Genomic DNA, 57,142 nt, shown 5'->3' on the forward strand with positions numbered 1-57,142 from the left:
CCTGCTCAAGCTCATCGCCTGGGTCGAGACCGAGTTCGACGTGACCGTCGACGAGGCGGCCCTGGACCCGGACAACTTCCGCAGCGTCGACGCCATCGACGCCCTCGTGAACCGGCCGGCACCCGTCGGGACCAACTGAACCGCTCGACCCGCTCGCACGGCGTGGGCACGCGGTGGCCGGGACCGTGTCGGCACTGGCGTCAGCCGTTGCGGGACCCGGCCGCCGCGCAACGGGCGCGGGCAACTGACACCTGTGCACGCGCCGTGAGCACGCACGCCGGTTCATCCGGGCCGGCGAGGAGGGATGATCGATGGACAGTCGTTTCCTGACTGCCGTACTGAACGCACGACGACCGGTGATCATGGAGCTGAAACGACGCTCGGCCGACGGCGAGGAACTGTTCCGGGGCCGGACCTCGGCACAGATCGTCGCCGCCTACACCGACGCCGGGGCCCCGTGTCTGTCCGTCGTGACCGGCCGGTGGTTCGGCGGGGATCGAGATCTGCTGGACGAGGTGGTCTCCTGCACCGATCTCCCAATCCTGCACAAGGACTTCTTCACGAATTCCTCCCAGCTCGTTGCCTCACGCGACGCCGGGGCGTCCGCGGTGCTGCTGACCGCAACCCTCCTGCCGGACCGAGCAATGGCGCGGCTGGTCGAGAAGGCACATGACCTTGGCCTCACCCCGTTCATCGAGGTCGCCGACGAGGCCGAGATCGCGGCGCTTCCCGACGCCGAGGGTTGCATCGTCGCCGTGAACAACAAGGACATCAGGAAGCGGGAACGCGGCGAACCCGACCGTGAGCGAAGCCTGCGACTGCTGTCGCAGATCAGGGCGACGGGCAGCCGCTGCCCGGTCAGCGCCAGCGGCATCGACAGCGCCGACGATGCCGCCCGGTTGCTACGCGCCGGCTATCGCGGGCTCCTGGTTGGGACCGGCCTACTGCAGGCGGCCGATCTGTCCTCGTGGTGTCGAACCGTGGACGAGCTCGTCGGCGTAGCCGGCGGCAAGCTGTCCTGACGGCGCGACCGACCCGAGCGCCGGATGATCGGCCGACAGCCCCTGCCACTCCACGGCGGGCGGTACGCCCAGCTCCTCCGCCGCCGCCAGGACGCGGGAGGCGAGTGCGCCTGCCTCGGAGAGTCGGCCGTCGGCGATCAACGCCTGGGCGACTCGCAGCGGGCGCTCCTGGTCGTAGGGATCCAGCGCCATCGACCGCTCCAGGAGACGGACGGCCTCCCCAAGATCACCATCGCGCAGGGCGGCGACGAGTACGACGTCGATCAGGCCGAGCGACCGGCGCCGAACGGCCTCCCGCCTCACATCGACGAACTCGTCGTCGACATCGTCTGGCAGTAGCGGACCGGCGAAGGCGTCCAGCGCCGCCCGAGCCGATCGAAGCTCGTCGTCCCCGCGTGCGGTGACTGCGGCCTGGGCAAGTTCGTCGAACTGGTGCAGGTCGACGACACAGGAGGCCAGGCTCAGCGTGGAGCCGCTGCGAACCACCAGCCCGGGATAGCTCTGGCGTACCCGGGTCAATACGTTCTTCAGCCGGCGCTGGCCGACGCCTCGAGCCGCCCCCGGCCACATCTGCTCGGCCATGAACTCGTCCCTGGCCGAACCGCCGGTCAGGACGAGGTACTTCACCAACTGCTCGGCGCGGCCGGGACCGACCAGAGCCGACCGGCCACGAGCTATGCGGAACTCACCGAGCACGCGCACCTCGAACTGATCGCCAGAAGCACTCCCGGTCGTCACCGGCCCGTGCGGCAATCCCGCCCGGAGCACATCGACCAGCCGCTTCTCGCGACGCTCGGGAAGATCGGGCACGCCCAGTCCGGCCGACCTGTCGAAGGCGGCCACCAGCGAGGCACCGGCACTTGCGGTGCGACCCGCCACGTCGTGCACGTAGCCCGTCAGCAGTTCGGCCTTCCACCGGGCGCCCGGCGGAATGTCCCCTGCCTCGAGCATCTGCTGCAGGGCCGCGCCGGCCTGCGGCTCGCCCTGTCGTGCTCCGAGGAAGGCCTCGGTCATCGTCACGAGCGTCGGATCCTCGACCCGATGATCACGTGCCTCCTCCAGCAACCGGTTGGACGACCCCTGGGCACCCACCATGGCGCAGGCATCGGCTGCCTCGCAGAGGAACAGCAACCCGCCGCCGTCGTTGATCAGTTGCCCCAGGTGGGCAGTCGCGATGGCGAGCTCACGCAGGGTCATCGAGCCGTCGCCACGGTTGGCCGCGATGATCATCCGCGTCCATGCCGCATGTCCCGGGACCCAGTCGATGCCGAGCAGATCCGCGAGCGAGGTGGCTTCCTCGAGCATCTCGAGCGAGCGGTCGGATTCGCCACTCAGCGCCTGCAGCCGTGCCTCCGCCACCAGACAGAGCATCCGGTCGATCTCGGTCTCGCTGGAGAGCGCCAGCCGGTTCAACAACGCCGCGCCCTGTTTGGTCCGACCGGACGCAGCCAGGACGTGGGTGGCGAGATTCCGCCGAGCCTCCGTGGCGCGGGCCGCCTCCGCCAGCTTGCCCCAGGTGATCGCCGCCTGTCGCATGGCATCCTCGGCCCGCCGCAGGGTTCCGCCGTCCGGAGTCAGCGCGAGGAACATGCCGAGCGCCTCGAGCAGGCTGGCATGCGCACGGCTACCTTCGGGCACCCCGGAGTCGAGAAGCTCCACGACCCGGGAGAGTCCTTCGGAGTCGCGTAGCCTCGCCCGCTGGATGAGCAGCTCGCCCTCGACCTCCAACGCCAGCTCATCGCTGTGCCGGCGGGTGACCCGGAATGCCCAATCGATCACTTCCCGCTCCTCGGCGAGCTGGCCCAGATTGCGATGCGCCCTGGCCAGGTGCATCAACACCCGCGGGGAGCTCTCGGCCACCCGTCCGAGGCTCGCCACCAGGCTGACGAACTCAGCCGGCGGAATCCGGTTGATCCCAGACGTCGGCAGACTCCCGAGAAGCTCGGCCGCATCCTCGGCCAGGCCGCTCTCGACCAGGAGCGTCGCAGCCGCGGCCTCGGCGCGGTGCGAGACCAGTAGGGGCGCCCCGCGTCGCGCCAGATCGGGGTCCAGGGGGGCGGTGGCCGTCAGCGAGTTCCTGGCCTCCTGGCACAGCCGCGACCACCCGTCGGCACCCACCGCGAACGGGATTCCGGCCCCCAACAGCCGGCGCAGCAGACCTGGCTCGCCCAGGTGCGCCATCAGGCGGTCATTCACCTGGGGGAAGGCGGCAACCTGGGCCATCAGGAGCCGATCGCGATGATCCAGGTCAGCGGCATAGTGGTCGATCAATTGGCGGATCAGGTCGGAGTTCTGGACGAGCATCGTCGCCGACGCCATCCGATCGGCTGACCGCATGAGCCGTCGGACCATGATCTGCAGCAGGGCGACCCAACCCCCGGACAACGAGTGCAGCATCGGGCCGAGCCGCTGGCCGTCCTCGTCACCGAGTTGAAGCCGAGCCAAGGTGTCGGACTCCATCTCGTCGAACAGCAGATCCTGGGTGTTGAATCGCTCCGCATCCCCCTGGAACTCCAACGCGGCCAATGGATCCGGCAGTACTCGGCTGCTGATCAGGACCCGGAGCGAACCGCCGCAGCGGGTGAGCTCGGCGAGCCACTCGGCGGCATCGTCGGTGAGCATCTCGACGTTGTCCACCGCGAGCATGCCGCACCCGACAGATTTGGTGAGGCACTGACGAGCCGTTGCGATGTCCGCCAACGCAGATCGGCTTCCCGTGGTGGCCTTGAGTTCCGCGACCAGCGTCGCGTGATCGGCCGGCTGGTCGCGGGCCAGCCGAATCAGCACGCCACCGTCGGCTGCGATCAACTGCTCGAGCAATTGGGTCTTGCCGAGCCCACCGCCCGCTTCGATGAGCACGGAGCGCCGGAATCTGCGGATCTCATCCACCAACCGGCGCCGCACGACCTTCGGGGGTTCCACCACGGAGTCCACCCCCTCTCCTCGGTCCCCGTCACGACACGGCAAATCCGGGGAGTCCCTTCTCCGACGGAGATTCGGAGCACAGGACAGGGCCTCGGGTGCCGTTCCAGGTCGCCTTGTGAGCGGCCTTCGCACGGTCACGCTACAGCGCCACCGGCCCACTTTTCGGCTCGTCCGACGACAAGGACAACCGGCCGCTGACGACGGGCGGACCGATCGCCGGCGGCGGCCCGACTCCGCTACCCGCCGTGGACTGCGGCTCCACGACGACTGCTGTGCAGATCAGCTCATCCATCACCAGCCAGGTCCCGGAGATCACATCGCCCGTTGGCATGACGTCGGCGGCGGGATGGAGGATACGCCCGCTGAACGTGCCGTCCGCGGCCACCGACAAGACCACCTCCCGGAATCGCAGCTCACACCGCGTGAGCGGGTACCAGGCCTTGAATATCGCCTCCTTCGCACTGAAGAACACGGTCCTCCAGTGAATCTGCGGGTCCGTCGCGCACCGCCTGTCCAATTGCCGACACTCGGCGTCGCTGGCGGTCAACCGCGCAACGCCCGTGGGCAATTGACTGTGCGGTTCGACATCGATCCCGATGCCGGCGGCCGACCGCGCCCGGGCGACCGCGGCCGCACGGTATCCGTGGCAGTGCGTGAGCGAACCAACAAAGCCCTCGGGCCACAGCGGTTCGCCCCGCGATCCACGCCCGACGGTCGCGTGTCCCAGCCCGAAAGCCGACAGCGCACGTTGGGCGCAACGCCTCGTGGTTGCGAACTCGGCGCGCCGGCTCGGGACGGCTCGGGCCAACCAGCCGGGTTCGGGTCCCGGTCCCAGCGAGACCTCGGGCGTCGGATCATCGGCAGTGGCGGCCGCCGTCACCACCGCGTCCGGAAGGATCCGGTCGAACAGGGATGCCGCGCCGACGCTGCGCGGACCCGACAGCCGCCGGCGTTGCTCGGCCGAGGGCCGACCGGCGTCCGCGACGGCCGATGTCATCGCTTCAGGCCCACCCCGGGGGCCTGAATACGTCGATCGGCTGCCGGTTGCCGGAGCGCGGAACCGTCGGCCCAGTACAGATCGGGGTGGCTGCGCATGGCGTCCTTGGCGACGGCGTCATGCAACAGCAGGCCCGGGTGGCGCTCTCCGCGCCCGGCGCTCGATGTCCGGATCGGCTGCAGCGCACCCGCGCGGAGAAGAACGCTGACGGCGCCCAGGACCTCGGCGTGGGAGACCCGCGGCGCCCCCGTCCGGCCCGGCGCGCTTCGTGCCGTGACCACCGTTCGACGGCTCCGCTGCGACGAGGCGGCCGCCCGGCCGCCAGCGCCACGCGAACTCGAGCCCAGCGGAGCGGACCGCCCGTTCGACCGGCTGTCGGCGGGGGACGAGTCCGACCCCGTCGGCCGGGCGGCCCGCCCCAGCAGGTCGAGGTAGACGAGTTCGGTCTCGGGGGAGGGATCGACGCCCAACTCCTCGGACAGGATGGTCTGTAGACGCCGGTACTCGTGCAGCGCCTCGGCCCGGTTCCCGACCGCCTTGTGCGCGGACATCAGGTCGCGGTACGCGCTTTCCCGATCCGGGGCAACCGCGATCGTCTCCTTCGCGATTCGGACCGCGCGGGGATGATCATGTTCGGCCATCGCGGCCCGATAGCCGAGCTCCATTGCCGCGATGCGCAGGGCGGTCAGGACGTCGCGCTGCTCGCCCACCCATTCGCCGTCGTGCTCGGCCATGAACTGGAACCTCAAGCAGCGCAGCGATTCGTCGACGAACGCGGCGGCCTCGGCGTTCGCTTCGTCGGCGAGAGCGGTCCGTGCCGCCGCGACCAGGTGGTGTGCGCGTCGAACGTCGACGACGATCTCCTCATCGGCCGCCGGGCCGAGGTCGAGAACGTAGCGGCCACAACTGAGCACGATGGGCTCCGCGATCTCGGGGCGCCAGCTTCCTACGAAGGTGCGCAGTCGGCTGATCAGCGATCTGAGCGCGGAGGCCCAGGTCGCGGGCAGTTCGAAGGGCCAGATCGTTTCGCCCAGCTCGTCTCGTAGAACGCCATTCGGACCGGCAAGGGCCAGCCGGGCAAATGCCACCCGGGCCTGAGGTGACGACAGGTGGTGAACATTCCCGTTGCGTTGGACGGTCAGCCGACCCATCAGGTTGATCTCGGTACGCATCTCTTCGCTCTCTCGTCCGTCGTAGCGACATGTCCCGGTCAGTGTGCAGAGCCGGGGTACCTGCCGGGCACCGAGAGCCGGGTGCACCGATCGGTACCGACGAGGTATCGGATATAGCCGTGCCGGATCGATCGCCGGATCGACGGCGTCGCTTTCGTCGTGCAGGCAGCAATCGTCGGATGATTGACGGCGGATCCGGAACGAGCGGGTCCGACCGCACCGGGTCGTCCGCAGCCAGCGGGATGGGCCGTTCGGCCAGCGGTGAGGAAGGCGGCCGGCGCGCCGCGACCAAGATCACCAATCCATGATCATCTTCAACCGGTACCGCGGCGACCGCCGGCGCTCGGGCGAGCCCGTACCCACCGGTACGGTGACGGGCGACGATGATCATCAGAGATGTCGGCGGGGCGCCGGGCGAGGCGCTGCGGCGTACCAACTCCGAGAAGAACCGGACGGCCCGGAATCGGGCGTCACGAAGAAGCGACGGGCTGAACCCGGCACCGCGGAGTGGTGTCCCCGCGGCCCGGATTCAGCCCGTCGCAGAGATCACTCGCCCCCGCGGCCGCGGTTGCGCAGGGCGGCGATGCCGCCCGCGATCGCCGCCAGGCCGGCGAGCACGGCACCGCCGGTCTCGCCACCGGTGTCGGCCAGCGGCGGGCGGGCGCCGGTGCCGTTCCCGCCCGGCGCCGCGGGCCCGGGCGCGCCCGGCGTACCCGAAGCACTCGGCGTACCCGAATCACTCGGGGATCCGGAAGCACTCGGGGATCCGGAAGCACTCGGCGAGGCCGTCGGCGAACCGCTCGCGCTCGGCGAGGCGGTGCCACTCGGCGACGCGGTCGGCGAGGCGCTCGGGGTCGGCCGAACCGTCGGCCAGACCGCGACCACGGCGGGCCGCGGCACCGAGTCGCCACCGTCGGGCCAGTTCGACGACGGCTGCTCGAAGCTCGCATCGTCGCTCTCACCCGGGTGCTGCACGGCCACGCAGATGCGGCCGCTGCCGTCGCCGACGACCCACGGCCCACAGGTTTCGGCCGCCACCGGCACCGACAGGAACTGCTGCACCTTGCCGCGATCCGGACCCTCGGTGGGCACCGCGAACAGCCCGTCGTTGTGGCCCAGCGACGACGGCTGCCCGTCGGTGGAGATCCACAGGTTGCCGAAGCTGTCGAAGGTGACATTGTCCGGGCAGGAGATCGGCGAGACCTGCGACTTGTCGAACCCGGCGAAGTAGCTCGTCGGATCGTCGGGCACGCCACAGACCAGGAACAGGTTCCAGGCGAAGGTCAGGGCGCCCGAGTCGTTGCCGTCCTCTATCAGCTCCAGGACGTGGCCGTCCTTGTTCTCCGGGCGCGGGTTCGCCTCGTCGACCTGGTCGCCCTCGCGGCGGCTGTTGTTGGTCAGGGCGATGAACACGTGACCGGTGACCGGGTTCGGCTCGGCGTCCTCGGGGCGGTCCATCTTCGTCGCACCGACCTTGTCGGCGGCGAGCCGGGTGAAGATCAACACCTCCTCGACGCTCATCCCCTCGACCTTGGACTCGCCACCCACCACCAGCGGCAGCCACTCGCCCGTGCCGTCGAACTTGCCGTCCGCGGGCAGCTCGCCCGAGCCGTCGATCTCGCTCTCCGGCGAGTTGCCGGTGAACCGCGCCACGTAGAGGTCGCCCTCCTCGAGGCAGCCGACGCCGGCCTGACCCGCGGAGATGAACTTGTAGAAGTAGTCGAAGCGCTCGTCGTCACCGGTGTAGGCGGCCGCGCGACCGTCCTCGGTGATCCGGATGGTTGCCGCCTCGTGCTTGAACCGGCCGAGGCCGGTCCGCTTCTTCGGCGTGCTGTCGGGATCGAACGGGTCGATCTCGACGACCCAGCCGAACTTGTTGACCTCGTTCGGCTCCTTGGTCAGATCGAAGCGGTCGTCGTAGCGCTCCCACTTGCGCTCGGTCGCGCCGCCCGAGATGCCGTAGCGGGCGAGCCGCTCCGCGGTCACCTCATCGGTGATCTGCTCGGCATTGGCGAAGTACTGGTTGAAGTTCTCCTCCGCGGTCAGCCACGTACCCCAAGGGGTCAGGCCGCCCGAGCAATTGTTCAGGGTGCCGTTGACCCGGGTGCCGCTCGGGTCGATCGAGGTCTGCAGCAACTCGTGGCCCGCGGCCGCGCCGGTCAGCTCGAACTCGGTTCCGGTGTGCAGGCGGCGGTTGAGCTGGTGGTCGACGACCGGCTCCAGGGGGCCGGTGTCGCCCTCGGGACGGCGTACCGCGACGATCGACAGGCCGTGCGCGGCCCAGGCGATCTTGACCTGCTCCTCGGTCGGGTTCTCCGGGTCGTAACCCGGGAACATGATGTATTCGTCGGTGTACTCGTGGTTGTTCACCAACAGGTCGGTCTCCTCGTCGATCTCGAGGAAGCCCAGGAAATCGCTGTTGTAGCCGAACTGTTCGACCTGCGCCGCCGCGGTCTGGTTGGCCGGGTCGAAGTCCGGCGCCGAGCTGAACAGCTTGTCGCCCCAGGCGATGACGACCCGCTGCTCATAGCCCTCGGGCACGACCACCGCATCGGCGGTCGACGGCGAGATCGCATCCCAGGCGATTCCGGGCCGCGCATCGGCGAGTGCGGTACGCGGGCGCACCGTCGCGTCGAAGGCAACGCCCAGCGCCGCTGCGCCGCCGACCACCATGCCCGCCTTGAGCAGGCCGCGCCGCGACATCGAACCGATGATGTCGCCCAGGTAGGGGTTGTCGGACTTGTTGGGCACCTCGTGGAAGCAGGCATCCCCGCAGCGCATCTTGCAGGTCAGCGACGAGCGGCGCCCGCCGTGCGCCTCGGACGTGAAGAGCGGGAGCAGTTTTCGACGGGTCGGCGTGGCCATGTTCTTAGGTTCTCCTTATTAAAAATGAGTTCCGGTACACAGCAACGCTCCCGCCCCCGGGCGGCGGCCCGGCGAACGCGAGGTGAACACCAGACGACGAAATCCCGCGGCGGTCCGGGGTCAGCGCCAGGTCATGATCACCTTGCCGGAATCCCCGTCCCTGGCGGCTGCGAAGGCGGTCGGCCAGTCGGCGTAGGGCACCCGATCGGTGATCACGCCGGAGATGTCCAACCCGCTCTGCAGCAGCACGCTCATGGCGTACCAGGTCTCGAACATCTCCCGGCCGTAGATGCCCTTGAGCGTCAACATCTTCAGGACGATCTCAGCAAAGTCGATGCTGATCTCGCGGCTCGGCAGGCCGAGCATCGCGATCCGGCCACCGTGGGTCATCGCGTCGATCATCTCCCGCAGTGCCGCGCCGCTGCCCGACATCTCCAGCCCGACGTCGAATCCCTCGGCCATCTCCAGCTCGGCGAACAGCCCGCGGACGGCTCCCGGCTCTGCCCGCACCGCCCTGCTCACCCCGAGCCGCCGGGCAAGATCGAGCCTGGCCTCGGACAGATCGGTGATCGCCACATGTCGGGCGCCGGCGTGTCTGGCGACCATCGCCGCGAGGATGCCGATCGGGCCCGCGCCGGTGACCAGCACGTCCTCGCCGAGACAGGGAAAGGCGAGCGCGGTGTGCACGGCATTGCCGAAGGGGTCGAAGATCGCGGCGACGCCGGGATCGATCTCGATCTTGTGCACCCAGGCGTTGCCGGCCGGGATCGCGACGTACTCGGCGAACGCCCCGTCGACGTGTACGCCGATGCCGCGTGTGTTCTGGCAGAGCTGGCGGCGCCCGGCGCGGCAGTTGCGGCAGCGTCCGCAGACCAGATGCCCCTCCCCGGAGACGAAGTCGCCGACGCGTACCTCCGTGACCGCCGAGCCCACCTCGACGACGTCGCCGGCGAACTCGTGCCCCACCACGAGCGGCGCGCGTACCGCGCCGGCGGCCCAGTCGTCCCAGGCCTCGATGTGCAGATCGGTGCCACAGATGCCGGTCGCGGCGACCCGGACCAACACATCGGACGGTCCGATCACCGGCTCCGGCACCTCGGCCAGCTCCAGGCCCGGCTCGGGGCCGCGCTTCACCAGCGCCTTCATCGCGCCCCTCTCGCTCGTCCTTGCAGCCGCACCACCTTAATGGGGAGCCGCAGGCCACGGTCGCAACTGCCTTCTGGCTCCAGCGCTACGTCCAACCCACACGGAGGGGCAGGCTCAGGCATCAACCACCTTGGCCAGCAGGCGGGTGAGGGTACCCCGCTCGGTCTCGGTGAGGGCCGCGAACACCGTCGAGTCGCCGCCGGTCAGCTCGCCGCGCTTCAACTTGTGACCGAGCTCGCGGCCGGCCTCGGTCGGCTCGACGACGGTGGCCCGGCGGTCGGTGGGGCTGGGAGATCGGCGTACCAGCCCCTTCTCCTCCAGCGCATCGACGACCTCGGTCACCGAGCGCGGCGCGATGTGCAGCCGCTCGGCCAGCCGGGACAGCCGCAGTTCGCCGGCGCTCCAGCGCAGCACGACCAGGAAGGCGCGCGCCTGGTGGGCCGCCAGGCCGTAGGGCTCGAACGCCGCCACCCGCGCCTCGCGCACTCGGCGGGCGGCGAGCATCACCAGCCGGCCGAGCGACGGCTCGTCGTCGCCACGCTCATCGGTTCGGGACACGGGAATATCCTAGCGATTGGTGTGGTTACCAGATAGTGAGGTAACCTCATCATGTCTTCGCCCGGATCTTCCTCCCCCGGAAGGCCGGATCTTTCCCACGGAAGGGAGGTACGCCCATGGCAGCCCCCGACACCCACCCGCACCGGCCGGACGGCCCCGGCGGCGGCCCCGGCCGCCGACTGAGCGAGGCCGACCGGCGCCAGCTCGACGAACACCCCGTGAGCCTGCGCCGCGTCGCGGCCCTCTTCGGGCCGCACCGGGCCCGCCTCGGGATCGTCACCGTTCTGATCATTGCCTCGTCCGTCGTCGGACTGGCCACCCCGTTCCTCACCCGGGCCCTCTTCGATCGGGCCCTCCCCGAGCACGACGTGCCGCTGCTGCTGGGACTGGTCGGCGCGATGCTCGGCGTCGCGGTGATCAATGCGATCTTCGGCGTGATCCAGACCTGGCAGTCGACCATCGTCGGCCAGCGGGTCATGCATGGCCTTCGGACCAGGGTCTTCGCGCATCTGCAGCGGCTGCCGCTGGACTTCTTCACCCGCACTCGCGGCGGCGAGGTCCAGTCGCGGCTGACCAACGACATCAACGGCATGCAATCGGTGGTCACCACCACGGCAACCTCGATCGCCACCAATGTCACCACCGTGATCGGCACCGCGATCGCGATGCTCGCCCTGTCCTGGCAGCTCTCGCTGCTCAGCCTGATCGTGCTGCCGCCGGCCGTCTGGTTCACCCGCAAGGTGTCGCAGATGCGGCGCGAGGTGACGATGCAGGCACAGCGCAAGCTCGCCGACCTGCAGACCCAGATCGAGGAGTCGCTGTCGGTCTCCGGGGTGCAGTTGTCCAAGACCCTGGGATCGGGCAACCAGCTCTCCCGACGGTTCGCCGAGTCGTCCGAAACCCTGACCGAGCTGGAACTGCGCTCCCAGCTCGCCGGCCGCTGGCGGATGGCCACCCTGTCGGTGATCTTTGCCGCGATCCCCGCGCTGATCTATCTGATCGCCGGTCTGCCGGCGACCGGCGCCGGCATCTCGATCGGTACGCTGGTCGCGTTCACCGCCCTGCAGGCCGGCCTGTTCCGCCCGCTGATGGGGGTGCTCAGCGTCACCGTCCAGGTGAACTCCTCGCTCGCCCTGTTCTCGCGGATCTTCGAGTACCTCGACCTGCCCGTGACGATCACCGACCCGGACGAACCGAAGCACCTCGATCCGCGCCACGCCCGCGGCGAAGTGACCTTCGACGACGTGTCGTACGCCTATCCGGACGCCGACGGCGAGGCCCTCACCGGGATCGACCTGACCATCCCGGCCGGCTCGACCCTGGCGGTGGTCGGCTCGACCGGTTCGGGCAAGTCGACGCTGGCCGGGCTGGTCTCCCGCCTGCACGACCCGACCACCGGCGGCGTGCGGATCGACGGTGTCGATCTTCGCGAGCTGACCCTGGAGAATGTCGCCGAGCTGGTCGGCGTCGTGTCCCAGGACACCTATCTGCTGCACGCCTCGATCGCCGACAACCTGCGCCATGCGCGACCGGACGCCACCGACGACGAGCTCGTCGGGGCCGCTCGGGCGGCCCAGGTGCACGAGATGATCATGGAACTGCCGAAGGGCTATCACACCATCGTCGGCGCCCGCGGCTACCGGTTCTCCGGCGGAGAGAAGCAGCGGATCGCGCTGGCCCGGACCATCCTGCGCGATCCCGCCGTGCTGGTGCTGGACGAGGCGACCTCCGCCCTGGACAACACCACCGAGCGGGCCGTGCAGGCGGCGCTGGACGAGCTCTCGCACGGGCGTACCACGATCACCATCGCGCACCGGCTGTCCACGATCCGCGATGCCGACCTGATCATGGTTCTTGATCATGGGAAGGTCGTCGAGCTCGGCACGCACGATGAGTTGATCAACCGCGACGGCCGGTACGCCGAGCTGCTCCGCGCCCAGCAGCCGGCACTGGTTGCCGCCTGATCAGACCAGCGGCGCGTAGAAGTAGGTGGTCCGCTCGGTGAACGCGCCCGCGTCGTCGACGTCGAAGAAGTCGGCAAACTCGACCGCGACCTCGCTGCCGTCCTTGAGCACGCCGTCGAAGCGGCCCTGTACCGCGGCGCGACCGCCCGCGACCAGGACCCGATCGACGGTGTGCCGCCCCTCCGCGATCACCCGGTCGCCGGTGTAGAAGGCCAGGATCGCCGCGCGACCGCGCAGCGGCTGATATCCCGGGCGGGCGTAGACGGCGTCCTCGGCGAACAGCGCCGCCACCGCCTCCGCATCGCCGGAATCGACCGTCGGGTAGTAGTGGCGAACCCGTTCCTCCACCTCGGCCATCGCCGTCCTCCTCACCGTCGCGATGTGCCCATTAGACCGCATCCGGCGTGCGCAGCGCAGACGCCGACCGCCCGAACCAGCGCTGCACCGCCCGGCGCAGGCTCCGCTCGTCGCCGAGACCGCAGGCCCGCGCGATCGCCGGCAGCGAGGCGTCGGAGTTGATCAACATCACGTACGCGCGTTCGCGCCGCACGGCATCGACGATCCCCTGGAAGGTGGTGCCTGCCTCGGCGAGCCGCCGCCGCAGGGTCCGCTCGCTGAGGTGCAGCACGGCCGCGGTTCTCGCCATCGTCGGAACCATGGCCAGCCGCCCTCGGACGTGGTCCTCGACCTGACCGACCAGACCGTGCACGCCACGCCGCGCCGCGAGTTGGGCATCGAGCAACTCCGTCATCCGCCGGTGGCACAGCGGGTCGGTGGTCGGCAGCGGGCGATCGAGCAGCCGGCGCGACAAGATGAGCGAGGACACCTCACGGTCGTGCCGGACCCCGTCGCCGAACAGTTCGCGGGCCAGCGCCGGATCCTGCGGCGCGGCAAAGGCAAACTCGGCCCGCACCGCGATTGCCGGACCGAGCGCCACCCGCAGCAGCCCGACCACGCTGGCGAACAACTCCTCGACCACGAACCGCTCGACCGGCGCCAATTCCGGGTAGGGCCGAACGACGAGCGACAGCCCGCTGGCGCCGACCCGCGTCTCGATGTCCGTCAGCGCGCCGGCCAGCGCGCGGTATGTCATCCCGGTTCGCACGGCCAGCTCCAGCGAACTCGCCGACAGCATCGCCAGCCCGAGAACGCCCCAACTGGTGACGGTCTGGCCGGCACCGACGATCAGCCCGAGATCCGCGCGGCCGGAGATGTCGCGTGCGCCGGCCAGGAAGGCGCACGCCTGCGCCGCGGTCAGTCGCAGGTCCGGCAGCGCCAGCAGCGGATGCGACAGGCCCGCGCCGGCGAGCGCCGGGCCCAGGTCGAACCCGTGCGCCGCGCCCACCTGGTCGGTCAGCCGGACGATGTCGGGATCGACGATGCGGGCACTCACTGAGCCAAACCTAGACCCGAATGGGTAACCGTCGCTCAGACCTGTGGCCGCTGTGGTCCGCTGGACGGCCGCAGCTGTCCTCACGAACGCGACCACCACTGCGTAGCGTGAGAGATCAGTCAGACCTTGGGTGACCAGGCCGAACAAGGGTCGGCGACGACATGGGCCGACGGAGGGCGAGCAATGACCACACCACCGGTCGAGAGCGAACGAGTGACCGCGACGGCCGCGAAGGTCCGGGGCGAGCCCGTATCGGGGGGCGATCCGGGCGTGGTCGACCGTCGCGACACCGTCGGCATCGTCGGCGCCGGCCCGGCCGGGCTGGCGATGGCCCGCGCCCTGGCCGAGCGCGGCATTCCCTACGCCCAGTTCGAGCGCCACCATCGCATCGGTGGCATCTGGGACATCGAACGCGCCGACGGACCGATGTACGACTCGGCCCACTTCATCTCCAGCCGGGACACCTCGGCCTTCCTGCGTCACCCGATGCCGAGCACCTATCCCGACTACCCGGGCCACCGGCAGGTCCTCGCCTACCTCGACTCCTTTGCACGGCGCTACGCCCTGACCGCCGACATCTCCTTCGGCGTCGCGGTGCACCGGGTCGAGCAGGACGCCGACGGCCACTGGCTGGTCACCACCGCACCGGTCGGGAACCCCGGGACCACCACGACATACCGGTTCCGTGCACTGGTCTGTGCCAGCGGCGCCCAGTGGCATCCGCGGCTGCCCGGCATCCTCGACGACTTCGCGGGCGAGGTGATGCCGGCCCAGCGCTTCCGCAACCCGACCGAGTTCGCTGGTCGGCGAACCCTGGTGATCGGGGCGGGCAATTCCGGTTGTGACATCGCCGCCGACATCGGTCGGGTGAGCCCCGGCTGTGTACTGAGTGCGCGCCGCGGCTACTGGGTGGTGCCCAAGCACATCGCCGGCGTACCCACCGACATCGCCGACGGCGCCTTCGCTCGGCTGCCGCGCAGGGTCCGGCGTGCCTTCGCCGAGCTCGCGCTGCGTCTCAGCGTCGGCGACGTGCGGCGCTTCGGGCTGCAGAAGCCCGACCACCATCTGCTCGACTCCCACCCGATCATCGGTACCCAGATCATCGATGCACTCGCCCACGGCAATGTGATCGCCAAGCCCGACCTGGCCCGGATCGACGGCACCAGCGTCGAGTTCGTCGACGCCAGCCGGGCGCAGTTCGACACGATCATCGCAGCGACCGGCTACGAGCCCCGCGTGCCCTACGCCGAGGCATATTTCGGCGGGATCGGCGACGACGAGCTGTATCTGGGTACCTTCTCCCGCCGGTTCCGAGGCCTGTTCCTGCTAGGACTCGGAGAGAGCAATTCGGCGGGGTTCTTCCTCTTCGACACCGCCGCGGCCATGATCGCGAGCCACTTGCTCGACGAGGATCGGGCCCCGGCCGCGGCGGCACGCTTCCGGCATCGGATTGCAACCGAACGCCCGGACCTGACCGGTGGTCTGCGCTTCACCGACTCCCCGCGCCACCATGGCTACGTCGACTCCGAGGCCTTCGTCGCAGCCGCGGACAAGATCATCGCCGCGCAGGGTTGGTCCCACCCGTCCCGGCCACCCGAGACGCCGGGCAGCGCGGCGACGGGGTCTGGCAAACCCGCCCGGCAGGAGTACGCCGGACGCGTCGCCGTGGTGACCGGCGCCGGGTCGGGGATGGGCCGCGCGCTGGCGCTCGAGCTCGCCCGCCGCGGGGCCGCACTCTCGTTGTGCGACCGCGACCCGGCCGGCCTGGCCGAGACCGCACGGCTGGCCCTGGCGATCGGCGCGCAGACGCACCATGCGGTCGTGAACGTGGCCGAGCGCGACGAGGTACGGGCCTTCGCAGCCGATGTCGTCGCGGAGCACGGCGCGGTCAACCTGGTGTTCAACAATGCCGGCATCGCCCACCACGGGCCGGTCGAGCAGACCGACCTCGCCGTCTACGACCGGCTGATGGACGTGGACTTCTGGGGCGTGGTGAGCGGAACCAAGGCCTTCCTGCCGCACCTGATCGCCGCCCGCGACGCGCATATCGTGAACACCTCGTCGTCGTTCGGACTGATCGCCGCCGGCGGCCAGAGCGCCTACAGCGCGGCAAAGTTCGCCGTCCGCGGCTTCACCGAGTCGCTGCGGATCGAGATGCTCGCCAACCACCCACATGTCAAGGTCTCCTGCGTCTTTCCCGGCGGCATCCAGACCGCCATCGCGCGCAATGCCACCGTCGCCGCGGGCATCGACCAGGCCAGAGCCGCCGCCCTGTTCGACGAGCAGCTCGCGCCGACCACCGCCGAGGACGCCGCCCGGATCATCCTGCGCGGGGTGCGCCAGGGCCGAGCCCGGATCCTGATCGGCATGGACGCCTGGCTCCCCGACATCTTCGCGCGGCTGACCGGGTCCGTCTACCATCGCCTGTACGCCGGGATCGACCGCAAGACCACCGAGGAGATCAGGGGGAACGCGGTTCTCGACTCGGGCACACTGGAGCAATGAGCGTCAGCGTGTTCGACCTGTTCAAGATCGGCATCGGACCGTCGAGCTCGCACACCGTCGGGCCGATGCGGGCGGCCGCCCGGTTCGCCGAATCCCTGGCCGCGGACGGTCACCTCGACCGGGTCACCCGGGTCCGCGCCGAGCTGTTCGGCAGCCTCGGCGCCACCGGCCACGGACACGGCTCCGAGCCCGCCGTGCTGCTCGGCCTGACCGGCGAACAGCCCGAGACCGTTGACACCGACGCGGCGCCCGGGCGTACCGCCGAGATCCGCGAGACCGGCAAGTTGACGCTCGCCGGCACCCACCCGATCGCCTTCGACGCCGATCAGGACCTGATCCTGCACCGGCGTCGCTCGCTGCCGTTCCACCCGAACGGGATGACGTTCACCGCCCGCGCGGGCGAGGAGGTGGTCGCCGAGCGCACCTACTACTCGATCGGCGGCGGCTTCGTCCTCGACGACGACGGCTCCGGACAGCCCACGCTCGCGCCCGACCCGACGCCGATCCCCTACCCGTTCCGGACCGGCACCGAACTGCTCGCGCTGTGCACCGAGCACGGCCTGTCGATCAGCGAGCTCGCCCTCGCCAACGAATGCGCCCGCCGGCCGCAGGAGCAGGTGCGCGCCGGGCTGTTGCGGATCTGGGCGGTGATGCGCGGCTGTGTCGACAAGGGCTGCGGTACGCCGGGTGTGCTCCCCGGTGGCCTTCGGGTACGCCGCCGCGCCGCGGAACTGCACCGGCGGCTGGCCGACGGCGGCGAGGGCGCCGACCCGCTGGCGGCCATGGACTGGGTGACCCTGTGGGCGCTGGCGGTGAACGAGGAGAACGCCTCCGGCGGCCGGGTGGTGACCGCCCCCACCAATGGCGCCGCGGGCATCATCCCGGCGGTGCTGCACTATGTGGACCGGTTCGTGCCCGGGACCGATGACGAGTCGATCATCAGATTCCTGCTGGTCGCCGGGGCGCTGGGCTCGATCTACCAGCAGACCGCCTCGATCTCCGGCGCCGAGGTGGGCTGCCAGGGCGAGGTCGGCACGGCGTGTTCGATGGCGGCGGGCGCCCTGGCCGAGATCCTCGGCGGCAGCCCCGAGCAGGTGGAGAACGCCGCGGAAATCGGCATGGAGCACCATCTCGGGTTGACCTGCGATCCGGTCGGCGGCCTGGTCCAGATCCCGTGCATCGAACGCAATGCCGTGGCCTCGGTCAAGGCGATCACGGCCGCGCGGCTGGCCCTGCACGGCGACGGGGCGCACACCGTCAGCCTGGACAAGGTGATCAAGACGATGATGCAGACGGGTGCGGACATGAAGGTGAAGTACAAGGAGACGGCGCGCGGCGGGCTCGCCGTGAACATCGTCGAGTGCTGAACGTGGCCTGGATCACAGGTTGGTCACAACCTGACGGGCCGGCAGGCGTACCCTGAGTCGGCCGGGCAGAATGCCGGACATCGGTAGCTGTGCACGTCAACGAGGACGTCCGGCACACCCCCCCCTGCCACCAAGGATCGTCGGGCACGTACCTGCCCGTGGAAGGAATGTTTCGGCAATGGCCACAGTCAGTTTCGATGACGCCACGCGCGTCTACCCGGGTTCGGACACCCCCGCCGTCGACAAGTTCAGCCTGGACATCGGCGACGGCGAGTTCATGGTGCTCGTGGGCCCGTCGGGTTCCGGCAAGTCGACCGCGCTGCGGATGCTCGCCGGCCTGGAGGAGGTGAACGCGGGCACCATCTCGATCGGCGACCGCGACGTCACCGACCTCCCGCCGAAGGACCGGGACATCGCGATGGTGTTCCAGAACTACGCGCTGTATCCGCACATGACCGTCGCGGACAACATGGGCTTCGCCCTGAAGATGCAGAACGTGCCCAAGGCCGAGCGCGACAAGCGCGTGCTCGAGGCCGCCAAGCTGCTCGGCCTGGAGGACTTCCTGGCCCGCAAGCCCAAGGCCCTGTCCGGCGGTCAGCGCCAGCGCGTCGCCATGGGCCGCGCGATCGTCCGCCAGCCGCAGGTCTTCTTGATGGACGAGCCGCTGTCCAACCTGGACGCCAAGCTGCGCGTCTCCACGCGTACCCAGATCGCCGCGCTGCAGTCCCGGCTCGGCGTCACCACCGTCTACGTCACCCACGACCAGGTCGAGGCCATGACGATGGGCGACCGGGTCGCGGTGCTCAAGGACGGCCTGCTGCAGCAGGTGGACAGCCCGCTCGCGCTCTACGACAAGCCGAAGAACCTGTTCGTGGCGGGCTTCATCGGCTCCCCCGCGATGAACCTGCTCGAGGGCCGGGTCACCGAGGGCGGCGTCGAGGTCGGCGACTACGTCGTCCCCGTGTCCCGCGAGGTGCTGGACCGGGCCGGCGGCGAGGAGAATCTCGTCCTCGGCATCCGCCCCGAGAACTTCGCCGTCGCCGATCAGGGCATCGCTCTCGACGTCGCCGTCGTGGAGGAGTTGGGCGCGGACGCCTACCTGTACGGCACGCCGGCCGGGCTCTCGGCCGAGAAGCAGCTCACCGCCCCGCAGGTGGTGGCCCGGATCTCCTCGCGGCGCCCGCCGGAGCGCGGCAGCACCATCCGCCTCGGGGTCGACCCGGCGCAGGTGCACGTGTTCTCCCAGCAGAGCGGGGATCGCCTCTCCGCCTGAGAACCGCGTCCGGTCGAGCGTCGCCGGGACCGGCGGCGCCCGACCGGCGACGGTGATTCCGGACGGCGTTCAGAGCGCGGCGACCACCGGTTCGGTGGTCGGGGCCGGGGAGCCGCCGGCCGGTTCGACGGTGACCGCGAGCGCGGTCGTCCCCGCATCGACGGGGGCGTTCATCACCACCCGCGAGTTCCCGCCCGCGACCAGGGCGTCCGGGATCGGGCGGCCCGCGCGATCGATCGTCCACAACTGATAGGTACGCCCGGCGCCCGGGTCCGGCAGATCCGAGCCGACGAACAGCGCCTGGCCCTGCTGGCGCGAGACGACGAAGGCGCCCCGGCCCCCGCCGGGCAGTTGCACCGCGAGGATGCGGCTGTCCGGCGCGGTCAGCGCCTCGTCCTGCCGCGCGGCAACGACCGCGGTCTGCCGCTCCAGCGCAAGGCCGCCCGCAACTCCCGCACCGAACGCGACGAGGATGGCCGCCGCGGCAGCGAGCGGGCGCAGCCAGCGCCGCCGACGGAACCGATCGGCCCGCGCCCCGTCGCCGGAGACGACGGGCGTCGGCGCGGTCGGCGGAGGCCCCACGGGGGGCAGCGGCCGGATCTGCTCGATGCCCTCCAGCACCCGCTCCCGGACCTGGGCCGGCGGCGGCTCGGCGACCGCCGCGGTGCTGTCGGCCAGTAGCTCGCGGAACTCGCCGAGCTCGCGTCGGCAGTCCTCGCACTCATCGAGGTGCCGCTCGAACCTGGCCTGGTCGGCCGGCTCGAGCGCGTCCACGGCGTACGCCCCGACCAGCCCGCAGATCGCGGGCTCGGCGTCACTCGTCTGCCTGCTGTCCATCACCCCTGCACCTCCAACGCGTCGCGCATGCCGATCAGGGCATCGCGAATCCGGGTCTTCGCCGTCCCGAGCGGCAGCTTCAGCATCGTGGCGACCTCCCGCTGGGTGTAACCGCCGAAGTAGGTCAACACCAGCGCCTCGCGCTGCAGTTCGGTCAGCGACCCCATGGCCCGGCGTACCCGCTCGGCGTCGAGCCGCGCGTCGACGTGGTCCCAGACCTGGTCGGGGCGCGTGTCCCGGGCCGCGGTGGCGGCCCGGGCGTCGGCGTCGTCGCGGACGGTGGCCGCCTGCGCCGCGCGTACCCGATCGACCGCCCGTCGATGGGCGATCGTGGTCAGCCAGGCCGCCACGCTGCCCCGCGCGGGGTCGTAGCGGGCCGAGAGCCGCCATGCTTCGAGATAGACCTCCTGGGTCACCTCGGCGGCCTGCTCCGGCGAGCGGACGATCCGCTGCACGAGCCCGAAGATTCGCGGACTGGTCCGGTCGTACAGCGTCGCGAACGCCTCCTGCTGGCCGCGCGCGGCGCGGTCCAGCAGCTCGGGCAGATCCGCCCCTTCGTCCGGCACCGATCGCAGGTGCCGGCCGGCCGAGATGGTCTCCCGGCCGGCCGATCCGTCCGTCATGGCCTCAAGCCTCGCACGACGTGATCACTGCGGCAGCAGTACGCCGTCGATGATGTAGACGGTCGCGTTCGCGGTCTGCACGTTGCCGCAGACGACCTTCGCGCCGTTCACCGTGAAGCTCTCGCCGCTCCCCTCGACCTTCACCTTCTGCTCCGGGTTGAGCGTCTCGTGCTCGCCGGCCAGCTCGTCGGGCGTGAGCCGGCCCTGCACCACGTGCATGGTCAACACATTGGTGAGCAGCCCGCTCGGATCGCCCATCGCCTTGTCCAGCGTCTTCTTGTCGAGCTTCTCGAAGGCCGAGTTGGCCGGCGCGAACACCGTGATGTCCTCGGCATTGTTCAAGGTGTCGACGAGCTTCGCCTCCTTGACGGCGCTGACCAGGGTGGACAGCTCCGGGTTGTTGCTGGCGGCGGTGGCGACCGGTGCGGTCGACATGCCGTCGAAGGATCCCGCGCCGCTCTTCGGGATGGCCGAGCACGCCGGGCCGAACGGCTCGGCGGCCGCCGCTCCGGTCTGCGCCGACGACGGCGACGACCCGGTGGTCGCCTCCGGCTGCGAGCTGGCGCTGGGGGCGCCGGTCTGTGTCGGACCGGCGGCGTTCATGTTGCCGCAGGCCGCGCCGGCGACGAGGACGGCGGCGGCGCCGAGTCCGAGCAGACCGCGACGCAGGGCAATCGAAGACTTGATCATGATGAGTTTCCCTTTCCAGGTTTCCTGATCATGGTTCGGAGCGGGTCGGGATCCGGATTGGTCGATTCGCGATGATCTTTCGCCGATGATCATTCCGGCATCACGAACTGGATCTCGTGCCAGCCGCGGGCGCCGTCGGGGAACACCCCGGTGCGCTCCTCGGGTTGGGTCCGGCCGGTCCCGTCGGTGGCGCGGACCCGCGCCCGGTGACGCCCGGGCGCTCCGTCGAAGGGCAGGTACCACTGGCGCCACAGGTCGATCCCGGCGTCGTCGGCGAGCCGGGCCGGGCGCCACGGCCCGTCGTCGATCTGCACCTCCACCCGCGCGATCCCCCGGTGCTGGGCCCAGGCCACCCCGGCCAGCACGGGCGCAGTGGGGTCGAGCTTGCCGAGCGAGCGCGGAACATCGATCCGGCTCTGGGTCAGGATCGGCGCCTCGGTGGCCCAACCGCGTTCCGTCCAGTACGCGGTGGCGCGGTCGTAGCGGGTGAACTCGATCCGTTCCAGCCACTTGGTGGCCGACACGTAGCCGAACAGGCCCGGCACCAGCATCCGGGCGGGGAAGCCGTTCTTGTCGGGCAGCACCTCGCCGTTCATCCCGACGACGATCATCGCGTCGCGGCCGTCGCTGACCGCGGCGTACGGCGTGGAGCAGGTGTAGCCGTTGTCGAAGGAGTGGCTGAATACCTGGTCCACGCCGGGCTGTACGCCGACCCGCTCGATGATCTCGGTGAACGGTACGCCCAGCCAGCGCGCCGTGCCGACATAGGGCCCGCCCACCTCGTTGGACACGCAGGTCAGGGTGATGTCGCGCTCGATCATCGGCAACCGCAGCAGGTCGTCATAACTCAGGGTGAGCGGCCGGTCCACCATGCCGTCGATCGTCAACTGCCAGTCCCCGGGGTCGCGGCTCGGCGTGACCAACGCGATGTCGACGCGGTAGAAGTCCTCGATCGAGGTGCGAAACGGCGTCATGCCCGGCAGTTGCGCGCCGGGAGGTGGCGCCGGGGCGGGCTCCGTGGGTGTCGGCAGTGGCCCCCGGCCGGGCCCGGACCCGCGGGCCCGCGACCCGATCGCCCCCGACCCGGCCAGCCCCCCGGCCGCCAACACCCCGCCCACACCCAGCGCCACCAGCATTGTTCGCCGCTCCCGGCCGAGCGCCGCAACCGCGCGGTCATCGCCCGCACTCCGCCGGAGCCGGCGCAGCAGCAGCGAGAATCCGGCCACGCCCACGACGAGCGTGACCAGCGACGGCACCGCGTCCCAGCCCGTGGCACCCGGCCGCGCCAGCGCCAGGACCAGCGGGATCGCGCCGAGCGCCGCGACGGCGGCCGCGGCGCCGCGCGGGTGCCGCGGGCCGGCCAGCCCGATCGCGAACGCGGCCCCGAGCAGCACCACGAACACGGCGGCGATCAGGACCGGCTTGTCGGCGGTGCCGAGCGTGCGGACCGCGAACTCCTTGGCCGGCGTCGGGGCGGCGTCGATCAGGGTGGCCCCGACCACGGTCAGCGGCCCGGCGCCCGGGCGTACCAGCGCGGCCGTCAACTGGCCGGCGGCCACGGCGAATGCTGCCGCCACGACACCGGTCGCCGCGGCCAGAGTCCGGCCAGCGATCGCTCGATTCACACCCGTGGTTCGGAGCGGACGGGGATCCGGATTGGTGAATCGTCGCCGCGACTCGGCGATCCGGGCGACACCACGTGCCAGAATGACCAGATGCCCCGGTTCGTGTCGACCAAGCCGGATGCCCGACTGATCCAGCTCCCGTGGGAGGTGCCGCTCGCCGACTGGCCGGTGGACAAGCTCGTCGCGCTGCCCCGCGGCATCTCCCGGCACGTCGTGCGGTTCATCCGCGTCGGCGACGAGACCTATGCCGCCAAGGAGGTCATCGAGCACCTCGCCGTGCACGAGTACCGCCTGCTGCACGACCTGAACCGGCTGGGTACGCCGTCGGTCGAACCGGTCGGCGTGGTGACCGGCCGGGTCGACGCCAACGGCGAGCCGCTGGACCCGATCCTGCTCACCCGGCATCTGCAGTTCTCGCTGCCCTACCGCGCGCTGTTCACCCCCGGCGTGCGCTCGGAGACCGTCGGCCGGCTGCTCGATGCGATGGTGGTGCTGCTGGCCAAGCTGCACCTGGCCGGGGTGTTGTGGGGCGATGTGTCGCTGTCCAACATCTTGTTCCGCCGCGACGCGGGAGAATTCGCGGCGTACCTCGTCGATGCCGAGACCGGCGAGCTGCATGATCAACTCACCGACGGCCAGCGCGAACACGACCTGATGATCGCCAAGATCAATCTGTTCGGAGAGTTCAGCGACCTGGAGGCGGGCGGGATGCTGGACGAGGCGCTGAAGCCGGAGTTCCTGGTCGAGACGATCGAGCACCGCTACCGCGAGCTGTGGAACGAGCTGACCGGCATCGAGGAGTTCGACGGCTCGGAGATGCACCGCATCGATTCGCGGGTACGCCGGCTCAATGCGCTCGGCTTCGACGTGGCCGAGCTGGACATCACCACCGACCTCGACGGCTCGACGGTGCGGATCCAGCCGAAGGTGGTGGACGCGGGGCACCACTCGCGGCGGCTGATCCGGCTGACGGGCCTGGACACGGAGGAGAACCAGGCCCGCCGGCTGCTGAACGACCTCGACACCTACCGGGTCCGCACCGACCAGCAGAGCGCCGACGAGGCCGTGATCGCTCACCAGTGGCTGACGCGGGTGTTCGAGCCGGTGCTGGATGCCGTGCCCGACGACCTGCGCAGCAAGCGCGAGCCCGCCCAGATCTTCCACGAGGTGCTTGATCACCGCTGGTACATGTCGGAACAGGCGGGCCACGAGGTGCCCATCCTGGATGCGGCGAAGGACTACACCGACACCGTGTTGCGCGAGCTGCCGGACGAGGCGATGTCACCGGATTCGGTGCTGCCGATCGAGCAGCACGGCCGCCGGCTGGTCAACCCGTTCGACCCGTCGCAGGGCTATGTCGACGAGAACGACGACGACCGGCCCTATGACCCCTGGGAGGACGGCACCGAGGAACCGGCCGCCACCCCCGCGCACGACTATCTCGACATCGACGCCCTGCGGGCGCGGGCCAAGGGCTGAGCCGCGGGCTCAGCGGCGGCCCTCGGGTCCGAGCAACTGGCGGGCGATCACCAGCCGCTGGATCTGATTCGTGCCCTCGAAGATCTGCGCAACCTTCGCCTCGCGCATGAACCGCTCCACCGGAAAATCACGGGTGTAGCCGTAGCCGCCGAGCACCTGCACGGCATCGGTGGTGACCCGCATCGCCGTGTCGGTACAGGTCAGCTTCGCGACTGCGGCATCGCGAGTGAAGTCCATTCCCGCGTCGCGTTTGCGGGCCGCATGCAGGTACGCCGCCCGCGCCGCGTCGACTCCCGCCGCCATCTCCGCGAGCAGGAAGCGCAGGCCCTGGAAGTCGGCGATAGGTCGGCCGAACTGATCACGCTCCAACGCATGGGCGCTCGCATGATCGAGCGCGGCCTGCGCCAGACCGGTCGCACAGGCAGCGATCCCGAGCCGACCCGAATCCAGTGCCCCGAGCGCGATCTTCGCGCCGTCGCCCGGCTCGCCGATGATCATCTCCTCGCCGACGATGACGTCGTCGAGGCTGATCATCGCCGTCGGCGAGGCGGTCATCCCCATCTTCTTCTCCGGCGGCGCCGCGCTCAGGCCGGGCGCATCCCCCTGGACCAGGAAACAGGACAGTCCGCGACTGCCCTCGTCGCCGGTGCGGGCGAACAGCGTGTAGTGATCGGCGTACCCGCCGTGGGTGATCCAGGCCTTGGTGCCGTTCAGCCGCCAGCCGCCGTCGATCCGCTCGGCCCGGGTGGCGATCCGGGAGATGTCGGAGCCCGCCTGCGGCTCGCTCAGGGCGTACCCGCCGAGCGTCTCGCCGCCGATCACGCCCGGCAGCAGCCCGGTGCGCTGCCCGGCGCTGCCCCGGTGGGCCAGCGGCCAGGCCGACATGATGTGCACCGAGACCCCGACGCCGACGCTGAACCAGGCGGCGGCGACCTCCTCCAGTGCCTGCAGGTAGGTCTCGTAGGGCTGCCCGGCACCACCGAGCTCGACGGGATAAGGCATCCCGAGCATCCCGAGCTCGCCGAGCTGCCGGAAGGCCTTGCGGGGAAACTCCGCGCGCTCCTCGGCACCGGCCGCGGCCGGCTCCAGCTCCGCGCGGGCGAATTCGCCCACCATGCCGACAATCTCGCGGGCCTCCTCGCCCGGCAGCAGCCGCTGCACCATCGCTCGCATCGTGTCCCTCCTGGCGCGATCGGACCGGTACTGAAAATGCTACTGGAGTACCGCTCCCAGGACGAGTCCAGCGGGCGTCGCCCGCCGCGGGATCGGCCGTGGCGACCTAGGATGTGCCCCCATGGCGCGAATCCAGTTCCCCCGGGTGCGGCTCACGGGTCGGCAGGCCCAGCTCCGCGATCAACTGTTGACGCTGCTGCTGTCCGAAGGCTTCGCGCACTTCACGATGGACGACCTGACCACCCGGCTCGGCTGCTCCAAGCGCACGCTGTACGCCCTCGCGGACTCCAAGGAGCAGCTCGCCACCAGCATTGTCCGGCTGTTCTTCAAGCAGGCCACCGAACACGTGGAGTCACGGGTGGCCCGCTCCCGTGCGCCCGAACGGCGGCTGATCGCGTACCTGACGGCGGTCGCGGAGGCGCTGAAACCGGCGTCGCGGGAGTTCCTCGCCGATGTCGCCGCCTTCCCGCCGACCCGCGAGGTCTACCGCGCCAACACGAGCTGGGCGACGATGCGGGTGCGCGAGCTGATCCTGGAGGGCACCACGAAGGGCAGCTTCCGCAACGACACCGACGCGGGCTTCGTCTCCGAGGTGGTCTCGGCGACCATGACGCGGATCGGCACCGGCAGCATCCAGGAGGCCACCGGGCTGACCGATTCGGAGGCCTACGGGCAGTTGGCCCAGCTCGTGGTGGCGGCGATCAAGCGCTAGCGGCGGTACCGACAGGCCCGGGGCGCGTACCGCCAGAACGTGGGAGAATGGCTGGATGCCGGGTACACGCATTGCCGCCATCGGGCACTACCAGCCCGCTCGGGTCGTCACGAACGCCGAGCTGGAGACGATGGTCGAGACGACGGACGAATGGATCACACAGCGCGTCGGGATCCGCGAGCGTCGCTGGGCGGCGCCCGAGGAGACGGTTGCCGACATGGCGTTCGCGGCCGCGCAGGACCTGCTCGACAAGCACCCCTTCGACGTGACGCGGATCGACATGATCGTGGTGGCGACGTGCACCGCGACCGACCGCTCGCCCAATACCGCGGCACGGGTGGCCAACCGGCTCGGCATGGAGCACGCCCCGGCGACCATCGACGTCAACGTCGCCTGCTCGGGTTTCCCGCACGCCGTGGCGCTGGCCCAGCAGGCCATCGCCACCGGCTCGGCGGAGAACGCGCTGGTGATCGGGGCGGAGAAGCTGACCGACTTCACCGACTTCACCGACCGCTCGACGATGGTGCTGACGGCCGACGGGGCGGGCGCCTTCCTGCTCACCGCCTCCGAGACGGACGAGATGTCGCCGGTCGTCTGGGGCTCGGCACCGCCGCTGTCGGATGCGGTACGCATCGAGGCGGCCGAGGGCTTCAAGTTCGCCCAGAACGGTAACGCGGTCTACCGCTGGACCACCCGCGCGCTGCCCGAGATCGCGCAGCAGATCATCGCCAAGGCCGGCCTCGAGCCGACCCAGCTGGACGCGATCGTGCTGCACCAGGCGAATCTGCGGATCATCGAGCCACTGGCCCGCAAGATCGGCGCCCCACAGGCCAGGGTGGCCACCGACGTCGTCGAGTCCGGCAACACCTCCGCCGCCTCGATCCCGCTCGCGCTGTCCAAGCTGCAGGACTCCGCCGACCCGCTGAAGCCGGGATCGAAGGCGCTGCTCTTCGCCTTCGGCGGCGGCGTCGCCTACGCGGGGCAGGTCGTCACCATCCCCTGAGCGGCCGTCCCCCGAGCGCGGGCCCGGTTCACGCCGTCCAGAAGTCCCAGAAGCGCAGCAGGATCAACACGGCCACCGTTGCGTACAACACCACGACCGGAACCGCGCCCGCTGCCGCGAGCACCCGCCGCAGCCCGGCCGGCGACGGGATCCGCTCCTTGATCAGGTTGTCGACGGTGACGAGGACGAAGATCGGGATCATCGCCGCCCAGACCACCATGCAGTACGGGCACAGCGCGCCGATCACGTACAGACTCTGCGCCATCAGCCAGGCCACGAAACCGATGCCGAAGATCACTCCGGCCTGCAGTCCCCACCAGATCCATTGCGGCAGCTCCAGCCCGGCGGCCAGCAGCACGCCGAGCGTGATCACCACCGCAAAGGCCGCGATCCCGATCAACGGGTTGGGGAAGCCGAACGCGGAGCCCTGCGCCGAGTTCATGACCGACCCGCAGGACAGCACCGGGTTGATGCTGCAGCTCGGGCGGTACGCCGGGTCGGCCAGGCTCTGCACCTTCTCGATCATCAGCACCAGCGCGGCCAGCCAGGCGATCGCGCCGAGCACGGCCAGCATGACGCCGCCGGTACGCCCGCCGAGACCCTGCTCGGACCTCTCGCTCACGCCGCGGCCAGCGCGCGGTCGATCGCGGCCGGCAGCTCGGCGAAGCTCTGCAGCTCGACCTGGCGGCCGTCGATGAAGATCGTCGGCGTGCCCTGCACCCCGAGCGCCTCCCCGTCGGCGGCGTCGGCGGCGATCCGCTGCTCGGTTGCCGGGTCGTTGTAGGCCGCCTCCCATGCGGCCATGTCCAGCCCGAGGTCGCGCGCGAACCCGCGGAAGGTGTCGTCGGCCGGGACCTGCTGCTCGGCCCACTCGGTCTGGGTCTGGTACATCTTCTGATACATCTGCTCCCACTTGCCCTGCTGGCCGGCGGCCTCGACCGCCCGTGCGGCGCGCATGGCGTTGAAGTGGCTCGGCACCGGGAAGTAACGCGCGACGAAGTTGACCCGGTCGCCGTAGGTCTGCCGGGCCTGCTCCATCGTCGGGTACAGCGCACCGCACGCCTCGCACTCGAAGTCCAGGAACTCCACCACGGTCACCTTGGCCTCGGGCGGCCGGTTCAGGTAGACGCTGTTCGGCCGGACCAGCTCGGCCGGTCCGGCCTCCGCGGCCTGGCGGTCACGGATCGCGCCGCCGACCACCACCACGATCCCGATCACGACCGCGGTGGTGACGAGCAGGGACAGCGAGATGATGATGTTGCGTTGAATGGCGGCCTGACGCTTCCGGCGTTCCAGCTCGGCCGCGGCTCGGCGGCGCGCATTGCGGGGCAGGGGGGCTCTGGGCTTCGACATCGGGGGACTCCTCTCCAACGTCAGCAACGCCCCCGCCCGCGCCCCGGTTCCTATCCGAAATGGAACCGAGAAGCCTTGCCAACAAGCGGCTCCCGCACGCGCACCGCGTCGCCGACGGCCACCCGCCCGGGCCGGGCCACCGCGCAGTCCAGGCCGAAGTACACCTCCGGCCCGCGGCGCCGGTAGCCCGCCAGCGCCCGCATCAGGGTCCCCTCGGGTCGGCCGCGCTCGCCGATGTCGATCACCGCACAGCGCGGCACCGGCCCGCGGATGATCAACTCCGCCGAGCCGACCGCGAGCCGGGCACCTGCCGGTAGCGCCTCCAGCTCCGGGCCGGCGGCATCGTCGACGGTCAGGTTCGCGCGGAATCGCTCGTCGGCGACCGGTCCGCCGATCCGCCCCGACAGCTCGGCGAGCGCCGAGGTGGTGACGAGGGTGACGGCGCCGGAATAGACGATGTCGCCCGGCTCGGCCCGCGCCAGCACCACCGGCCGGTCCAGCAACGCCTCTACCGCCGCGGCGTGAGCGGACCCGACGGTCTGCAGCCGCGCCGCCCGACCCCAGTAGTCGGCGACCAGCTCCCCCGTCTCGACGAGCTCGTCGCGCACCCGGCGACCTCCGGGGAGGTCGAGCTCCAGCACCGGATCGTCCCAGCGCGCACGGACCGCGACCAGGCCGGGATTCTCCACGGTCCGCAACACGCGCCCGCGCTCGGGGTCACAGAACGCCAGGGCGCGGTCACCGAGGACGCCGGCCGAGCCGATCCCGGCCGCCGGCAGCGACTCGTGCCGCGTCCCCTTGACGGCGGCCCGGCCGACCCGGACCACCCGCCCGCTCATCGGTGACACCAACCCTGCAGCACGCCCGCCACAGTAATCCGCGCCCCGGGCCGCGGCCGCGTCGATAGGCTGGGCCGGTGACGTTTCGCCTCTACGACACCGCGACCCGCGAGGTCCGTGACTTCGTGCCGCTCGAACCGGGCAAGGTGTCGATCTACCATTGCGGGCTGACCGTGCAGTCGGCGCCGCACCTCGGCCACATCCGCAAGGAGGTCGTCTTCGACGTGCTGCGGCGCTGGCTCACCCGCCAGGGCAATGACGTCACCGTGATCGCGAACGTCACCGACATCGACGACAAGATCCTCGCCAAGTCCGCGCAGGCCGGCGTGCCGTGGTGGGCCCATGCGTACCGCTTCGAGCGCGAGCTGCACGACGCGTATGCGGCGCTCGGCTGCATCCCGCCCACCTATGAGCCCCGCGCCACCGGGCACATTCCCGAGATGATCGAACTGGTCGGCACGCTGCTGGAGCGCGGCCACGCCTATGTCGCACCCGACGGCTCGGGCGATGTCTACTTCGACGTCCGGTCCTGGCCCGCCTACGGCGAGCTCTCGCGGCAGCGGCTGGACGAGATGGAGCCCGCCGCCGATGCCGACCCGCGCGGCAAGCGCGACCCGCGCGATTTCGCCCTGTGGAAGGGGCACAAGGAGCCCGAGCCGCAGACCGCGTCGTGGCCGTCGCCGTGGGGCCGGGGCCGGCCGGGCTGGCACCTGGAGTGCTCGGCGATGGCCGGGAAATACCTCGGCGATGCGTTCGACATCCACGGCGGCGGGCTGGACCTGCGCTTCCCCCACCACGAGAACGAGCTCGCGCAGTCCCGCGCCGCCGGGCGCGAGTTCGCGCGCTACTGGATGCACAACGGCTGGCTCACCGCGGCCGGGGAGAAGATGAGCAAGTCCCTCGGCAACGGCGCGCTGGTCAGCGAGGTGGTCAAGCGCTACCCCCCGCGCGCGGTCCGGATGTACCTGGCGCAGCCGCACTACCGCTCCGCGGTCGAGTTCTCCGACGACTCGCTCGCCGAGGCAACGGCCGCGCTGGAGCGCATCGACTCCTTCCTGGACCGGGCCGGGGAGGTTGCGCCCGCGGCAGAGCTGCCGGAGGCGTTCGTCGCGGCGATGGACGATGATCTTGGTACGCCGAAGGCGTTCGCCGTGCTCTATGAGACGGTACGCCAGGGCAATGCGGCCCTGAATGCCGGCGACGACGACGCGGCGAGCGCCCGCGCCGGCGAGGTGCGCGCCATGCTGGAGGTCTTCGGGCTCGACCCGGCGGATCCGGCCTGGGCCGGCAGCATCGCGCCGGCCGACGATCGGCTCGGCACGATCGTGGACGAGTTGATCAACCAGTTGATCACCGAGCGTGCCAGGGCCAAGGCGGACAAGGACTTCGCCACCGCCGACGCGATCCGCGACCGGCTCACCGGGCTCGGCGTCGAGCTCACCGATACCCGCGACGGGACCGCCTGGTCGCTGGCGAAGGAGGGGTGATCATGGCCGGCAATTCGGCGCGCCGCGGCGCGGTGCGGAAGAAGGGCAAGGGAAATACGGCCGGTTCGGGCGGACGGGTCCGCCGCGGCCTGGCCGGCAAGGGCCCGACCCCGAAGGCCGAGGATCGCGTCTATCACAAGGCGCACAAGGCGAAGCTCGCCGCGAAGAAGGCCGCGCCGGCCCGGCGTAGTCCGAAGGCCACGGGCGCCGAGTGGATCTTCGGTCGGAACCCGGTGCTGGAGGCGCTGGAGGCCGGCGTACCCGTCCAGGCCGGATACGTCGCCGAGGGGGTCGAGCGCGACGACCGGCTGGCCGACATCTTCCGGTTCACCGCCGATCATGGGATCTCGCTGCTGCAGGTGACCCGCGCCGAGCTGGACAAGATGACCGGGGGCGGCGTGCACCAGGGGGTGGCGCTGAAGCTGCCGGAGTACCGCTACGCCCACCCCGACGACCTGCTCGATGCCGCGATCACCGCCGAGTCACCCGGCCTGGTAGTCGCGCTGGACTCGATCACCGACCCGCGCAACCTCGGCGCCATCGTCCGCTCGGCGGCCGCCTTCGGCGCGAGCGGCGTGATCATCCCCGAGCGCCGGTCCGCCCAGCTCACGGCCGCGGCCTGGAAGACCTCGGCCGGCGCGGCGGCCCGGCTGCCGATCGCCCGAGCCACCAACCTGAACCGCACCCTCGCCGCCTTCGCCAAGGCCGGGTTCACCGTCGTCGGCCTGGCCGGCGAGGACGGCGCGACCGACATCGCCGAGGTGCCCGGGCTGGACGGGCCGGTGGTGCTGGTGGTCGGCAGCGAGGGCGACGGCCTCGCCCGGCTGGTCCGCGAGCACTGCGACACGCTCGCCTCGATCCCGATCACCACCGATGTGGAGAGCCTGAACGCCGGCGTCGCGGCCGGCATCGCCCTCTACGAGATCGGCCGCCACCGGTGAACGAGCCGGCGGCCGCCCCGGTCGGCCGCCGCCGAGTCGAACTGATCGCCGCGACGGCGCTGGGCGCGGCAGCCACCGCCGCGCTGTCGGTGTCGATGTACGGCTATCTCGCCGATGCCGATCTGTGGCTTCGCTACCCGCTCGGTCGGGCCCTCGCCCGGCTGACCGGGTCCGGCCTCAACTTCGGATTCGCGTTCTGCGGCATCCTGGCGCTGACCGCCGCCTGGCTCTGGCTCGGCCGGGTCCGGCCGGCGATCCGCGAGACGATGCTGATCCTGACGATCTGGGCCTTGCCGATGATCTTCGGCCCGCCCGTGCTCAGCCGCGACGCCTACCTCTACGTCGAGCAGGGCTGGCAACTGCTCACCGGGGCGAATCCGTACACGACGGGCCTCGGGCAGGGCGGCCCGACCGCCGCGATGGTGCAGCACTGGGTCGGCACGACCGCCGTCTACCCGCCACTCACCCTGCGCATCCAGCAGCTCGTGGTGACCATCGCCGGCGCGGACGGCTACGCCAGCGTCGTCGGGATGCGGGTGCCCGCGCTCGCCGCCACGGTCGCGCTCGCCCCGATCTGTGCCGCCCTCGCCCGCCGCGTCGGCACCTCCCCGGCCCGGGCGGTGTGGTGGGCCGTGCTCAACCCGTTGACGATGGTCCACCTGGTCGGCGGCGCCCACAACGACGGCCCGATGGTGGCGGTCGCGGCGCTGGCCCTGCTGGTCGCGTACCGGGGAACCGCCGGCTCGTTCGTCGCGGCCGCGGCCCTGGCCGGGGTGGCCGGCGCCCTCAAGCAGCCCGGCCTCCTGTTCGCCGTCGCGGTGGCGCTGATCATGCTGCAGCGCCTGGACCTCCCCGACCGCCGCCGGCGCTGGCTGGCCGGCGCCGGCCTGGTCGCCGGCGCGATCGCCATCGCCGCGCTCGCCTTCCTCGCCGTCAGCGCGCTGTGCGGCCTGGGCAACGGCTGGCTTGGCACGCTGTCGGTGCCCGGGTCGGTGGTCACCTTCACCCCGGCCGACCAACTCGCCGCGCTGATCCAGCAGGTCGGCGCGGCGGTCGAGATCGAGGTGCCGGACGACCTGCGCCAGCGGCTGGTCTGGCCGGTCCGGGTGGTGTTGCTGATCGCTTTGGCGTTGCTCGTCCGGCGCTATCGCCGCTCGCCGATCATGCTCATGCAGAGCGGGATGCTCGCGTTCACGCTGGCCGGCCCGGCGATGCGCGGCTGGTACTACCTGTCCGGCATCACCCTGCTCGGCGTGGCGGGCTCGCGCCGGGTGCTGGCCGTCGGCACCGGGATCATCGTGATGACGCTGACCTCCGAGGGCTTCCAGGAGACCGCGCGGGTGGCGTACCCGCTCGGCTCGGGGCTGTTGGGGCTGACCCTCGGGGCGCTGGCGGCGGTCGCGGCGTACCCGTGGCTGTGGCCGCGCGAGACTCCGGGCGAGCATCAGCGCGTGAGCTAGATTTGCGGGCGTGACGAACATCGCCGAGGCCCTCAATTCCACCGCGGACGCGCTGCCCGAGGTCGACGTCGCCAAGGCCGGCGAGGCCTACCGCGCCATGCTGTCGGTGATCGGCGCCGTCGAGCCGCGGATCGCCGACGCCATCCGAGCGGAGCTGACCGACCAGCGCGGCTCGCTGAAGCTGATCGCCAGCGAGAACTACGCGTCGCTGCCGACGCTGCTGACGATGGGCAACTGGCTGTCCGACAAGTACGCCGAGGGCACCATCGGTCACCGCTTCTACGCCGGCTGCCAGAACGTCGACACCGTCGAGGCGACCGCCGCCGAGCATGCGCGGGAGCTGTTCGGGGCGGAGTACGCCTATGCGCAGCCGCACTCCGGCATCGACGCCAACCTGACCGCGTTCTGGGCGATCCTCGCCCACCGCGTCGAGCAGCCGGCGCTCGCCGAGCAGGGCGCCAAGAACGTCAACGAGCTCGACGAGGGCGCCTGGGAGGCGCTGCGCAAGCAGTTCGGCGAGCAGCGGATGCTCGGGATGAGCCTGGACGCCGGCGGCCACCTCACCCACGGTTTCCGGCCCAACATCTCCGGCAAGATGTTCCACCAGCGTTCCTACGGGACGAACCCGCAGACTCAGCTCGTCGACTACGACGAGGTCGCCCGGCTGGCCCGGGAGTTCCGGCCGCTGGTGCTGATCGCGGGCTATTCGGCGTACCCGCGGCGGATCGATTTCGCCAGGATGCGCGAGATCGCCGACGAGGTCGGCGCGACGTTCATGGTCGACATGGCGCACTTCGCGGGGCTGGTCGCGGGCAAGGTGTTCACCGGCGACGAGGACCCGGTGCCGCACGCACACGTCGTCACCACGACGACCCACAAGTCCCTGCGCGGGCCGCGCGGCGGCCTGGTGCTGGCCACCGAGGAGTACGCCCCGAGCGTGGATCGCGGCTGCCCGCTGGTGCTCGGCGGCCCGCTGTCGAACATGATGGCGGCCAAGGCGGTCGCGCTGGCCGAGGCCCGCAGCCAGGCCTTCCGCGACTACGCGCACGCCGTCGCCGACAACGCGCAGTCCTTCGCCGAGTCGTTGATCAGGCGCGGGGCGACGCTGGTCACCGGCGGCACCGACAACCACCTGGTGCTGCTCGACGTGAGCGGGCTGGGGCTGACCGGTCGGCAGGCCGAGTCGGCGCTGCTCGATGCGGGCATCGTCACCAACCGCAACGCGGTGCCGAACGACCCGAACGGCGCTTGGTACACCTCCGGCGTCCGGTTGGGTACGCCCGCGCTCACCTCCCGCGGATTCGGCGCGGACGAGTTCGACGTCACCGCCGAGATGATCATGGACGTGCTGGCCAACACGACGCCGGTGACGGCCAGCACGGGCAAGCCCGGCAAGGCGAAGTACGACCTGGCCGACGGGGTCGCCGAGCGTACCCACGCCCGGTCGGCCGAGTTGCTGGATCGGCACCCGCTCTACCCGGGCCTGGAGCTCTAGACGCTGGAGCTCCAGGCCACTGGAGCTCGGGGCACGAGGCGGGTCAGCGGGAGAAGAGCTGGCCCGCCAGGCTGACCAGGAAGTTCCGCAACGAATCCGGCAGGTCCCGCAGGTACCAGGTGTCGGGGGCGTGGTACCACGACAGATCGGTCGGATCCGGCTCGTCGGGATCGTCGTCGGCGGCGACCATCGCATCGACCCAGCGCTCGGCGCCGCCGAGAACCACGGCATAGGGCAACAGCTTGGAGATCGTCGCCAACTCCTTGCCCTTCGGCGCCTCGTCGGTGGGCCGCGTCTGCAGCTCCCCCGCCAGCACCTCGAGGCCGCGCAGGGTGGCCGTGCCCTTCGGCGTGCGGGCCGGCATCTCCTGGGCGACGAACAGCAGGCCCAGGCCTAGCAGGATCGCCGCCAGGCCGACCAGGCCGAACGTCGTGAACGCGGCGAGCACCGCCGTCAGCGCCACCGCGCCGACCAGGAAGATCAGGGCGCCGCGGTGCCAGACATTGCGGGTCGAGTCCGGTCGGCGCTCGTACCAGCCATTGGCGACCATCTCGCCGTAGAGCTCCGACTGCACCTCGGCGATCGCGTCGTTGACCCGCGACCCGACGTTGGAGACCAACACCTCGGTTCCGTCGGCCGGAGCGACGGCGTCCAGCAGCCGACGCTCATAGGGCTGCAACGAGTCGTCATCGGCATCGTCGCGGCGGGTGAACGACCAGTCGGCGGCGGCATAGGCCGACCGGGCCGGCAGCTCGGTGATCAACAGGTGGCCGCGGACCGCCAGGTCGACCACGGTCGCGACCACATCGATCGGGTCCACCCGTTCGTCGACGAGCGAGCCGACCTCGCCCGGCCGCACATCGCTGGTCACCCGGAAGTCGGCCTCGCCCTTGCCGACCGGCACGAACTCGGCGACCGCGATGACCTTGGTCCCGCCGGCCCGGTCGACGCCCGTGCGCCGGTGCAGCAGATAGACGGCGATCCCGCCGAGGGCGAGCAGCGCGGCGGCCAGGCCGAGCTGCAGCGGCCCGGCGCTGAACGCCCGGCCTAGCGTCCACCGGTAGTCCAGTTGCTCGTTCACCTCGACCGCCCCCGGCGGGAACAGCACCTGCACCGTGACCACCTCGCCCGCGCCGCGCGGGCCGTCGGTGAACGTCGGCACCGGATCGGCGCCGGTGCCACCGGAGAACGACCGGCAGCTCGCGGTCGCATTGGGCGGGCCGGCCTTGCAGTCCAGCGAGCGGAACAGCCCGGGCACCCGGACCTCGCCGGTGATCTGGCCCACCGGGACGGACAGGCCCTGCAGCATCCGCCAGGTCAGTTGCTCGCCGTCGATGCGGCCCTGCACCGCGCCGGCGACCCGGTAGGACATGGTCACCGGACCCGTGACGCCCTCGGTCGGCACGACGATCTCGACCGCATCGCCCACCGGGTTGACCCGCGGCGCAAGGTCGCGGTCGCCGGCCCGGGCGGTGACATCGCTGATCGTGTACACGTAGTCGGCATCGCCGACGGTGCTCTCCCGGGTCGCGATCCGCTGGGTCAGCTCGGCGGGCGGCGAGCCGTCGAAGGTCAGGGTCTGCTCGACGTACAGCAGCCCGCTGGGCTCCAGCCGCGCCTGGACGTCCATCGTCGCCACATCTCCCGGTGCCGCCTGGGCGGGCAGCAGCGCCACGAACCAGGCGAGCAGCGCCAGCGGGATCAACAGCCGGGCACGTCGGGCACGCTTCGCGATCACGTCATCCTCCGGGTCGGGCCGGCGGCCGCCGAGCACGGCCGCGAGAGCTTTCGGGTCACCCTACGACACCCGGCGGTCGCCGGGCGCCGCACCATTCTGACGCTCGCGCGTCCCGGAGCGCCGGCGAATCGCGCGCCGGCGCGGCGCCCGCGCCGCGAGATGCGGGCGAGAGTCACCCGGGTGCGCCGGGCGTACCCGTCGCGCGGTGACCCACCGCGGTCTAGGGTGACAGCGTGAGCCAGTACCCCGGTTATCCGCGACCTGCGCCCGTCGCCGCGCGCGGGGCGAATCCGGCCTATGGCGGCTCGCCGTGGGGGCCGCCGACCGGCCCGCGGCCCGGCGGGTACGCACCGCCGGGCTTCCCCGCCCCCCAGGCGCCGCGCCCACGGCGCCGGGGCCCCTGGGGCGTGGTCCTCGGCGCGGCCCTGGTGCTCGGCATGATCGGCCTCGGCGTACTGATCGCGAACTCGCTGTTCGGGCAGGCGTCGACCGTGCCGTACGCCAACGAGGACTACACGCCGCCGCCGGTCGAGCAGCCCGACGACATCCCGGTCCCGGAGACCTACGAACAGCTCGACGAGTTCCTCTACGCCAACCCGGTCAATGCCGAACGCGTCGCCTCGCCGATCCGGTGTGAGATCAACCGCGTCGATACGCGCACCGCGTCCGACCCGGAGCTGGAGGGCCACTTCAATGCCCTGATGGGCTGCGAGATGACCACCTGGGACCGGACCCTGGAGTCCGCCGGCTGGCAACTCTTCCGGCCGCCGGTGACGATCTACGACACCCCGATCCAGACCCCGTGCGGCGAGATGCCGCAACGGAACGCGGCGTACTGCGCGGCGAACCAGCAGCTCTACTACGCCAGCGACCTGCCGAATCAACCGGGCATCGAGCAGGAGGCGAGCAATCCGACCGCGATGGATCTGGTGATGGCGCACGAGTTCGGCCATGCGCTACAGGGACGAACCGGTCAGTTCGCCGCGGCCACCATCTTGATGCAGGACGCCTCGAAGGAGGACCAGTTGCTGATGAGTCGCCGGATCGAGACCCAGGCCGATTGCTATGCGGGTCTCTATCTCGCCTCGGCGGCGCAGTCCACGCCCTACACCCAGGAAGACTTCGACAACTTCCTGAACCTCGCCGAGCAGCTCGGTTCGGACAATCTCACCGGAGATCCGGACATCCTCAGCACCCACCCGCGCGGCGAGGCCCGCCGCTACTGGGTGCAGACGGGGCTGTCCACGACCGAGATCGGCAAGTGCAGCACCTACAACGTCAGCGACGAGCGCCTGACCAACTGAGTTCGGCGCACGATGATCATCCGCAGCGGCATCGGCACCGATGTGCACCGCCTGGTCCCGGGGCGCCCGATGATCATCGCGTGCCTGGACTTCGCCGGTGAGGCCAGTGGCCCGGAGGGTCACTCCGACGGCGATGTCGCCGCGCACGCAGCCTGTGACGCGGTGCTCTCGGCGTGCGGGCTGGGCGACCTCGGCAGCAACTACGGCACCGACGACCCGGCCTGGTCCGGCGCGGCCGGGCGAGCCTTCCTGGCCGAGACCGCGCGCCGGGCGACCGCTGCCGGCTTCGCGATCAGCAATGTCGCGGTCCAGGTGATCGGCAACCGGCCGCGGATCGGCGCCCGACGGTCCGAGGCCGAGGCGGCGATGAGCGCGGCGCTCGGCGGCGTACCGGTCTCGGTGTCCGCGACCACGACCGACGGGCTCGGGTTGACCGGACGCGGCGAGGGCATCGCCGCGATCGCGACCTGCCTGGTCACCCGCCGGGACTGAGAGCGGCGATCAGCCGCGTGCGACGAGGATCGCCTCGGCCATGATCAGGTCCGCCGGCGTGGTGATCTTGAGCGAGTCGGCAGATCCCTCGACCAGGCTCACCGGGTGGCCGGCAGCCTCGCAGGCCGCGGCATCGTCGGTGACCACCAGACCGGCATCGAGCACATGTTGGTGACCGGCCCGCAGCGCCTGCGGTGCGAATCCCTGAGGGGTCTGGACCGCGCGCAGGCTCGCCCGGTCCACCACGGCGCTGGTCCGCCCGGCGATCCGGCGGATGCTGTCGGCGACCGGCACGGCGGGCACCACGGCATCCGCCCCGGCACGCACGGCGTCGATCACGGCCGCCACCACCGCGGGCGGCACCAGCGGCCGCGCGGCGTCGTGGACCAGGATCGGCCCGCGGGCATCGGCCAGGCGGGCCAGGCCGAGGCGTACCGAATCCTGCCGCTCGGCGCCGCCGACCACCAGGTCCACCGGCACCGGGGCATCGCGCAGCGCCTCCGCGAAAGCCTCCTCCCGCCCGGCCGGAACCGTGACCACGGCCCGCACCACCCCGCCCGCCGCGAGCGCGGCGACGGCATGGGCGACCAGCGGCCGACCGGCGAGCTCGACCAGCGCCTTCGGTCGGTCGGCCCCGAACCGGACGCCAGAACCGGCCGCCACCACGAGGGCGACGGCCGGTCCGGAACTGGATCGATCGGACAACCGGATCAGGAGGCGAGGACCTCGTCGAGCATGGTCTCCGCGCGGTCCTCCTCGACCTTCTCGGCCAGGGCAAGCTCGGAGACGAGGATGCGACGAGCCTTGGCCAGCATCTGCTTCTCACCGGCGGACAGGCCGCGATCCTTCTCGCGGCGCCACAGGTCGCGAACGACCTCGGCGACCTTCATCACATTGCCCGAGTGCAGCTTCTCGAGGTTGGCCTTGTAGCGGCGCGACCAGTTGGTCGGCTCCTCCACATGGGGTGCGCGCAGGACGGAGAACACACGCTCCAGACCATCGGCATCGACGACGTCACGAACTCCGACGAGGTCAAGATTGCAGGCGGGGACCCGGACAACCAGGTCAGTTTGTCCTACGATGCGCAGGACGAGATAGAGCTTGTCCTCTCCCTTGATCTGGCGGGTCTCGATATCTTCGATGACGGCCGCCCCATGATTGGGATAGACAACCGTCTCACCGACGTTGAAGGTCATGTTCTCTTGTACCCCTTTCCCGACCGCCATTCTAGCACGCGTCATCCGACCCGACTCCGGCGTTTGCGCTAGCCAGAAGGCATTCGGGCGGTCCGGCGAGGGTTGACACGACGAGCCGGGTGTGCCTGCGCTAGGCTGCGCCGGTGATCTCCTCGCGCTCCCCGATCGCCCGCGGGGTGGCCGCCGCCGCGCTCGCCGTCCTGCTCTCCACCGGCGTCGCCGCGTGCACCAGCGACCCCAGCCGCAAGCCCCCGACCCTCGGCGGCGGCGTCAATCTCAACGTCGGCGCCGATGGCGCCGTGAAGGTGCGCAACCTGTTGATCGTCACCCGCGACGGCGAGCAGGGACTCCTCGACGGCGCGGTGACCGGAACCCAGCCCGACGAGCTGACCAGCGTCAGCGGCCAACTGATCGACGCCGACAACAACCCGGCCCCGGCTCCGCTCCCCTTCACCGGCGGACCGATCGAGGTGGCCCCCACCGCCCTGACCCAGCTCGGCGGGCCCGATGCGTTCACGGTCTCCGGCGACCTGCCGCCCGGGCTGACCATGCGCGTCACCCTCAACTTCGCCACCGCGGGCCCGATCACCGCCGATGTGCCGATCATCGACGGCAACAACGCCGACTACCGCACCGTCGCCCCGGATCCGAGCGCCTCCGGCACCCCGGAGGCGACCACATCGGAGACGCCGGAGGCGACCACATCCGAAGCGCCGGAGGCGACCCCGACGTCCTGAGTCGGCCCCTCAGCCGTACTCGGGATCGTCGGAGAACAGCGAGCTGACCGATTCGCCGCGGTTGTGGCGGCGTACCGCCTCGGCGAACAGCGGCGCCACCGAGCACACCTCCAGGCGTTGCGGGGTACGCTCCCCCGTCAGCGGCACCGTGTCGGTGCTGACGATGCGGCCGATGTCGGGCTCGGCATCGAGGCGGGCGACGGCCTTGCCGGTGAACAGGCCGTGGGTGGTCGCGATCGAGATCTCGCGCACCCCCTCCTCGCGCAGCTTGCCGATCAGTTCGATCATGGAGCCGGCGGTCGCGATCTCGTCGTCGATGATGATCACCCGTTTGCCCTCGACGTCACCGACGATCCGGTCGATCACGACCGTGTCGTCACCGAGCCGGCGCTTCGAGCCCGCGGCGACCGGGAGATCCAGCAATCGGGCGAATTCGCTGGCCACCTTGGCGTACCCGAAGTCCGGCGAGACGACCACGGTGTCCGACAGGTCCTTGTCGCGGAATGCCGAGGCGAGTTCGCGGATCGCGGTCAGGTGATCGACCGGCACCGAGAAGAAGCCGTGCACCTGCTCCGAGTGCAGCGTCATCGTGATCACCCGGGTCGCGCCCGCGGCGTGCAGCATGTCGGCGACCAGGCGCGCGCCGATCGAGATCCGCGAGTCGTCCTTCTTGTCCGAGCGGGCATACGCGAAGTGCGGGATCACCGCGGTGATGTGGTTGGCCGAGGCACCACGGGCCGCGTCCAGCATCAACAACAGCTCGACCAGGTGCTCCTGCACCGGCGGCACCAGCGGTTGGACGATGTAGACATCCTTGCGGCGGCAGTTCGCACCGAGCTGGACCCGTAGGCAGTCGTTGCTGAAGCGGGTGATCCGGGTCGGCGACAGCTCGACTCCGAGCAGTTCGCACATCCGCTCGGCGAACTCGGGATGGGCGCTTGCGCTGAATACGGTGATCTCGTCGGTCACCCGCGTCAGCCTAGCCCTCGAACTTGTAGCCCAGGCCGCGGACGGTGATCAGGTAACGCGGGTTCGCCGGGTCCGGTTCGATCTTGGAACGCAGCCGCTTGATGTGCACATCGAGCGTCTTGGTGTCCCCGACATAGTCCGCACCCCAGATCCGGTCGATCAACTGGCCGCGGGTCATCACCCGTCCGGCATTGCGCAGCAACATCTCCAGCAGCTCGAACTCCTTCAACGCCAGCCGGACCTGTGCGCCGTCCACCGACACGGTGTGCCGCTCGATGTCCATCCGGACGCCGCTCGACTCGACCACATCGGGCACCAGCTCGACCTCCTGGCCGCGCCGCAGCACCGCCCGGATCCGGGCGACCAGCTCGCGATGGCTGAAGGGTTTGGTGACATAGTCATCGGCCCCGATCTCCAGGCCGACGACCTTGTCCACCTCCGAGTCGCGCGCCGTCACCATGATCACCGGGACCGATCCGCGCTGCCGGAGCTGACGACAGACCTCGGTGCCGGGCAGCCCCGGCATCATCAGGTCCAACAGCACGATGTCGGCACCGCCGCGGGCGTACTCGGCCAGACCCTCCGCCCCGTCGGCGGCCTCCGCGACCTCGAAGCCCTCCTTGCGAAGCATGAAGGCGATCGTCTCGCGGTAGGACTCCTCGTCCTCCACGACGAGCACTCGGGTCATCGGTTGGCCTCCTGGTTGGTGCTGTCGACGAGCGGGCGGGGTGCGGCGGGCTCCTCGTCGGACTGGCGGATCTCGCCGCTCGGCGGCGTGCCGGCCGGCGCCTCGTCGGCTCGCGGTGCGGACTCCGCCGACGCCACACCGGAATCGGTGATCGCGGGGATCCGCACCGTGAAGGTCGACCCCTGGCCGACCTTGCTCCACACCGTCACCTGCCCACCGTGGGCGGCCGCGATGTGCTTGACGATCGACAGGCCGAGGCCCGTGCCGCCGTTGTCGCGGCTGCGGGCGTAGTCGACCCGGTAGAAGCGCTCGAAGATCCGTTGCGCCTCGCCCGGCGCGATGCCGATCCCGTTGTCGCTGACGGTCAGGTCCACGACGTCGTCGTCGCCGTCGAGCGCCTGCCGGGCGCCGACCGTGACCCGGGCGCCGGGATCGGAGTAGCTGACGGCGTTCTGCACCAGGTTGCGGATGGCGGTGGTCAACTGGACCCGGTCGCCCAGCACCACCAGCCCGCGCCGACCGGTGACCGTCAGCGCGACATCGCGGCGATCGGCGTCGACGCGACAGGAGTCGACCGCACTGGCCAGCACGTCGTCGACCTCGACCTCGTCCGCGGCGAGCAGCGGATCGTCGGCCTGCAGCCGGGACAGTTCGATGATCTGCGAGACGAGCTCGCCGAGGCGCTGGCTCTCCCGCTGCATCCGGCGGGCGAAGTTGGCGACCGCCTCGGGATCGTCCGCGGCATCGGCGACAGCCTCGGACAACAAGGCGATGGCGCCGATCGGGGTCTTCAGCTCATGACTGATGTTCGCGACGAAGTCGCGGCGGGTCTCCTCCACCCGGCGGGCCGCCGTGCGGTCCTCGGCGAGGATCACCACCAGCTCCGCGCCGAGCGGCGCCGTGCGTACCGACAAGAACTGTGACGGGGCGCCCCGGCCCCGGCTCAGCTCCAGGTCGATGGCCCGGATCGCGCGCGTGGCGCGTACCTCGCGTACCTGCTCCAACAACTGGGGCACCGCCACCCGGCTGCCGCGGACCAGGCCTAGCGTGCGGGCCAACGCACTGGAGCGCAGCACCTCGTCGTGCGGGCCCACGACGACGGCCGCCGACCGCAGGATGCTCAGCACCTCCGAGACACCGTCGGGCACCTCCGGCTCGGGGGATTCGAGCAGCGCCGGCGGCGTCTCGATGGCCTCGATCGCCGCCAGCCGACGGCTGACGTACCAGCCGATGACGGCGCCGATGAGGAGACAGGCACCGCCGACGAGGACATACAGCACGAGACGATGGTAGGCCGACCGGGCGGCCCGGAGGCTCCGGGCTAGACTTCGGGGCGCCTCGGCACCAGCCGTTCAGCGACAGTTCACCGCGTGTTGGTCTGCTGCGTTGTCGCTGTCACTGCGCTCCCCTACCTTTGCTGGTCTGCGCCCCGTGCGCCCGAAGAACGCGACCCAGGAGGAAACCCCATGCGCGACACCTATCGCGAGCAGCTCGACGCAGTTGTGAATGATCTGGTGAAGCTGTCGCAGATGGTCTCCACGGCGACCCGCAACTCGAGCCGCGCGCTGCTGCAGGCCGACATCCAGCTCGCCGAGCAGGTGATCTCCGACGACGCCCAGATCGACAACCTCGCCGCCGATCTCGAGCAGCGCTGCTTCGCCCTGCTGGCATTGCAGGCGCCGGTGGCCGGCGAACTGCGGACGGTGGTCGTCGCCCTGCGCCTGCTGGCGGACCTGACGCGGATGGGCGACCTCGCGGCGCACGTGGCGAAGATCGCCCGGCTGCGCTACCCGGAGCACGCGGTGCCGGCGGACCTGGAGCCGAACTTCTCCCGGATGGCCGATGTCGCGATCAAGATGATCCACGAGGCCAGCGATGCGCTGCGCAATCGCGACACCGAGGAGGCGCGCCGGATGGCCGCCCGCGACGAGGAGATGGACGACCTGCGCTCCAGCCAGTTCCGGTTGATGCTGGCCGACAACTGGGAGCACGGCGTGGAGGCCGCCGTCGACGTGGCACTGCTCGGCCGCTACTTCGAGCGGATCGCCGACCACGCGGTGACGATGGGCCGCGAGGTCATCTACATCGTCGACGGCGAGCTCTCCAGCGAAGAGATCTGGTCCTGACCTACTACTTCTTTCCCTGGTTCGCGACGGCCGTGATGGATTCCGCCGCGGCCTCGGGATCGAGATAGCGCCCACCCTCGGTGACCGGCCGCATGTCGTCGTCGAGCTCGTAGAGCAGCGGGATGCCGGTCGGGATGTTGAGCTGCGGGATGTCGGCATCGCTGATCCGGTCCAGGTGCTTGACCAGCGCGCGCAGCGAGTTGCCGTGCGCGGCCACCAGCACGGTCTTCGTGCGCAGGTCGGGCACGATCTCGTCGTACCAGTAGGGCAGCATCCGGACCACCACATCGGCCAGGCACTCGGTCAGCGGCCGGGCCTCCGGCGGCAGCCCGGCGTACCTCGGATCGTCGAACTGGGAGAACTGCGCATCGGGCTCGATCGGCGGCGGCGGGGTGTCGTAGGAGCGGCGCCAGATCATGAACTGCTCCTCGCCGTACTTCTCCCGGGTCGCCGACTTGTCCAGGCCCTGCAGCGCGCCGTAGTGCCGCTCGTTGAGCCGCCAGGACCGCTTGGTGGGGATCCAACTGCGGTCGGCGGTGGCGAGGGCGGCGTTCGCGGTGGTGATCGCCCGCTTCAGCACCGACGTGTGCACGACATCGGGCAGCAGATCATTCTCGGCCAGCAGCTCGCCGGCGCGGATCGCCTCCGCCCGGCCCTTGTCGTTGACGTCGACGTCCACCCAGCCGGTGAACAGGTTCTTGGCGTTCCATTCGCTCTCGCCGTGGCGCAGCAGGATCAGCTTCGCGGTCATGGACGGAGCCTAGCGAGACCGCGGTCTGCGCCGGCATCTGGTTGTTCGCCCCGCGGGACGGCGATCGCGACCGCGACCAGGGCGATGCCGAGGCCGGCGAACTGCGGTAGGTCGGGCCGCTGACCCAGCATCAACCAGGCCCACAGCACGGTCACCGGCGGTGTCAGGTAGAGCAGCGTGCTGGTCACCGTGGCGCCCAGCCGGCGCAGGCAGGCGAGGAAGGTGGCGTACCCGCCGATCCCGGAGATGATCACCAGCCAGGCCAGCGCGCCGGCCAGCCGCGGACCGGGTTCGAGCGCGAACTCGCCGGCCGCGAGGGCGTAGGCGGTGAAGACGCCGGCCGACAGCACCACCTGGATGCACAGCCCGGTGAGCAGATCGGTACGCGGCCGCCAGCGCCGCTCCAGCAGCGCCGCACCCGACAGGCCCGCCAGAGCGACCACGGGCAGCGCCAGCAGCCAGCCGGGCCCGCCGACCCCGCCGACGGTGATGGCGACCGCGACCAGACCGAGCCCCAGGCCGATGATCATCCGCGGGCCCAGCCGGTCGCGGAAGGCGACGGCGCCGATCACCGCCACCAGCATCGGCTGCAGCGCGCAGACCAGCGCGACGGTGCCCGCATCCACCCCGGCCGAGGAGGCGCCGAAGACCGCGCCGAGGAAGATCACGTGCGCGAGCAGGCCGAGCACACCCTGCTGCACGAGTTCGGACGGGCGCACGCGCACGGCGCGCGGCGCCACGATGGCGACCAGCAGCGCGGCGGTGATCAGATAGCGCCAGGCCAACAGACCCGCGGGCGGCGCGAGACCGGCCGACCACGCCGCACCCACGAACCCCGAGCTCCAGCAGACGACGAACGCGGCGGCGAGACAGATGCGCTTCACGGTCGGAGGTAACCATACCGGTCTGTATACTCGCAGTGCACCCACGCCACCGGAGGCACCCCATGATCGACGCCGTCGCGCTCGCGCCCCCACCCGTCGCGGACAGCACGCCCGCCGGCGAGCGCGTGCTCGCCACCGCCGGCGACCTGTTCTACCGGGTCGGGATCAACCGCGTCGGGGTCGACCTGATCGCCGACACCGCGGGCGTCACCAAGCGCACGCTCTACCAGCGCTTCGGATCCAAGGACGGGCTGGTGACCGCCTATCTGGACCGGCGACGGCACCGCTGGCAGACCCATCTGCTGTCGGAGCTGGGCACCGCCGACGATCCGGCCGTCGCGGTACGCACCGTGTTCGCCACCGCGGCCGCGTGGGCCCGCGACAACCCCCGCGGCTGTGCCTTCGTCAATGCGTGGGCCGAGATCTCGGCCAGCCCGGAGCATCAGGCCCTGGCGGTGATCCGGGAGGAGAAGCGCTGGATGCGCCGGCTGTTGCGGCAACTGCTCGGCGACGACCGGCTGGCCGAGTCGGTGCATCTGCTGTACGAGGGCGTCCAGACGCTCTCCACCATTCTCGACGCGCCCGGCACCTTCGACGACGCCGCCCGGGCCGCGATCGAGTTGGTGGGGGCTCGGAGCTGACGCCGGGCCGCGGTTGCCATGATGTGGCCATGGACGAACAACGACTGGCCGTGGTCACCGGGGCGAGCAGCGGGATCGGCGAGGCATCCGCGCGGTCGCTCGCGGCCCTGGGCTTCCGGGTGATCTGTGCGGCCCGGCGTACCGATCGGATCGCGAAGCTGGCCGAGGAGATCGGCGGCCTCGCGGTCGAGTGCGATGTGACGTCCGACGGTGACGTCGAGCGGCTTGCCGAGGCCGTCGGCGAGCGCCTCGACCTGCTGGTCAACAACGCCGGCGGCGCGCTCGGCCAGGAGCCCGTCGCCGAGGCCGACCTCGACGCCTGGCAGACGATGTATGCGACCAATGTGTTGGGCACCGCGCGGGTGACCAAGGCGCTCCTGCCGGCGCTGCTGCGCGCCGAGGGCGAGATCATCTTCGTCACCTCGGTGGCCGCCGACGCCGGCTACGAGGGCGGCGCGGGCTACTGCGGCGCCAAGGCCGCCGAGCGCTCGATGGCGCAGTCGATGCGGCTGGAGCTGTACGACCAGCCGGTCCGGATCTGCGAGCTGGTGCCGGGCATGGTGAAGACCGAGGAGTTCTCGCTGACCCGCTACGGCGGCGATCAGGAGAAGGCCGACAAGGTCTATGCGGGCGTACCCGGACCGCTCGTCGCCGAGGATCTGGCCGAGTGCATCGCCTGGATCGCCACCCGGCCGAGGCACGTGAACATCGATCGGATGGTGGTACGCCCGCGCGCGCAGGCCGCCCAGCACAAGGTCTACCGGGTGAGCTGAGGCCTCACTGCTGGCGTCGGCAGACCATGTCGCCGACCTTGGTCGGCAGGTCGTCGCCGGTGACCTTGATGTAGTAGTTGCGCCACTGGTTGAACCAGTCGAGATTCGAGGTCTCGGTCCAGCCGCCGGAGCGCCAGATCATGTTCGCCAGCTCGGCGTCGTTGGGATACCTGAGGATCCGCAGGGCCTCGGCCTCGGCGGGCTCGTTGAAGGTCTCGTCCAGCCACCGTGGGTTGTCCTTGAGCACCCGCTGGAAGTCGGCGAGCCGGGGGTTGCTGCCGAGTTCTGGCCGGTCGATGCCGCGCTTCTTCAGCGACGCGGCCAGGATGGTCGCGGCGTCGATCCGAACCTGCTGCAGCTCGCCGGCGTTCAGGCTGAGGACCGCGTTGTAGGAGCCCGGCGGGATCTCGGCGCGGTCGTCGCCGTAGGCAAAGTTGTAGTTCTCCACCTCGTCGGCAGACAGCCCGGTCTGGCGGAACTGGAACCGGGACTTCTCGGGTACGCGGGCGCCGCTGGCGTCGTACTCCTGGACCTGGGAGTAGGTGTCGGGCCCGACGCGGCGGGTCACCTCGTCGACCTGGCGCCCGTCGGAGTACACGGTCACCAGCACCGAGTGGTCCTCACCGTCGGTGGTCGACTTGGCGCCCTGATCCCCCGCCTTGACCTGGACGCCGTTGCGGCGCGCGTACTCCGACCCCATCACCTGCGCAATGTTGCTGACGCCCGGCTCGTCGCTCGTCGGCAGCTTGCCGCCGAAGACGGCTGCGTTGTAGGCCCGGCGCCCCTCGGGGGTGCCGAGGTCGAACTCGGCCTGCCGCATCGCCTTGTCGGTGACCTTGCGGCTGTCGAACAGCCCGAGGTTGTAGCTCGGCGTACCGAAGCCCAGGGAGACGGCCTGCTCGACGAAGTCGGTGCTGCCGACCATCACTCGGACCTTGTTCTCCCCCGGCTTGCTCGGCGGCAGCTTGGTCACCGCCACCGTGGCGCCCGAGCCGGAGCCGTCGGTCTCGTTCGCGACCAGACCGCGGTAGGCGGCGGTTGCGCCGACGGAGGTGTAGAACTCACCGTCCAGATTGACCGTGCCGCCCGGCGGGATGTTGTCGGGATCGAACGGGTTCGGCGGGATCCCGTCGGTCAGGTTCGGGGTCGAATCGGTCGGACCCGAGTATCCGTAGGTGGTACGCCGGCCGGTGTTGAAGTCGAGCTTGACCCCGACCTTGCCCAGCTCCGCGGCCTTCTCCGCGCTCACGCCGCGCTGCCCCTCCAGCACGATCGACATCTTCTGCGAGTTGGTGGCGTCGCCCTCCACCTTGGCCGGATCGATCTTCACCGTGATCGACGTGGAGTCCTTGATCGGTCCGCGCCTGGCCGGCTTCGGCGTCAGCTTGACCTCACCCGGCGGCAGGCCGGGCCTGGTGGAGCCCTCCGCGGGCCGGCAGACCGGGCTGCGCGGCGGGACGACCTTCGGCGGATCCATCGGCGGGCTGTTGCCGTCCGGACGCCGGTCGCGGGGCCGGTCCCGATCATCGGGCGGCTGGGCGCCCGGGGGCTCACCGGACGGCGGCGGGGCCACTGAGGAGTCGGGCGCGCAGGTGGGCGGCTCGCCGCCGGCGGCCTGCGCCATGGCGCCGGTGGCGCGGCAGTAGAGGCCGGCGAGCGCGTTGCTCGGGCCACCGATCATGGTCAGCAACAAGACGACCACGAGCCCGGAGGCGGCCACCATGCCGACCGCCTCCAGGCTCGCCGCGCCGGAATCGGCACGAGACGACGCCGTGTGGTTGCGATCCTTGATCATTCTCGCCACCACACCCCTCCCGAGACGCATCGCCCTCGCCGAAGATAGGGCACGGCCGCGGGTACGGGACAGGGCCAGCAACGGAATTGGGCCGGAATTGGGCCCAGCATGGGGTCCCCGGGCCCACCGCGCCCGCGGGCGGGGTCAGTCCTTGGGCCTCAGATGCTCGAATGCGGCGAGGTTGAAGGTGGGCTCGCCGCGGTCGAGCCGCCAGCGCCACTCCTTGCGGATGGACTCGGCGAAGCCGAGCTCGAGGATGGTGTTGAACGAGTCGTCGGCGGTCTCGGCCAGCTCGCCGAGCAACGCGTCCACTGCCTCGGGGGTGACCATCGCGAGCGGCAGGCTGCCGATCAGGTGGATGTCGCCCAGCCGGTCGGTCGCGAACGCGATCCCGCGCAACCGCAGATTGCGCTGCAGCAGCCAGCCATAGGTGCCGGCCAGGTTCTCGTCGGGGCGACGGGCGACGAACGCGCGCGCCTGCATCGAATGCCGGCCGACGACCAGCGCGACCTCGGTCTTCAGCTTCCGGGTCCCGGGCAGCGTGACGGTGAAGCCGCTCTCGGTACGCCCGGACTCCAGCTCCAGGCCCGCCAGCGCGGCCGCGATGGCTTCCGCCGCCGCCGTCATCGCTGCCGTTTCGGTCACGAACGCAGGCTAACGCGACCGGGCGGCTAACATGTGCAGGCCCCGACGGGACGCGCACAGGCTGGAGGACCATTGAGCATTCGTCTGGCAATCGCCGGCGTCGGAAACTGCGCCAACGCCCTGATCCAGGGGCTGAGCTACTACGCCGACGCCCGCGACGAGGACTTCGTGCCGGGCCTGATGCACACGCGGCTCGGCCCGTGGCGGGTCCGCGACATCGAGCTGGTCGCGGCGTTCGACGTCGTGCAGGGCAAGGTCGGCGCCGACGCGGCCGAGGCGATCTGGGCGTCGCCGAACGACACCCTGCGCTTCGCCGAGGTGCCGCCGCTCGGGGTGGAGGTGCTGCGCGGGCCGACGCTGGACGGGCTCGGCCACTACTACCAGGGCACCGTCGAGGAGGCGCGCGGCGAGTCGGTCGACGTGGCGCGGGTGCTGCGCGAGACCGGCGCGGACGTGTTGATCAGCTACCTGCCGGTCGGCTCGGAGGAGGCGACCAAGAGCTATGCCGAGGCCGCGCTCGACGCGGGGGTGGCATTCATCAACGCGATCCCGGTGTTCATCGCGAGCGATCCGGCGTGGGCCAACCGATTCCGCGAGGCCGGCGTACCGATCATCGGTGACGACATCAAGTCCCAGCTCGGCGCGACGATCACCCACCGGGTGCTGGCGCGGCTGTTCGAGACCCGCGGGATCCGGATCGACCGGACCTATCAGCTCAACGTCGGCGGCAACATGGACTTCAAGAACATGTTGGAGCGTGAGCGGCTGGAGTCGAAGAAGCTGTCCAAGACCCGGGCCGTGACCAGCAATATCGACATCGACCTGCCGGCCGACGATGTGCACGTCGGCCCGAGTGATCATGTGCCGTGGCTGACCGATCGCAAGTTCGCCTTCGTCCGGCTGGAGGGTCGCGGGTTCGGCAATGCGCCGGTCAGCCTGGAGTACAAGCTGGAGGTCTGGGACTCGCCGAACTCGGCGGGCATCGTGATCGACGCGGTACGCCTGGCCAAGCTCGCCCGTGATGCCGGGCTCGGCGGCCCGATCGATGCGGCGGCCTCAGCATTCATGAAGTCGCCGCCGATCCAGCTACCGGACGATGTGGCTCATGATCAACTGGAGAAGTTCATCGCCTCGGCGAGCTGAGTCACTGCCCGGTGTGGACCTCGGCGTGCTGGGGCCGGTCGTCGGTGTGTGAGCGTACCTGGCCGAGGAAGTAGAGCATGATCCCGACGAAGCAGGCCGCGGAGACGACGAAGGACATCTGCAGCGAGCCGAGGGCGTCGGAGACCGCACCCTGGACGACTGGGATCACCGCGCCGCCCACGATGGCCATCACCAAGATCGCGCCGCCGGTCTCCTGGTAGCGCTTGTCGGTGATCGTGTCCAGGGTCTTGCCGAAGATCGTCGGCCAGCCGGGCCCCATCAACAGATTCGACCCGACGACGAACCAGATCGCGATCGATGCCGGCCCGAAGGCGGCGATCAGCAGGATCACTGCACCGATCAGGCAGTAGATCACCAGCACCCGGGATGCCGAGAATCGTGCCATCAGGAAGTTGGCGGGCAACTTGCCGACCAGGAAGCAGATGAACCCGATGATCATGAAGTTGGTCGCGTCCCGCTCGTTCATCCCGGGATTGAGCACCAACGCCAGCCGGATCGTGAACGACCACACCGCCGTCTGCAGGCCCACATAGAGGAACTGGGCGGCGATGCCCTTCCAGTACGACGGCTTGCCGGCCAGGTAGCGCAGCGTGGCGCCGAGGCCGGCCTGGTCGCGGGCCGCGGCGTCGTCGCGCGGCTTCGCCTTCGGGTAGGAGGTGATCAGGAACAGGATCAGCAGGCAGACCAGCACGACGAGGATGTACTTGTAGGGCAGCAGAGTGTTCTGCAACAGCGCCTCGCCGAGCGCTTGCCGCTCCTGCGGTGATCCGGCGGCTTCCAGTTGCGCCTCGATCGAGTCACCCGAGCTGAAGATCAGGTACTTGCCGAGCAGCACGCCGAGCAGGTTGCCCACCGGGGTGAACGTCTGGGAGATGTTGAGCCGCAGGGTTGAGGACTCCTTCGGCCCGAGCATCGAGGAGTAGGTGTTGGCGCTGGTCTCCAGGAAGCTCAGCCCGACGGCGATCGCGAAGATGCAGAACAGGAACATCCCGTAGGTGGCGAGCGTGCTCGCCGGGAAGAACAGCCCGCAACCGATGATGTAGACGCCAAGCCCGATCAGCACCCCGACCTTGTAGGAGGTCTTGCGGATGATCCGGGAGGCCGGGATCGCGATCAGGAAGTAACCGCCGTAGAACGCCGACTGGACGAAGGCGCTCGCGGCATCCGTCAGCGAGAAGACGTGCTTGAACTGCGCGATCAGGATGTCGTTCAGGCCGGCGGCGGCGCCCCACATCGGGAACAGCATCGACAACAACAAGAACTGGAACCACGGCGTCCGATCCAGGTACCCGGAGTCGAGCTGCTTCGCGGGGTTCTTGATCAACATCGATGTGTCCTCTCGGTACCTGCGCTGGCCGACCGAGCCATTTGACCACATGTCCCCAGCACCACCGCACGGGGCGCGGGTCAGTCGGACAGGAAGTCCCGCATCAGCGGTCCGGCATCGCGGGCGCCGGATCGGCCGTCGGCGACGAAGACCGCGACCGCCAGGTCGTCGCGGGTGGCGACCAGCCAGGCGTGCGTACCGACCGGATCCGCGCCGTACTCGGCGGTGCCGGTCTTCGCGCCGACCTCGCCCGGCAGGTCATCCAGCATCCGGGCGCTGCCGTCCGTCACCACCGAGCGCATCAGGCCGCGCAGGGTGTCGGCCTCCTTCGCGGTCAGCGGCCGCGCGGGCTCGCCCAGCGGCGGCACCTCGGCGTCGGCGATCAGCCGCGGGGTGACCCGCTCACCGGCCGCGACCGACGCTGCCACCGACGCCATCCCGAGCGGCGTGGCCAAGACCTCACCCTGGCCGATCATGGCCACTGCCTGATCGAGCCCGGGCCCGGTCGGCGGCGCCTCGCCGAGCCAGAACGGGTAGCCGAGGTCGGCATCGTGATTGAGTCCGAGCGCCTCTGCGGCCGCCCGCAGATCGTCCGAGCTGATCTTGGCCGAGGCGTTGATCAGCGCGGTGTTGCAGGACTGGGCGAACGCCTCGCGCAGGGTGATCGTGCCGAGCGCCGACTCGGGGTAGTCGGAATAGTTGCCGATCTTTCGGCCGTCGATGCTCGCCTGCCGTGTGCACTCGACCGGACTGTCCGGGCTCAGCCCGGCGCGGAGCAGGGCCAACACCGTGACGATCTTGAAGGTCGACCCGGGCGGGTAGCGGCCCATCGTGGCGGTCGACTCTCCGTCGCCGCCCGGGCCGGAGGCGGCCACCAGGATCTGTTGGTCCGACGGCCGGATCGCGACGATCGCGGATGCGCTGTCGGTCTCGGCCAGCAGTCGCTCGGCCCTGGCCTGCAGGTCGGCATCCAGGGTCACCTTGAGCGGCTTTCCGCGCGCCGCCTCGGCGGTCCACAGCTCCGGCCCGTCGGCGATCCGCAACGAGGTCTCGGGAACACCCCGCAGACGTTCGTCGTAGCGGCGCGACAACCCGGAGAGCCCGACGATGTCGCCGGCATCGATCCGGCCCTTCGACTCGGCGACGATCTCGTCGGTGGCCGGCCCAACGGTGCCCAGGAGGGGCCGGGCGAACTCCCGGGTCGGGGCGAGATAGGCATCGTCGAGCTCGATCCGCCCGCCGCGGATCTTCTCGATCCGGGCCGCGAGGGCGTCGGACACATCCTCCTCGCGCAGCACGATCGCCTCGACGAAGGCCTTCGGGCCGGCGGCGCGCAGCTTCTTGACGAAGGTGTCGGGGTCCACGTCGACGGCCCGCGCGAGGGCGCGCGCGGAGTCCTCCTGGGCGTCTGCGTCCACGCTCGGCTTGTCGATCCCGATCCGCTGCACGGTCCGCCTGGTGATCAGCTCGGTGCCGGCGCGGTCGACGATGGGGGCGCGCTCGGCGGCGGACCGGCGTACCTCGAACCGGTCGGAGGTCGCGGTCAGTTCGGGATGGAACTGGGGCATCTGGAGGTTGGCCCGCCACATTTTGCCGTCCTGGATCAGGTCGGCCCGTGTCGAGTAGGTCCACGGCTGCGCGCCGGGCACCACATCCCACGACCAGTCCAGTCGCACCGCGGTCCGGGTGCTGAACGCGCCATAGGGATCGATCTGGCCGACAGTCACGGTCGGGAAGGCGCCCGCGGCGCTCATCACGAGTTCGGGGTACGCCAGGGCTGCTGGCTCGGACTCGGCGGTGAGCGGCACCTCGCCCCAGACATGTCCGGCGGACAGATAGCTCGCCAACTGGGCGGCGACCTGCCGCGGATCGCTCTCGGGCTCCGGCGCGCTGCATCCCGCGACCGCCAGTAGCAGCGCGACGAGACCCGCCAGCACTGCGGGCGCGCGCCGCACAGGGACGAGCCGCGGGGGAACAACGGGGATCCTCACGAGCGCACAGTCAACGCCGCCGGGTGTTCGGCGTCCAATACCGCGGCGGGATGGGTCAGCCGCGGAGTGCATCGACGGCCAGCCGGCCGGCGTGGCCGATGGCGAACTCCGCCTCGAGTTGCACCGAGGCCGGGATGCTCGACCGGGTCAGGGCAACCACGGCTACCCGGTCCGGTCCGGCCTCGACCACCCCGGCCTCGTGCCGCAGATCCAGGAAGGTGCCCGTCTTGGACAGCACGCGCACCTCGTCGCTGGCCAGCTCGACGGCCAGGCGGTGTCGGGTGAGCTGGTGGCCGAGAGCGGCGCGGAGCCGCGCGCAGGCCGCCGGGGTGGAGATCCGGTCGGTCCACAGCCGGTCGAGCAGATCCAGCAGAGCGCGGGCGGTGCCGACATTGGCGCGGTGCGGGTCGAGCTCGCCGATCAGGTGACCGCCGCCCGGGGTGGTGGCTCCCGCGGCGAGGCCGAGCCCGACCTCGGCCACGGCGCCCGACATGCCATAGATCGCCCGCATCGGGTGGCGCAGGACGATCTCGGCGAATCCGAACCCGGCCAACCGCTCGGTCACCGTCTCGATCCCGATACGTTCCAGCAGGGCGTCGGTCGCCGCATTGTCGCTGACGGCGAGCGCCAACTGCATCAGGTCCTCCGCGGCCACCCGGCTCGGGTGCCGGAACAGCGAGACGCCGGTCGGGCCGCTGGTCGCCCGATCGGGGTCGAGCTCGAACGGCTCGGCCGGGTCGAGCTCGCCCCGCTCGAACGCGTCGTGCACCACCACCGCCAACGGCAGCTTGATCACCGAGGCCAGCGGCCAGGCGATCCCAGCACCGAAGCCGAGCTCCGCGCCGGTGTCGAGATTGCGGGCGAGCAACGACCCGCTGAGCCCCGCTGCCGCCCAGTCCCGCTCGATGTCGGCGATCAGGGCGGCGTGCTCACGCAGCATCGCGCCCCCTGACCCGTCCGCCGAGCCCGGACGCGAGCCGGCCCAGCAGGGCGGCCCGGTCGCCGGCGGTCAGCTCGGCCGGGCCTGCCAACCGGTAGCCACGGGCGAGGTCGAGGCGCCCGGGCGGCGACCAGGCGAGCTCCTCGCGGTCGGCCTCGGCGGCGCTCGCCACCACCACGTCGCCGCGCTCGTGCACGCGGGTCCAGGCCTCCGCGGCGGGTGTGGAGATGATCAACTGGTCGGCGCGGAGACCGGCGGCGAAGACGGCATCGCGCAGCCGGTCGCGGACCGCCGGGACGTCGTCCTCGGCGAGCAGGTGCAGCGCCCGTGGCGGGTGGGCGCGCTCGCGTACCGGCCGACGCAACTGGTCGAGGAAGAACGCGCGCGGGGTGCCGGCCGGGCTGTGCTGCGCGATGCCGAGTGGTACGCAGATCTCGGCACCGTCCGGCGCCACCGGGACCAGCGCCAGGTGCGCCGAGCCCGCCTGCAGCAGCTCCGCCCGACCGGCCGGATCATCGGCCACGAAGACGACCTCGCGTCCGGCGAACCCGCGCCGGATCGCGGCCCGGGCCCGGGCGGTGACGCCCGGCGGGACGCCGAGCACCAGCACCGGCCCGTCGTCGGCGAACAGCCGCTCGATCCGGTCGGCCCGGGCCAGTAATTCCTGGGCCAGCGGCTGCAGCCGCTCCCCGTCGGGCGTCAGCTCGACGCGCCGCGACGTGCGGATCAGCAGCGGTACGCCGAGGCGCTCCTCCAGCCCCGCGATCCGCCGGCTGGCGACCGGCTGCGGCTGACCGCAGCGCTCGGCGCCACGGGTGAAGCTGCGCTCGGCGGCCACCGCGCAGAAGCTGCGCAGCGATTCCAGCAGGTCCATGCGGGCAACAATACGGTTCGCGCATGAATGGCGGGGTGGCTGTCTTGGCGTACCCGCGCACCCTCCGGCCACGCTGTCGATCATGGAACCGAACGAAACCAGCCCAGTCCGATCCACCCAGATCGCGCGCCGGACGGTGCTCGCCGGCGCTGCGGCAGCCGCCGCTGCCGCCGCGGTCGGCGGCGCAGGCGCACCGGCGGCCGTCGCCGCGGGCTCCCCGATCGCGGAGCTGGAGGGCCGCTACGACCGCCGGATCGGCCTGTACGCCGAGAACCTGCGCACCGGGCGTCGGATCGCTCATCGGCCGGACGAGCGCTTCGCGATGTGCTCGACGTTCAAGCCGTTCGCCGTCGCCGCGGCGCTGGACGGGCGCCTGGTCAGCCCGGACCCGAAGTTCCTGCAGCGCCGGGCGTACTACCCGCCGTCGCTGGTTCCGGACGGCCTGTGGGCGCCGCGGACGCGGGAGTGGCTGGAGCGTGGCTATGCCCCGACGATGGCCGAGATCTGCGAGGCGTGCACCCGCGAATCCGACAACGGAGCGGCGAACCTGCTGCAGCAATACATCGGCGGCCCCGGCGCGGTGACCCGGCTGTACCGCGATCTCGGTGACCGGGTCAGCGTGCTGGAGCGCTGGGAGCCGGAGATGAGCGACTGGGATCCGTCATCGATACGCGACACCAGCACCCCGCGAGCGATGGGCAACAACTACCGCGAGCTGCTGCTCGGGCGTACCCTGCGGCGGCGGATCCGCGATCAGCTCACCGAATGGTTGCTCGGCAATCTGACCTCAGACAACACCTTCCGCAAGGAGCTTCCGGCCGACTGGCGATTGGCGGACAAGACCGGCTCCGGCGGGGACTACGCGACCAGGAACAACATCGGCATAGCCTGGACCGGCACCGGCGTACCGATCGTGATCAGCGCGATGACCAGTTCTTCCGACATCGATGCCGAGACCCTGGACGCGCCGCTGGTCGACATCATGCGCCTCGTGGTACGAGAGCTGGGCTGATCATGGAACAGATTGCTCGGATCGAGGAGCGCTACGACCGCAGGATCGGCCTGTACGCACAGAATCTGCGCACCGGTGCCACCGTCGATCATCGTGCCGACGAGCGGTTTGCCATGTGCTCGACCTTCAAGACGCTCGCCGCGGCAGCGGTGCTGGACAACCGGTTGATCTTCCGCGATCGCCTGATCATG

51 protein-coding genes (1 of these 51 cut by a window edge) are annotated in these 57,142 nt (G+C 70.7%); 21 read left to right on the forward strand and 30 right to left on the reverse strand.

Annotated elements, in window-relative coordinates; genetic code table 11:
- Positions 1-311 precede the first annotated feature (311 nt).
- Complete coding sequence (locus ACXDC7_RS00005) at positions 312-1,022, forward strand: hypothetical protein (protein ID WP_459220764.1); 711 nt, start codon at positions 312-314, stop codon at positions 1,020-1,022.
- Here ACXDC7_RS00005 and ACXDC7_RS00010 read toward each other — a convergent pair.
- The 6 genes from ACXDC7_RS00010 to ACXDC7_RS00035 all read right to left on the reverse strand — a co-directional run bounded on the left by ACXDC7_RS00010 (position 942) and on the right by ACXDC7_RS00035 (position 10,685).
- The gene (locus tag ACXDC7_RS00010; protein WP_459220765.1) at positions 942-3,956 is read right to left on the reverse strand and encodes a BTAD domain-containing putative transcriptional regulator; all 3,015 of its coding nucleotides are present in this window, start codon (positions 3,954-3,956) and stop codon (positions 942-944) included. The two genes, ACXDC7_RS00005 and ACXDC7_RS00010, sit on opposite strands and share 81 nt — an antisense overlap.
- Positions 3,957-4,086: 130 nt before the next feature.
- A complete protein-coding gene (locus ACXDC7_RS00015) occupies positions 4,087-4,944 on the reverse strand; it encodes a 4'-phosphopantetheinyl transferase family protein (protein WP_459220766.1) in 858 nt (285 codons plus the stop codon).
- The gene (locus ACXDC7_RS00020) at positions 4,941-6,116 is read right to left on the reverse strand and encodes an AfsR/SARP family transcriptional regulator (RefSeq protein WP_459220767.1); all 1,176 of its coding nucleotides are present in this window, start codon (positions 6,114-6,116) and stop codon (positions 4,941-4,943) included. Before ACXDC7_RS00020 ends, ACXDC7_RS00015 begins: the two co-directional genes overlap by 4 nt.
- 546 nt (positions 6,117-6,662) lie before the next feature.
- Entirely contained in the window at positions 6,663-8,981 is a 2,319-nt protein-coding gene (locus tag ACXDC7_RS00025; protein WP_459220768.1) for a PhoX family protein, read from the reverse strand.
- 120 nt (positions 8,982-9,101) lie between these two features.
- On the reverse strand, positions 9,102-10,127 hold the full coding sequence (gene tdh / locus ACXDC7_RS00030; protein ID WP_459220769.1) for an L-threonine 3-dehydrogenase: 1,026 nt from the start codon (positions 10,125-10,127) through the stop codon (positions 9,102-9,104).
- A gap of 114 nt (positions 10,128-10,241) precedes the next feature.
- Positions 10,242-10,685, reverse strand: coding sequence for a MarR family winged helix-turn-helix transcriptional regulator (locus ACXDC7_RS00035; protein WP_459220770.1), 444 nt, complete (start codon positions 10,683-10,685; stop codon positions 10,242-10,244).
- A gap of 116 nt (positions 10,686-10,801) precedes the next feature.
- On the opposite strand from ACXDC7_RS00035, the gene ACXDC7_RS00040 reads away from it, so the two are divergent.
- Positions 10,802-12,649, forward strand: a complete 1,848-nt coding sequence (locus ACXDC7_RS00040) for an ABC transporter ATP-binding protein (RefSeq protein WP_179445415.1) — start codon at positions 10,802-10,804, stop codon at positions 12,647-12,649.
- Here ACXDC7_RS00040 and ACXDC7_RS00045 read toward each other — a convergent pair whose 3' ends face one another.
- Together ACXDC7_RS00045 and ACXDC7_RS00050 are read right to left on the reverse strand one after the other, a co-directional pair.
- Positions 12,650-13,006 carry a nuclear transport factor 2 family protein gene (locus tag ACXDC7_RS00045; RefSeq protein ID WP_179445414.1) on the reverse strand — a complete coding sequence of 119 codons (357 nt, stop codon included), beginning with the start codon at positions 13,004-13,006 and terminating at the stop codon, positions 12,650-12,652.
- A gap of 31 nt (positions 13,007-13,037) precedes the next feature.
- A complete protein-coding gene (locus ACXDC7_RS00050; RefSeq protein WP_179445413.1) occupies positions 13,038-14,042 on the reverse strand; it encodes an AraC family transcriptional regulator ligand-binding domain-containing protein in 1,005 nt (334 codons plus the stop codon).
- Positions 14,043-14,225: 183 nt separating this feature from the next.
- Between ACXDC7_RS00050 and ACXDC7_RS00055 the strand changes: the two genes are divergently transcribed.
- The 3 genes from ACXDC7_RS00055 to ACXDC7_RS00065 all read left to right on the forward strand — a co-directional run bounded on the left by ACXDC7_RS00055 (position 14,226) and on the right by ACXDC7_RS00065 (position 19,187).
- Complete coding sequence (locus ACXDC7_RS00055) at positions 14,226-16,547, forward strand: SDR family NAD(P)-dependent oxidoreductase (RefSeq protein ID WP_459220771.1); 2,322 nt, start codon at positions 14,226-14,228, stop codon at positions 16,545-16,547.
- On the forward strand, positions 16,544-17,914 hold the full coding sequence (locus ACXDC7_RS00060) for an L-serine ammonia-lyase (protein WP_459220772.1): 1,371 nt from the start codon (positions 16,544-16,546) through the stop codon (positions 17,912-17,914). Before ACXDC7_RS00055 ends, ACXDC7_RS00060 begins: the two co-directional genes overlap by 4 nt.
- A gap of 178 nt (positions 17,915-18,092) precedes the next feature.
- Entirely contained in the window at positions 18,093-19,187 is a 1,095-nt protein-coding gene (locus ACXDC7_RS00065; RefSeq protein WP_179445410.1) for an ABC transporter ATP-binding protein, read from the forward strand.
- A gap of 69 nt (positions 19,188-19,256) precedes the next feature.
- Here the strand turns inward: ACXDC7_RS00065 and ACXDC7_RS00070 are convergent, their stop codons facing one another.
- From ACXDC7_RS00070 to ACXDC7_RS00085, 4 genes are all read right to left on the reverse strand, one after another.
- Complete coding sequence (locus ACXDC7_RS00070) at positions 19,257-20,024, reverse strand: anti-sigma factor (protein ID WP_459220773.1); 768 nt, start codon at positions 20,022-20,024, stop codon at positions 19,257-19,259.
- Complete coding sequence (gene sigK / locus ACXDC7_RS00075) at positions 20,024-20,647, reverse strand: ECF RNA polymerase sigma factor SigK (RefSeq protein ID WP_179445408.1); 624 nt, start codon at positions 20,645-20,647, stop codon at positions 20,024-20,026. Before sigK ends, ACXDC7_RS00070 begins: the two co-directional genes overlap by 1 nt.
- A 24-nt stretch (positions 20,648-20,671) precedes the next feature.
- Positions 20,672-21,337: a fasciclin domain-containing protein gene (locus ACXDC7_RS00080; protein WP_179445407.1), complete on the reverse strand. Its 666-nt coding sequence runs from the start codon at positions 21,335-21,337 to the stop codon at positions 20,672-20,674.
- Between the two features lie 89 nt (positions 21,338-21,426).
- Positions 21,427-22,914, reverse strand: coding sequence for a molybdopterin-dependent oxidoreductase (locus ACXDC7_RS00085; protein ID WP_343045935.1), 1,488 nt, complete (start codon positions 22,912-22,914; stop codon positions 21,427-21,429).
- Between the two features lie 138 nt (positions 22,915-23,052).
- Between ACXDC7_RS00085 and ACXDC7_RS00090 the strand changes: the two genes are divergently transcribed.
- Positions 23,053-24,441: a DUF4032 domain-containing protein gene (locus ACXDC7_RS00090; RefSeq protein ID WP_179445405.1), complete on the forward strand. Its 1,389-nt coding sequence runs from the start codon at positions 23,053-23,055 to the stop codon at positions 24,439-24,441.
- Between the two features lie 9 nt (positions 24,442-24,450).
- Here the strand turns inward: ACXDC7_RS00090 and ACXDC7_RS00095 are convergent, their stop codons facing one another.
- Positions 24,451-25,614: an acyl-CoA dehydrogenase family protein gene (locus tag ACXDC7_RS00095; RefSeq protein WP_179445404.1), complete on the reverse strand. Its 1,164-nt coding sequence runs from the start codon at positions 25,612-25,614 to the stop codon at positions 24,451-24,453.
- Between the two features lie 121 nt (positions 25,615-25,735).
- Here ACXDC7_RS00095 and ACXDC7_RS00100 point away from each other — a divergent pair, with 121 nt between their 5' ends.
- Together ACXDC7_RS00100 and ACXDC7_RS00105 are read left to right on the forward strand one after the other, a co-directional pair.
- On the forward strand, positions 25,736-26,326 hold the full coding sequence (locus ACXDC7_RS00100; protein ID WP_179445403.1) for a TetR/AcrR family transcriptional regulator: 591 nt from the start codon (positions 25,736-25,738) through the stop codon (positions 26,324-26,326).
- A 55-nt stretch (positions 26,327-26,381) separates the two neighbouring features.
- Positions 26,382-27,329, forward strand: coding sequence for a beta-ketoacyl-ACP synthase III (locus ACXDC7_RS00105; RefSeq protein ID WP_179445402.1), 948 nt, complete (start codon positions 26,382-26,384; stop codon positions 27,327-27,329).
- A gap of 28 nt (positions 27,330-27,357) precedes the next feature.
- On the opposite strand, the gene ACXDC7_RS00110 is transcribed toward ACXDC7_RS00105, so the two are convergent.
- Genes ACXDC7_RS00110 through ACXDC7_RS00120 form a run of 3 tightly spaced genes read right to left on the reverse strand, consistent with a single transcriptional unit; the run spans position 27,358 to position 29,521 of the window.
- Positions 27,358-27,951 carry a vitamin K epoxide reductase family protein gene (locus ACXDC7_RS00110; protein ID WP_343045934.1) on the reverse strand — a complete coding sequence of 198 codons (594 nt, stop codon included), beginning with the start codon at positions 27,949-27,951 and terminating at the stop codon, positions 27,358-27,360.
- Entirely contained in the window at positions 27,948-28,682 is a 735-nt protein-coding gene (locus ACXDC7_RS00115) for a DsbA family protein (protein WP_459220774.1), read from the reverse strand. The genes ACXDC7_RS00110 and ACXDC7_RS00115 overlap by 4 nt, the downstream gene beginning before the upstream one ends.
- Positions 28,683-28,732: 50 nt before the next feature.
- Positions 28,733-29,521 carry an MOSC domain-containing protein gene (locus tag ACXDC7_RS00120; RefSeq protein ID WP_459220775.1) on the reverse strand — a complete coding sequence of 263 codons (789 nt, stop codon included), beginning with the start codon at positions 29,519-29,521 and terminating at the stop codon, positions 28,733-28,735.
- 77 nt (positions 29,522-29,598) lie between these two features.
- Between ACXDC7_RS00120 and cysS the strand changes: the two genes are divergently transcribed.
- Genes cysS through ACXDC7_RS00140 form a run of 4 tightly spaced genes read left to right on the forward strand, consistent with a single transcriptional unit; the run spans position 29,599 to position 34,904 of the window.
- Complete coding sequence (gene cysS, locus ACXDC7_RS00125) at positions 29,599-31,008, forward strand: cysteine--tRNA ligase (RefSeq protein WP_459220776.1); 1,410 nt, start codon at positions 29,599-29,601, stop codon at positions 31,006-31,008.
- A 2-nt stretch (positions 31,009-31,010) separates the two neighbouring features.
- A complete protein-coding gene (gene rlmB, locus ACXDC7_RS00130) occupies positions 31,011-31,949 on the forward strand; it encodes a 23S rRNA (guanosine(2251)-2'-O)-methyltransferase RlmB (protein WP_459220777.1) in 939 nt (312 codons plus the stop codon).
- The gene (mptB, locus tag ACXDC7_RS00135) at positions 31,946-33,409 is read left to right on the forward strand and encodes a polyprenol phosphomannose-dependent alpha 1,6 mannosyltransferase MptB (protein ID WP_459220778.1); all 1,464 of its coding nucleotides are present in this window, start codon (positions 31,946-31,948) and stop codon (positions 33,407-33,409) included. Before rlmB ends, mptB begins: the two co-directional genes overlap by 4 nt.
- 52 nt (positions 33,410-33,461) lie before the next feature.
- Positions 33,462-34,904 carry a glycine hydroxymethyltransferase gene (locus ACXDC7_RS00140; RefSeq protein ID WP_459222785.1) on the forward strand — a complete coding sequence of 481 codons (1,443 nt, stop codon included), beginning with the start codon at positions 33,462-33,464 and terminating at the stop codon, positions 34,902-34,904.
- Between the two features lie 43 nt (positions 34,905-34,947).
- Here ACXDC7_RS00140 and ACXDC7_RS00145 read toward each other — a convergent pair whose 3' ends face one another.
- A complete protein-coding gene (locus ACXDC7_RS00145) occupies positions 34,948-36,642 on the reverse strand; it encodes a DUF2207 family protein (RefSeq protein WP_459220779.1) in 1,695 nt (564 codons plus the stop codon).
- 233 nt (positions 36,643-36,875) lie between these two features.
- Between ACXDC7_RS00145 and ACXDC7_RS00150 the strand changes: the two genes are divergently transcribed.
- Together ACXDC7_RS00150 and ispF are read left to right on the forward strand one after the other, a co-directional pair.
- Positions 36,876-37,946 (forward strand): neutral zinc metallopeptidase, encoded by a 1,071-nt coding sequence (locus tag ACXDC7_RS00150; protein ID WP_459220780.1) that lies wholly within the window; start codon positions 36,876-36,878, stop codon positions 37,944-37,946.
- A gap of 12 nt (positions 37,947-37,958) precedes the next feature.
- Positions 37,959-38,438, forward strand: coding sequence for a 2-C-methyl-D-erythritol 2,4-cyclodiphosphate synthase (gene ispF / locus ACXDC7_RS00155; RefSeq protein ID WP_179445394.1), 480 nt, complete (start codon positions 37,959-37,961; stop codon positions 38,436-38,438).
- A gap of 9 nt (positions 38,439-38,447) precedes the next feature.
- Here ispF and ispD read toward each other — a convergent pair whose 3' ends face one another.
- Together ispD and ACXDC7_RS00165 are read right to left on the reverse strand one after the other, a co-directional pair.
- Complete coding sequence (ispD, locus tag ACXDC7_RS00160) at positions 38,448-39,143, reverse strand: 2-C-methyl-D-erythritol 4-phosphate cytidylyltransferase (protein ID WP_459220781.1); 696 nt, start codon at positions 39,141-39,143, stop codon at positions 38,448-38,450.
- 5 nt (positions 39,144-39,148) lie between these two features.
- Positions 39,149-39,634, reverse strand: a complete 486-nt coding sequence (locus ACXDC7_RS00165) for a CarD family transcriptional regulator (protein WP_179445392.1) — start codon at positions 39,632-39,634, stop codon at positions 39,149-39,151.
- Positions 39,635-39,777: 143 nt separating this feature from the next.
- Here ACXDC7_RS00165 and ACXDC7_RS00170 point away from each other — a divergent pair, with 143 nt between their 5' ends.
- Complete coding sequence (locus tag ACXDC7_RS00170; RefSeq protein ID WP_459220782.1) at positions 39,778-40,371, forward strand: hypothetical protein; 594 nt, start codon at positions 39,778-39,780, stop codon at positions 40,369-40,371.
- A gap of 9 nt (positions 40,372-40,380) precedes the next feature.
- On the opposite strand, the gene ACXDC7_RS00175 is transcribed toward ACXDC7_RS00170, so the two are convergent.
- The 3 genes from ACXDC7_RS00175 to ACXDC7_RS00185 are packed head-to-tail and all read right to left on the reverse strand — an operon-like array spanning position 40,381 to position 43,305.
- On the reverse strand, positions 40,381-41,340 hold the full coding sequence (locus ACXDC7_RS00175) for a ribose-phosphate diphosphokinase (protein ID WP_179445390.1): 960 nt from the start codon (positions 41,338-41,340) through the stop codon (positions 40,381-40,383).
- A 10-nt stretch (positions 41,341-41,350) separates the two neighbouring features.
- On the reverse strand, positions 41,351-42,028 hold the full coding sequence (locus ACXDC7_RS00180; RefSeq protein WP_179445389.1) for a response regulator transcription factor: 678 nt from the start codon (positions 42,026-42,028) through the stop codon (positions 41,351-41,353).
- Positions 42,025-43,305: a sensor histidine kinase gene (locus ACXDC7_RS00185; RefSeq protein ID WP_459222786.1), complete on the reverse strand. Its 1,281-nt coding sequence runs from the start codon at positions 43,303-43,305 to the stop codon at positions 42,025-42,027. The genes ACXDC7_RS00180 and ACXDC7_RS00185 overlap by 4 nt, the downstream gene beginning before the upstream one ends.
- A gap of 189 nt (positions 43,306-43,494) precedes the next feature.
- Between ACXDC7_RS00185 and phoU the strand changes: the two genes are divergently transcribed.
- Positions 43,495-44,154, forward strand: a complete 660-nt coding sequence (phoU, locus tag ACXDC7_RS00190; protein WP_179445387.1) for a phosphate signaling complex protein PhoU — start codon at positions 43,495-43,497, stop codon at positions 44,152-44,154.
- A gap of 4 nt (positions 44,155-44,158) precedes the next feature.
- On the opposite strand, the gene ACXDC7_RS00195 is transcribed toward phoU, so the two are convergent.
- Positions 44,159-44,905 (reverse strand): phosphoglyceromutase, encoded by a 747-nt coding sequence (locus ACXDC7_RS00195; RefSeq protein WP_179445386.1) that lies wholly within the window; start codon positions 44,903-44,905, stop codon positions 44,159-44,161.
- The gene (locus ACXDC7_RS00200; protein ID WP_459220783.1) at positions 44,902-45,789 is read right to left on the reverse strand and encodes a DMT family transporter; all 888 of its coding nucleotides are present in this window, start codon (positions 45,787-45,789) and stop codon (positions 44,902-44,904) included. Before ACXDC7_RS00200 ends, ACXDC7_RS00195 begins: the two co-directional genes overlap by 4 nt.
- A gap of 62 nt (positions 45,790-45,851) precedes the next feature.
- Between ACXDC7_RS00200 and ACXDC7_RS00205 the strand changes: the two genes are divergently transcribed.
- Positions 45,852-46,430, forward strand: coding sequence for a TetR/AcrR family transcriptional regulator (locus ACXDC7_RS00205; protein WP_459220784.1), 579 nt, complete (start codon positions 45,852-45,854; stop codon positions 46,428-46,430).
- Between the two features lie 29 nt (positions 46,431-46,459).
- Positions 46,460-47,203, forward strand: coding sequence for an SDR family NAD(P)-dependent oxidoreductase (locus ACXDC7_RS00210; RefSeq protein WP_459220785.1), 744 nt, complete (start codon positions 46,460-46,462; stop codon positions 47,201-47,203).
- A gap of 4 nt (positions 47,204-47,207) precedes the next feature.
- On the opposite strand, the gene ACXDC7_RS00215 is transcribed toward ACXDC7_RS00210, so the two are convergent.
- Together ACXDC7_RS00215 and ACXDC7_RS00220 are read right to left on the reverse strand one after the other, a co-directional pair.
- Positions 47,208-48,998, reverse strand: a complete 1,791-nt coding sequence (locus tag ACXDC7_RS00215; RefSeq protein ID WP_459220786.1) for a hypothetical protein — start codon at positions 48,996-48,998, stop codon at positions 47,208-47,210.
- Between the two features lie 144 nt (positions 48,999-49,142).
- Positions 49,143-49,643 carry a type III secretion system chaperone family protein gene (locus ACXDC7_RS00220; protein WP_343045933.1) on the reverse strand — a complete coding sequence of 167 codons (501 nt, stop codon included), beginning with the start codon at positions 49,641-49,643 and terminating at the stop codon, positions 49,143-49,145.
- Positions 49,644-49,715: 72 nt separating this feature from the next.
- On the opposite strand from ACXDC7_RS00220, the gene ACXDC7_RS00225 reads away from it, so the two are divergent.
- Complete coding sequence (locus ACXDC7_RS00225) at positions 49,716-50,786, forward strand: inositol-3-phosphate synthase (RefSeq protein ID WP_459220787.1); 1,071 nt, start codon at positions 49,716-49,718, stop codon at positions 50,784-50,786.
- A gap of 1 nt (position 50,787) precedes the next feature.
- On the opposite strand, the gene fucP is transcribed toward ACXDC7_RS00225, so the two are convergent.
- The 4 genes from fucP to ACXDC7_RS00245 form a co-directional block, all read right to left on the reverse strand.
- Entirely contained in the window at positions 50,788-52,134 is a 1,347-nt protein-coding gene (gene fucP, locus ACXDC7_RS00230) for an L-fucose:H+ symporter permease (RefSeq protein WP_459220788.1), read from the reverse strand.
- An 80-nt stretch (positions 52,135-52,214) separates the two neighbouring features.
- Complete coding sequence (locus ACXDC7_RS00235) at positions 52,215-54,125, reverse strand: penicillin-binding transpeptidase domain-containing protein (RefSeq protein WP_459220789.1); 1,911 nt, start codon at positions 54,123-54,125, stop codon at positions 52,215-52,217.
- Positions 54,126-54,180: 55 nt separating this feature from the next.
- Positions 54,181-55,065 (reverse strand): serine hydrolase, encoded by an 885-nt coding sequence (locus ACXDC7_RS00240; protein ID WP_179445378.1) that lies wholly within the window; start codon positions 55,063-55,065, stop codon positions 54,181-54,183.
- Complete coding sequence (locus ACXDC7_RS00245) at positions 55,055-55,939, reverse strand: LysR family transcriptional regulator (protein ID WP_179445377.1); 885 nt, start codon at positions 55,937-55,939, stop codon at positions 55,055-55,057. Before ACXDC7_RS00245 ends, ACXDC7_RS00240 begins: the two co-directional genes overlap by 11 nt.
- Positions 55,940-56,021: 82 nt before the next feature.
- Between ACXDC7_RS00245 and bla (ACXDC7_RS00250) the strand changes: the two genes are divergently transcribed.
- A complete protein-coding gene (gene bla, locus ACXDC7_RS00250; protein ID WP_459220790.1) occupies positions 56,022-56,951 on the forward strand; it encodes a class A beta-lactamase in 930 nt (309 codons plus the stop codon).
- A gap of 2 nt (positions 56,952-56,953) precedes the next feature.
- Positions 56,954-57,142: the 5' portion of a class A beta-lactamase gene (bla, locus tag ACXDC7_RS00255; RefSeq protein ID WP_179445375.1), read on the forward strand. 609 nt of this gene lie beyond the right edge of the window; 189 of the gene's 798 nt are visible here — the first part of the coding sequence; its start codon is at positions 56,954-56,956; its stop codon lies off the right edge, out of view.

It is taken from the genome of Naumannella huperziae (assembly GCF_054073625.1).

Bases quoted from the DNA above. Each gene is read 5' to 3' on its own strand.
- ACXDC7_RS00095 (WP_179445404.1), bottom strand. From the start codon at position 25,614: ATGCGAGCGATGGTGCAGCGGCTGCTGCCGGGCGAGGAGGCCCGCGAG.
- ACXDC7_RS00215 (WP_459220786.1), bottom strand. From the start codon at position 48,998: ATGATCAAGGATCGCAACCACACGGCGTCGTCTCGTGCCGATTCCGGC.
- ACXDC7_RS00015 (WP_459220766.1), bottom strand. From the start codon at position 4,944: ATGACATCGGCCGTCGCGGACGCCGGTCGGCCCTCGGCCGAGCAACGC.
- phoU (WP_179445387.1), top strand. From the start codon at position 43,495: ATGCGCGACACCTATCGCGAGCAGCTCGACGCAGTTGTGAATGATCTG.
- ACXDC7_RS00205 (WP_459220784.1), top strand. From the start codon at position 45,852: ATGATCGACGCCGTCGCGCTCGCGCCCCCACCCGTCGCGGACAGCACG.
- ACXDC7_RS00070 (WP_459220773.1), bottom strand. From the start codon at position 20,024: ATGGACAGCAGGCAGACGAGTGACGCCGAGCCCGCGATCTGCGGGCTG.
- ACXDC7_RS00045 (WP_179445414.1), bottom strand. From the start codon at position 13,006: ATGGCCGAGGTGGAGGAACGGGTTCGCCACTACTACCCGACGGTCGAT.
- bla (WP_459220790.1), top strand. From the start codon at position 56,022: ATGGAACCGAACGAAACCAGCCCAGTCCGATCCACCCAGATCGCGCGC.
- ispF (WP_179445394.1), top strand. From the start codon at position 37,959: ATGATCATCCGCAGCGGCATCGGCACCGATGTGCACCGCCTGGTCCCG.
- ACXDC7_RS00105 (WP_179445402.1), top strand. From the start codon at position 26,382: ATGCCGGGTACACGCATTGCCGCCATCGGGCACTACCAGCCCGCTCGG.
- ACXDC7_RS00120 (WP_459220775.1), bottom strand. From the start codon at position 29,521: ATGAGCGGGCGGGTGGTCCGGGTCGGCCGGGCCGCCGTCAAGGGGACG.
- ACXDC7_RS00240 (WP_179445378.1), bottom strand. From the start codon at position 55,065: ATGCTGCGTGAGCACGCCGCCCTGATCGCCGACATCGAGCGGGACTGG.
- ACXDC7_RS00020 (WP_459220767.1), bottom strand. From the start codon at position 6,116: ATGCGTACCGAGATCAACCTGATGGGTCGGCTGACCGTCCAACGCAAC.
- ACXDC7_RS00245 (WP_179445377.1), bottom strand. From the start codon at position 55,939: ATGGACCTGCTGGAATCGCTGCGCAGCTTCTGCGCGGTGGCCGCCGAG.
- tdh (WP_459220769.1), bottom strand. From the start codon at position 10,127: ATGAAGGCGCTGGTGAAGCGCGGCCCCGAGCCGGGCCTGGAGCTGGCC.
- ACXDC7_RS00055 (WP_459220771.1), top strand. From the start codon at position 14,226: ATGACCACACCACCGGTCGAGAGCGAACGAGTGACCGCGACGGCCGCG.
- ACXDC7_RS00080 (WP_179445407.1), bottom strand. From the start codon at position 21,337: ATGATCAAGTCTTCGATTGCCCTGCGTCGCGGTCTGCTCGGACTCGGC.
- ACXDC7_RS00040 (WP_179445415.1), top strand. From the start codon at position 10,802: ATGGCAGCCCCCGACACCCACCCGCACCGGCCGGACGGCCCCGGCGGC.
- ACXDC7_RS00115 (WP_459220774.1), bottom strand. From the start codon at position 28,682: ATGTCGAAGCCCAGAGCCCCCCTGCCCCGCAATGCGCGCCGCCGAGCC.
- ACXDC7_RS00180 (WP_179445389.1), bottom strand. From the start codon at position 42,028: ATGACCCGAGTGCTCGTCGTGGAGGACGAGGAGTCCTACCGCGAGACG.
- ACXDC7_RS00005 (WP_459220764.1), top strand. From the start codon at position 312: ATGGACAGTCGTTTCCTGACTGCCGTACTGAACGCACGACGACCGGTG.
- ACXDC7_RS00210 (WP_459220785.1), top strand. From the start codon at position 46,460: ATGGACGAACAACGACTGGCCGTGGTCACCGGGGCGAGCAGCGGGATC.
- ACXDC7_RS00060 (WP_459220772.1), top strand. From the start codon at position 16,544: ATGAGCGTCAGCGTGTTCGACCTGTTCAAGATCGGCATCGGACCGTCG.
- ACXDC7_RS00090 (WP_179445405.1), top strand. From the start codon at position 23,053: ATGCCCCGGTTCGTGTCGACCAAGCCGGATGCCCGACTGATCCAGCTC.
- ACXDC7_RS00065 (WP_179445410.1), top strand. From the start codon at position 18,093: ATGGCCACAGTCAGTTTCGATGACGCCACGCGCGTCTACCCGGGTTCG.
- fucP (WP_459220788.1), bottom strand. From the start codon at position 52,134: ATGTTGATCAAGAACCCCGCGAAGCAGCTCGACTCCGGGTACCTGGAT.
- ACXDC7_RS00195 (WP_179445386.1), bottom strand. From the start codon at position 44,905: ATGACCGCGAAGCTGATCCTGCTGCGCCACGGCGAGAGCGAATGGAAC.
- ACXDC7_RS00165 (WP_179445392.1), bottom strand. From the start codon at position 39,634: ATGACCTTCAACGTCGGTGAGACGGTTGTCTATCCCAATCATGGGGCG.
- ACXDC7_RS00025 (WP_459220768.1), bottom strand. From the start codon at position 8,981: ATGGCCACGCCGACCCGTCGAAAACTGCTCCCGCTCTTCACGTCCGAG.
- sigK (WP_179445408.1), bottom strand. From the start codon at position 20,647: ATGACGGACGGATCGGCCGGCCGGGAGACCATCTCGGCCGGCCGGCAC.
- rlmB (WP_459220777.1), top strand. From the start codon at position 31,011: ATGGCCGGCAATTCGGCGCGCCGCGGCGCGGTGCGGAAGAAGGGCAAG.
- ACXDC7_RS00100 (WP_179445403.1), top strand. From the start codon at position 25,736: ATGGCGCGAATCCAGTTCCCCCGGGTGCGGCTCACGGGTCGGCAGGCC.